48 protein-coding genes and 1 tRNA gene (2 of these 49 running past the window's edge) are annotated in these 57,523 nt (G+C 62.6%); 33 read left to right on the top strand and 16 right to left on the bottom strand.

All coding sequences use genetic code 11. From position 1 onward, the window contains the following. From nuoG to ENJ54_06200, 8 genes are all read left to right on the top strand, one after another. Positions 1-842, top strand: the 3' end of a protein-coding gene (gene nuoG, locus ENJ54_06235) for an NADH dehydrogenase (quinone) subunit G (protein ID HFC09430.1). 1,633 nt of this gene lie to the left of the window's left edge; the window shows 842 of its 2,475 coding nt (coding positions 1,634-2,475); its start codon lies beyond the left edge, outside the window; the stop codon is at positions 840-842. Positions 843-851: 9 nt separating this feature from the next. Then, positions 852-1,856 carry an NADH-quinone oxidoreductase subunit NuoH gene (nuoH, locus tag ENJ54_06230; protein ID HFC09429.1) on the top strand — a complete coding sequence of 335 codons (1,005 nt, stop codon included), beginning with the start codon at positions 852-854 and terminating at the stop codon, positions 1,854-1,856. 75 nt (positions 1,857-1,931) lie between these two features. Further along, a complete protein-coding gene (gene nuoI / locus ENJ54_06225; GenBank protein HFC09428.1) occupies positions 1,932-2,450 on the top strand; it encodes an NADH-quinone oxidoreductase subunit NuoI in 519 nt (172 codons plus the stop codon). 36 nt (positions 2,451-2,486) lie between these two features. After that, positions 2,487-2,990: an NADH-quinone oxidoreductase subunit J gene (locus tag ENJ54_06220; protein HFC09427.1), complete on the top strand. Its 504-nt coding sequence runs from the start codon at positions 2,487-2,489 to the stop codon at positions 2,988-2,990. A gap of 27 nt (positions 2,991-3,017) precedes the next feature. Next, complete coding sequence (gene nuoK, locus ENJ54_06215) at positions 3,018-3,320, top strand: NADH-quinone oxidoreductase subunit NuoK (GenBank protein HFC09426.1); 303 nt, start codon at positions 3,018-3,020, stop codon at positions 3,318-3,320. 3 nt (positions 3,321-3,323) lie between these two features. Then, complete coding sequence (locus ENJ54_06210; protein ID HFC09425.1) at positions 3,324-5,333, top strand: NADH-quinone oxidoreductase subunit L; 2,010 nt, start codon at positions 3,324-3,326, stop codon at positions 5,331-5,333. Between the two features lie 56 nt (positions 5,334-5,389). Then, complete coding sequence (locus ENJ54_06205; protein ID HFC09424.1) at positions 5,390-6,895, top strand: NADH-quinone oxidoreductase subunit M; 1,506 nt, start codon at positions 5,390-5,392, stop codon at positions 6,893-6,895. Positions 6,896-6,979: 84 nt separating this feature from the next. Next, entirely contained in the window at positions 6,980-8,422 is a 1,443-nt protein-coding gene (locus ENJ54_06200) for an NADH-quinone oxidoreductase subunit N (protein HFC09423.1), read from the top strand. Positions 8,423-8,512: 90 nt separating this feature from the next. On the opposite strand, the gene ENJ54_06195 is transcribed toward ENJ54_06200, so the two are convergent. Both ENJ54_06195 and ENJ54_06190 read right to left on the bottom strand, forming a co-directional pair. Further along, positions 8,513-9,271: a methyltransferase domain-containing protein gene (locus tag ENJ54_06195; protein HFC09422.1), complete on the bottom strand. Its 759-nt coding sequence runs from the start codon at positions 9,269-9,271 to the stop codon at positions 8,513-8,515. A gap of 27 nt (positions 9,272-9,298) precedes the next feature. Beyond that, positions 9,299-10,633, bottom strand: coding sequence for a hypothetical protein (locus tag ENJ54_06190; GenBank protein ID HFC09421.1), 1,335 nt, complete (start codon positions 10,631-10,633; stop codon positions 9,299-9,301). Positions 10,634-10,787: 154 nt separating this feature from the next. Between ENJ54_06190 and ENJ54_06185 the strand changes: the two genes are divergently transcribed. The 10 genes from ENJ54_06185 (at position 10,788) to ENJ54_06140 (ending at position 25,177) form a co-directional block, all read left to right on the top strand. Next, positions 10,788-12,146, top strand: coding sequence for a thiolase domain-containing protein (locus tag ENJ54_06185; GenBank protein ID HFC09420.1), 1,359 nt, complete (start codon positions 10,788-10,790; stop codon positions 12,144-12,146). A gap of 13 nt (positions 12,147-12,159) precedes the next feature. Continuing rightward, a complete protein-coding gene (locus ENJ54_06180) occupies positions 12,160-12,714 on the top strand; it encodes a Zn-ribbon domain-containing OB-fold protein (GenBank protein HFC09419.1) in 555 nt (184 codons plus the stop codon). Between the two features lie 188 nt (positions 12,715-12,902). Then, positions 12,903-14,828: an AMP-dependent synthetase gene (locus tag ENJ54_06175; GenBank protein HFC09418.1), complete on the top strand. Its 1,926-nt coding sequence runs from the start codon at positions 12,903-12,905 to the stop codon at positions 14,826-14,828. Between the two features lie 122 nt (positions 14,829-14,950). Then, positions 14,951-16,075 (top strand): alanine--glyoxylate aminotransferase family protein, encoded by a 1,125-nt coding sequence (locus tag ENJ54_06170; protein HFC09417.1) that lies wholly within the window; start codon positions 14,951-14,953, stop codon positions 16,073-16,075. A gap of 158 nt (positions 16,076-16,233) precedes the next feature. Further along, entirely contained in the window at positions 16,234-16,563 is a 330-nt protein-coding gene (locus ENJ54_06165; GenBank protein ID HFC09416.1) for a GIY-YIG nuclease family protein, read from the top strand. A gap of 212 nt (positions 16,564-16,775) precedes the next feature. Continuing rightward, positions 16,776-18,149: an FAD-binding oxidoreductase gene (locus ENJ54_06160; GenBank protein ID HFC09415.1), complete on the top strand. Its 1,374-nt coding sequence runs from the start codon at positions 16,776-16,778 to the stop codon at positions 18,147-18,149. Between the two features lie 120 nt (positions 18,150-18,269). After that, positions 18,270-22,286 carry a GAF domain-containing protein gene (locus ENJ54_06155; protein ID HFC09414.1) on the top strand — a complete coding sequence of 1,339 codons (4,017 nt, stop codon included), beginning with the start codon at positions 18,270-18,272 and terminating at the stop codon, positions 22,284-22,286. An 18-nt stretch (positions 22,287-22,304) separates the two neighbouring features. After that, positions 22,305-23,435 carry a hypothetical protein gene (locus ENJ54_06150; GenBank protein ID HFC09413.1) on the top strand — a complete coding sequence of 377 codons (1,131 nt, stop codon included), beginning with the start codon at positions 22,305-22,307 and terminating at the stop codon, positions 23,433-23,435. Between the two features lie 3 nt (positions 23,436-23,438). Next, on the top strand, positions 23,439-24,458 hold the full coding sequence (gene queA, locus ENJ54_06145; GenBank protein HFC09412.1) for a tRNA preQ1(34) S-adenosylmethionine ribosyltransferase-isomerase QueA: 1,020 nt from the start codon (positions 23,439-23,441) through the stop codon (positions 24,456-24,458). A gap of 374 nt (positions 24,459-24,832) precedes the next feature. Beyond that, positions 24,833-25,177: a carboxymuconolactone decarboxylase family protein gene (locus ENJ54_06140; protein ID HFC09411.1), complete on the top strand. Its 345-nt coding sequence runs from the start codon at positions 24,833-24,835 to the stop codon at positions 25,175-25,177. Between the two features lie 70 nt (positions 25,178-25,247). On the opposite strand, the gene ENJ54_06135 is transcribed toward ENJ54_06140, so the two are convergent. The 9 genes from ENJ54_06135 to ENJ54_06095 form a co-directional block, all read right to left on the bottom strand. Continuing rightward, entirely contained in the window at positions 25,248-26,957 is a 1,710-nt protein-coding gene (locus ENJ54_06135; protein HFC09410.1) for a DUF3459 domain-containing protein, read from the bottom strand. A 184-nt stretch (positions 26,958-27,141) separates the two neighbouring features. After that, a complete protein-coding gene (locus ENJ54_06130; protein ID HFC09409.1) occupies positions 27,142-27,702 on the bottom strand; it encodes a histidine phosphatase family protein in 561 nt (186 codons plus the stop codon). After that, on the bottom strand, positions 27,699-29,600 hold the full coding sequence (locus ENJ54_06125; protein HFC09408.1) for a glucosyl-3-phosphoglycerate synthase: 1,902 nt from the start codon (positions 29,598-29,600) through the stop codon (positions 27,699-27,701). The genes ENJ54_06130 and ENJ54_06125 overlap by 4 nt, the downstream gene beginning before the upstream one ends. A gap of 17 nt (positions 29,601-29,617) precedes the next feature. Then, on the bottom strand, positions 29,618-30,871 hold the full coding sequence (locus tag ENJ54_06120) for a glycosyltransferase (GenBank protein ID HFC09407.1): 1,254 nt from the start codon (positions 30,869-30,871) through the stop codon (positions 29,618-29,620). A gap of 64 nt (positions 30,872-30,935) precedes the next feature. Continuing rightward, entirely contained in the window at positions 30,936-32,219 is a 1,284-nt protein-coding gene (locus ENJ54_06115) for a glycosyltransferase family 1 protein (GenBank protein HFC09406.1), read from the bottom strand. 112 nt (positions 32,220-32,331) lie between these two features. Further along, on the bottom strand, positions 32,332-33,330 hold the full coding sequence (locus tag ENJ54_06110; protein ID HFC09405.1) for an ABC transporter permease: 999 nt from the start codon (positions 33,328-33,330) through the stop codon (positions 32,332-32,334). Beyond that, complete coding sequence (locus tag ENJ54_06105; protein HFC09404.1) at positions 33,323-34,378, bottom strand: ABC transporter permease; 1,056 nt, start codon at positions 34,376-34,378, stop codon at positions 33,323-33,325. The genes ENJ54_06110 and ENJ54_06105 overlap by 8 nt, the downstream gene beginning before the upstream one ends. Next, complete coding sequence (locus tag ENJ54_06100) at positions 34,375-35,865, bottom strand: ATP-binding cassette domain-containing protein (GenBank protein ID HFC09403.1); 1,491 nt, start codon at positions 35,863-35,865, stop codon at positions 34,375-34,377. The genes ENJ54_06105 and ENJ54_06100 overlap by 4 nt, the downstream gene beginning before the upstream one ends. Positions 35,866-35,983: 118 nt before the next feature. Continuing rightward, on the bottom strand, positions 35,984-37,213 hold the full coding sequence (locus tag ENJ54_06095; GenBank protein ID HFC09402.1) for a BMP family ABC transporter substrate-binding protein: 1,230 nt from the start codon (positions 37,211-37,213) through the stop codon (positions 35,984-35,986). A gap of 397 nt (positions 37,214-37,610) precedes the next feature. Here ENJ54_06095 and ENJ54_06090 point away from each other — a divergent pair, with 397 nt between their 5' ends. The 5 genes from ENJ54_06090 to ENJ54_06070 all read left to right on the top strand — a co-directional run bounded on the left by ENJ54_06090 (position 37,611) and on the right by ENJ54_06070 (position 44,060). Beyond that, positions 37,611-39,032, top strand: a complete 1,422-nt coding sequence (locus ENJ54_06090; protein HFC09401.1) for a hypothetical protein — start codon at positions 37,611-37,613, stop codon at positions 39,030-39,032. A gap of 213 nt (positions 39,033-39,245) precedes the next feature. Next, positions 39,246-40,301 carry a signal peptide peptidase SppA gene (gene sppA, locus ENJ54_06085; GenBank protein ID HFC09400.1) on the top strand — a complete coding sequence of 352 codons (1,056 nt, stop codon included), beginning with the start codon at positions 39,246-39,248 and terminating at the stop codon, positions 40,299-40,301. A gap of 9 nt (positions 40,302-40,310) precedes the next feature. Then, entirely contained in the window at positions 40,311-41,033 is a 723-nt protein-coding gene (locus ENJ54_06080; protein ID HFC09399.1) for a ubiquinone/menaquinone biosynthesis methyltransferase, read from the top strand. A 4-nt stretch (positions 41,034-41,037) separates the two neighbouring features. Beyond that, entirely contained in the window at positions 41,038-42,570 is a 1,533-nt protein-coding gene (locus tag ENJ54_06075) for a DNA mismatch repair protein MutS (protein HFC09398.1), read from the top strand. Beyond that, positions 42,567-44,060 (top strand): DNA mismatch repair protein MutS, encoded by a 1,494-nt coding sequence (locus tag ENJ54_06070; GenBank protein ID HFC09397.1) that lies wholly within the window; start codon positions 42,567-42,569, stop codon positions 44,058-44,060. Before ENJ54_06075 ends, ENJ54_06070 begins: the two co-directional genes overlap by 4 nt. 39 nt (positions 44,061-44,099) lie before the next feature. Here ENJ54_06070 and ENJ54_06065 read toward each other — a convergent pair whose 3' ends face one another. Next, positions 44,100-44,999, bottom strand: coding sequence for a 1,4-dihydroxy-2-naphthoate polyprenyltransferase (locus ENJ54_06065; GenBank protein ID HFC09396.1), 900 nt, complete (start codon positions 44,997-44,999; stop codon positions 44,100-44,102). A 132-nt stretch (positions 45,000-45,131) separates the two neighbouring features. Between ENJ54_06065 and ENJ54_06060 the strand changes: the two genes are divergently transcribed. From ENJ54_06060 to ENJ54_06030, 7 genes are all read left to right on the top strand, one after another. After that, on the top strand, positions 45,132-45,725 hold the full coding sequence (locus ENJ54_06060) for a TetR/AcrR family transcriptional regulator (protein HFC09395.1): 594 nt from the start codon (positions 45,132-45,134) through the stop codon (positions 45,723-45,725). After that, the gene (locus tag ENJ54_06055) at positions 45,722-46,900 is read left to right on the top strand and encodes an isochorismate synthase (protein ID HFC09394.1); all 1,179 of its coding nucleotides are present in this window, start codon (positions 45,722-45,724) and stop codon (positions 46,898-46,900) included. The genes ENJ54_06060 and ENJ54_06055 overlap by 4 nt, the downstream gene beginning before the upstream one ends. Positions 46,901-46,910: 10 nt before the next feature. Next, positions 46,911-47,744 carry a 3-deoxy-7-phosphoheptulonate synthase gene (aroF, locus tag ENJ54_06050; protein HFC09393.1) on the top strand — a complete coding sequence of 278 codons (834 nt, stop codon included), beginning with the start codon at positions 46,911-46,913 and terminating at the stop codon, positions 47,742-47,744. Positions 47,745-47,778: 34 nt separating this feature from the next. Continuing rightward, positions 47,779-47,853: transfer RNA gene (locus ENJ54_06045), tRNA-Met, on the top strand. A 296-nt stretch (positions 47,854-48,149) separates the two neighbouring features. Then, positions 48,150-49,175 (top strand): type I glyceraldehyde-3-phosphate dehydrogenase, encoded by a 1,026-nt coding sequence (gap, locus tag ENJ54_06040; GenBank protein ID HFC09392.1) that lies wholly within the window; start codon positions 48,150-48,152, stop codon positions 49,173-49,175. Between the two features lie 241 nt (positions 49,176-49,416). Next, positions 49,417-50,475 (top strand): prohibitin family protein, encoded by a 1,059-nt coding sequence (locus ENJ54_06035; protein HFC09391.1) that lies wholly within the window; start codon positions 49,417-49,419, stop codon positions 50,473-50,475. Then, positions 50,472-50,702 (top strand): hypothetical protein, encoded by a 231-nt coding sequence (locus ENJ54_06030; GenBank protein HFC09390.1) that lies wholly within the window; start codon positions 50,472-50,474, stop codon positions 50,700-50,702. Before ENJ54_06035 ends, ENJ54_06030 begins: the two co-directional genes overlap by 4 nt. 123 nt (positions 50,703-50,825) lie before the next feature. Here the strand turns inward: ENJ54_06030 and ENJ54_06025 are convergent, their stop codons facing one another. The 4 genes from ENJ54_06025 to ENJ54_06010 are packed head-to-tail and all read right to left on the bottom strand — an operon-like array spanning position 50,826 to position 54,875. Next, positions 50,826-52,103: a glycosyltransferase gene (locus ENJ54_06025; GenBank protein ID HFC09389.1), complete on the bottom strand. Its 1,278-nt coding sequence runs from the start codon at positions 52,101-52,103 to the stop codon at positions 50,826-50,828. 60 nt (positions 52,104-52,163) lie between these two features. Next, entirely contained in the window at positions 52,164-53,060 is an 897-nt protein-coding gene (locus ENJ54_06020) for a hypothetical protein (GenBank protein ID HFC09388.1), read from the bottom strand. Between the two features lie 3 nt (positions 53,061-53,063). Further along, positions 53,064-53,993 (bottom strand): hypothetical protein, encoded by a 930-nt coding sequence (locus ENJ54_06015; GenBank protein ID HFC09387.1) that lies wholly within the window; start codon positions 53,991-53,993, stop codon positions 53,064-53,066. A 24-nt stretch (positions 53,994-54,017) separates the two neighbouring features. Further along, positions 54,018-54,875 carry an iron transporter gene (locus tag ENJ54_06010; GenBank protein ID HFC09386.1) on the bottom strand — a complete coding sequence of 286 codons (858 nt, stop codon included), beginning with the start codon at positions 54,873-54,875 and terminating at the stop codon, positions 54,018-54,020. A gap of 91 nt (positions 54,876-54,966) precedes the next feature. Between ENJ54_06010 and folE the strand changes: the two genes are divergently transcribed. The 3 genes in view from folE to prmC are tightly spaced (at most 54 nt apart) and all read left to right on the top strand, a layout consistent with a single transcriptional unit that may run on beyond the window. Continuing rightward, a complete protein-coding gene (gene folE / locus ENJ54_06005) occupies positions 54,967-55,599 on the top strand; it encodes a GTP cyclohydrolase I FolE (protein ID HFC09385.1) in 633 nt (210 codons plus the stop codon). Positions 55,600-55,653: 54 nt separating this feature from the next. Further along, positions 55,654-56,721 (top strand): peptide chain release factor 1, encoded by a 1,068-nt coding sequence (locus ENJ54_06000; GenBank protein ID HFC09384.1) that lies wholly within the window; start codon positions 55,654-55,656, stop codon positions 56,719-56,721. A gap of 37 nt (positions 56,722-56,758) precedes the next feature. After that, positions 56,759-57,523: the 5' portion of a peptide chain release factor N(5)-glutamine methyltransferase gene (gene prmC, locus ENJ54_05995; GenBank protein ID HFC09383.1), read on the top strand. Its footprint extends 84 nt past the window's final position; only the first 765 of its 849 coding nucleotides appear in the window; its start codon is at positions 56,759-56,761; its stop codon lies off the right edge, out of view.

The following is a 57,523-nucleotide window of genomic DNA, read 5'->3' as shown; positions in this document are numbered from 1 at the left end:
CAGCCCTCAAAGCGGCGAAGGCCGTGGTGGTGGCTGGCGCTGACCCCGCAGGCGACGACCCCGCCCTGGCAGCCGCCCTGGACGAAGCCGATTTCGTCGTCGTGCAAGAGCTTTTCCTCACCGAAACGGCCCGCAAAGCCGATGTGGTCTTCCCGGTGCTGGCTTACACCGAGCGCGGCGGCACCTACACCAACGGCGAACTGCGCGTCCAGCGTTTTTACCCGGCAGTGCCTGCGCCCGCGGGCCTTTTGGCCGATTTCGCCGTGACCGCCAGGGTCGGCGAGCGCCTGGGCGTGGTGCTGGAAGCCCGGTCGCCAGCGGCCATCATGCACCAGATTGCCGAAACCGTGCCGACTTACGCGAGCGTAACTTACGAGAAACTCGCCGAAGTGCGCGAACAATATCCGCTCATTCGCCGCACCGATTTGTATTACGGCGGTACGGCTTATGAAAACACCCGGGGGCTGGGGGTGGCGCTGAAACCTGCCGGGCGGGAAGGCGAAACACCATCTCTTGAAGCGCCAGCGGCCCCCGAGGCGCCGAGTGCGGCCCTGCTGGCGGTGCCCGTAACGCGGCTTTATGACCGTGGGGCGCTGGTAGGCCGGTCGGGCACGCTGGAGCCACGGCTGCCCCAGGGTGCGTTTGTGGTGCTGCACCCCGAAGAGGCTGCCCGCCGCGGCCTGGCCGACGGCGCGCAGGCTGCCCTCAAAGTTGCCGCGGGCACGTACGCGGTGACGGTGCGTCTCGATCGTCAGGCGCCGGAAGGCGTGGTGTTGGTGCCACGCTCGATGGGCGTACCGGTGGCGGAGATCGCGAGTTGCGAATTAGGAACTGCGAATTAGGAATTGCCCATGACCGCATCCATGTTCGGCATTTGGGCCATCAAGGCCGTGATACTCATCCTCATCCTGCTGACGGGCTTTGCCTATGCCACGTATTATGAGCGGAAGGCAATCGCCCGCATTCAAGCGCGCATTGGTCCTAATCGCGCAGGCCCGTGGGGCTTGCTTCAGCCGGTGGCCGACGGTGTGAAACTCATCTTCAAGGAAGAGTTCATCCCGGCCAAGGCCGACAAGGTGCTCTTCACGCTGGCCCCCATTATCACCGTCATCCCGGCCTTTCTCATCGGCGCGGTGATTCCGTGGGGTGGGGAAGTGCCCTTCTTTGGACGGACGGCGCATCTCTACCTGGCCGACATCAACGTGGCAACCCTTTACATTGTGGCTGTGGGGTCGCTGGCTGTGTATGGCATTGTGTTGGCGGGCTGGTCTTCCAACAACAAATATTCGTTGCTGGGTGGCTTGCGTTCCGCAGCCCAGATGGTGAGTTACGAACTGGCGCTGGGGCTGGCGCTGGTGGGGCCGATTCTGTTGGCCGGTTCGATGAGCCTGGTCAAAATTGTGGAAGCCCAAAAGCATGTGTGGTACATCCTTTACCAGCCGCTGGGTTTTGTGATTTTCGTGATTGCGGCGTTTGCGGAAATCAACCGCTCGCCGTTTGACCTGCCTGAAGCCGAGCAAGAACTGACCGGCGGCTATCACACCGAATATAGCGGTATGCGGTTTGCCCTCTTTTTCATGGCCGAGTACATTAAAGTGGTCGCGATGAGTGCCATCATTGCGGCGCTGTTCCTCGGTGGCTATTACGGCCCGGGTGTAGAGGCCTTCCCCTGGCTGGGGCCGGTGTACATGTTCCTCAAGATTTTGGCGCTGGTCTTCTTCGCTATTTGGACGCGTGCAACCTTGCCTCGCCTGCGCTACGACCGCCTGATGGCCTTCGGGTGGAAGGTGCTCTTCCCGCTGGCGTTGCTCAATGTGTTCCTCACTGCCATAGGCATTGTGGTGTTGGGCGGTTAGGCGTTGGAAGACGGGCACGAGGCAGCGAAGCAACCAGGCAACCACTTGACCAAGTCACGAATCAACGAGGCAACCATGTCTGTTTTTGAAGACATTTCGGCGATTTTCAAAGGTTATTGGACGACCTTTAGCCAGATGCTGGAAAAGCCGGTCACCATCCAGTATCCGGAAGAGCGGCGCCCAGTGCGGCCGCGTTTCCGTGGGCGGCACGTGCTGAAACGCTACGATAACGGGCTGGAGCGGTGCATTGGCTGTGCGCTGTGTGCGGCGGCCTGCCCTTCGGGCGCCATTTTTGTGGAAGCCGCCGAGAACACCGACGAGGAACGCTACTCGCCCGGTGAGCGTTATGCGCGGGTGTATGAAATTAACATGTCGCGCTGCATTTTCTGCGGCTATTGCATGGATGCCTGCCCGACGCAGGCGATCGTGCTGGAGCACGATTACGAATTGAGCTTCACCGACCGGCGGCAGGCGATTTACACCAAAGAGATGCTTCTCGACCCGGTGCCGCCGGGTGGCAAGCCGACCCCCCAGAAGACCGAGGGCGGCGTGGATATGCCCCCTGTGCCCCAAGTTGTGGTGAAGCGAGAATGAATCGCGACCGGCGAATGGCGAAATGTGGAGTTTTCCATGAGCGTTGATCTGCTTGTTTTGCTGGTGTTGGCTCTGATTGCCATTGGCGCAGCGTTGGGGATGTTGTTTTCCCGCAACGTGGTGTATGCTGTGCTTTTCCTTGTGCTGGTGATGTTGACCCTCGCCGTGCTTTACCTGATTCTGGGCGCGCCGTTTTTGGCCTTGGCTCAGGTCACGGTCTACGCGGGGGCCATTATGGTGCTTTTCCTCTTCGCGGTGATGATTTTGGGGCCGCAAAAACTGACCGAAACAGGTGGCCCCATTGGTTGGCAACGCCCGTTGGCGTTTGGGCTGACGGTGCTCTTTTTGGCTGAGGTGATTTATGCGTTTGCGGCAAAGGTCGGCGGGTTGGGCGCGTTGAACTGCGCTGAGGCTGGCTTGGGCAGCCCGACGGCGATCGGCCATTTGCTTTTCAACCGCTACCTGCTGCCGTTCGAGGTGACTTCGGTGCTCTTGCTGGTCGCAGCGGTTGGCGCTGTGGTGTTGACTCGCGAGCAATGACAGGCGGTTGAAGAAAACGAGGCGATCATGGTCCCTACAAATTATTTGCTTGCGCTTTCGGCGGTGTTGTTCATCATTGGGGTTGCGGGCGTGTTGGTGCGCCGCAATGCCCTGGTGATTTACATGGCGATTGAGTTGATGCTCAACGCTGCTAATCTGGCTTTTGTGGCTTTTGCCGCCGAGTTTGGTGCGGTCGATGGCCAAATTGCCGTGTTCTTTGTGATGACGGTGGCGGCTGCTGAAGTGGCCGTGGGCCTGGCAATTTTGGTCACGATTTTCCGTACCAAACAGTCGATTGATATTGACACGCTGCACCGGTTAAAGGGATAGCCCATGTTTCTCAGCGAAGTGACGAACCATTCGGGCACGTTTTTCTACCTTGTCCCCTGGGCAGTGTTCTTCCCTGTCTTGGGGTTGTTGTTCAACATGGCGTTTGGGCGCCGCATTGGTGAGCGCGGGGTGGCGGCCGTAGCCGTGACGGCTTCGGGGCTTTCTTTCGTGATCTCGGTGCTGATGTGGCTGTCTTTGCGCGTCCAGCCTGCGGGAGCCACGGTGCCGTTCCTCTCGTGGATGACGGTGGTGGATGTATCATGGGCGTTCCGGGTCGATACCCTGGCGGTGACGATGATGCTGGTGGTTTCCGGCGTGGGAACGCTCATCCACCTCTACGCGGTGGGCTACATGCACTACGATGTCCGCTACAAGGGCGACCCCGGACGCTACGCGCGCTTTTTCGTCTTCCTCAACCTTTTCATCGCCTCGATGATGATTTTGGTCACGGGCGATAGTTATTTGATGCTCTTTGTGGGGTGGGAAGGCGTCGGGCTGTGCTCGTATTTGTTGATCAGTTTCTGGTTTGAATATGACACCAAGGGAAACCTGAGCACTGCCAACGCGATGGCAGGCAAAAAGGCGTTCATTGCCAACCGCATTGGCGACTTCGGCTTCATGACGGCCATGTTTTACATGTTTACCGTCTTCGGCACTCTGAATTTCGAAAAGGTGTTTGCGGAAGCGCCAGCGGTGGCGCAGAGCCATCCCCAGAGCATTTTGATCATCACGCTGTTGCTGCTTTTGGGTGTGACGGGGAAATCGGCGCAGATTCCGCTGTATGTGTGGCTGCCCGATGCCATGGCAGGCCCGACCCCGGTTTCGGCGCTCATCCACGCCGCCACGATGGTGACCGCGGGTGTGTATTTGGTGGCGCGCTCGCACGTGCTCTATGACCTCGTGCCGACGGCACAACATGCGGTGGCGCTGATTGGCGCGCTGACGGCGTTGTTTGCCGCGACGATTGCCGTGGCGCAGAACGATATCAAGAAAGTGCTGGCGTATTCCACCATTTCGCAGCTGGGCTTTATGGTGGCAGCGGTGGGTGTGGGCGCGTATGTGGCAGCCATGTTCCACCTGATTGCTCACGCTTTCTTCAAAGCATTACTCTTCCTCGCGGCGGGCTCGGTCATCATCGCGATGGAACGGGCGCATCACCCCTTGCCCGAAGAAGGAGGGCACGAGGGGCATCACAGCGACGACCCGCCCGACTTTGACCCCCAAGATATGCGCTTCATGGGCGGGTTGCGGAAGGTCATTCCGGTGACCTTCTGGACGTACCTTATCGCAGGTCTGACGCTGGCAGGCATTCCGCCGCTGGCAGCCTTTTTCTCGAAAGATGAGATTATTGCCGATACCAGGGCGGCTTTCCCTCTGGTATACTGGTTACTGGTTGTGGCGGCCTTCCTGACCGCGTTTTACATCGGCCGACAGATTTTCCTGGTGTTTTTCGGGAAGCCGCGCAGCCATGCGGCCGCGCACGCGAAAGAGAGCCCGTGGACGATGACCTCGGTGCTGGTGGCGTTGGCTGTGCTCTCGGCGGCGGGTGGCTTGCTCAACTGGCCGCACCCCTACCTGGCGGAATGGCTGGGACACACTTTCGGCGAGGTGGAAGCCGGCGGCCTCAACCCGCTGGTGGCAAGCATGTCGGCGACCATCGCGGTGGTTTCGTTGCTGCTGGCGTGGTGGCTCTATGGCAAGCGCCCGCTGGAAAGCGCTGCCCAACCTGACCCGCTGCAACGCCCCTTGGGCTGGCTGTTCACTGCCATGCAGGCCAAGTGGTGGGTGGACGAACTGTACTGGGCTGTGGTGCTCAACCCCTATATTGCCCTCTCGCGGCTCTCGGCGGCTTTTGATGTCTGGTTCATTGACACCGCCGTCAACGATACAGCCTGGTTGACCGACTTCGTGGGCAGGAAAATCGCCCGCTGGCAAACGGGTTTTGTGCGCAATTACGCTTTGAGCGTGTTTGTGGGTGTTTTGCTCATTTTCACTTATCTGTTATGGCGGTAAAATTGTACCGCCGCGTTTACGCGTTGGAAGAATCCTACTAAAGGCGAGGTAGCATGATGGACTTCCTGATGAATCCGCTCAACTTGATGACCTTCTTCCCTCTGGTGGGTGTGGCAATCATTTTGCTCATCCCGCGGGAACGCAAGGACGCCATCCGCTGGGTCGCGGTGGTGACTTCGCTGGTGTCGTTCTTTGTGTCCCTGTGGATGCTGAGCATGTTCCACGCCAAAGACCCCGGCTTCCAGATGGTGTACGACAAAATCTGGATGAAGGCGGGTGGTTTCGAGATTCATTACGCCCTGGGCGTGGACGGTTTGAGCATTTTGCTGGTGTTGTTGACCACCCTGCTGACGCCGATTTCGATTTTCTCGGCGTGGACGGCGATTGAAGACCGTGTGAAGGAATTCGCCATTGCCTTCCTGGTGATGGAAGTGGGCATGTTGGGCGTGTTCCTGGCGCTGGATTTGTTCACTTTCTTCGTGTTCTGGGAATTCAGCCTGGTGCCGATGTACTTCATCATCGGGATTTGGGGCGGCCCGCGGCGGACTTACTCGGCCATCAAGTTCATGCTCTATACGATGGTAGGTTCAGTGCTGATGCTGCTTGCCATTTTGTGGCTGGGTTTGAGCCAGGGCACTTTCTATTTGCCTGACTTGCTGGCCAAGGGCGTGAACCTGCCGCTGCACCTTCAGTCGTGGCTGTTCCTCGCCTTTGCACTGGCTTTCGCCATCAAGGTGCCGATGTGGCCGCTGCACTCGTGGTTGCCCGATGCCCATGTGGAAGCCCCGACAGCCGGCTCTGTGATTCTGGCGGGCGTGCTGCTGAAAATGGGCACTTATGGTTTCCTGCGCTTCAACCTTTCCCTGTTCCCTGAAGCGTCGGTGAAGTTTGCTGTGCCGATTGCGGTGCTGGCGATCATTGGCATCATCTATGGCGCGATGGTGGCTTATGCCCAAAAGGATTTCAAGAAACTGGTGGCCTATACCTCGGTGAGCCACCTGGGCTTTGTGATGCTGGGCTTGTTTGCCCTCAACCCGATGGGCATCGCGGGCGGCATCTTGCAAATGATCAACCACGGTATCAGCACGGGCGCTTTGTTCCTTATCGTGGGTATCATTTACGAACGGACCCATACCCGCGACCTGAGCGCCTTTGGCGGTTTGTGGAAGATCATGCCGATTTACGGCGCTTTTTCGCTGGTGGTGGCGCTTTCTTCCATGGGCCTGCCCGGCCTGAATGGGTTTATCGGTGAGTTCACCATCTTGATGGGTGCTTTCCAGTCGCCGATTCTTGGCCCGCTCTTTGCCATTAGCGCGGCGGTTGGCATTGTGCTTGCCGCGGTGTATATCCTGGTGATGCTGCAAAAGGTCTTCTTGGGCCCGGTGAAGGAAAAGAACCTGGGGCTGAAAGACCTCAACTGGCGCGAGATTACCGTGCTGTCCGTGCTGACGGTGTTCATCTTCTGGATTGGCTTGCACCCGGCGCCGTTCTTCAACCTGATGATGCCGGCGGTTGAAAAACTGGCGCATGGTTTGCAGGTCGCGGCCGTGGCGATGCATTAGATTGTTTTCGGTGGGGGGTGAGCAGTGCTCGGTGCCCCGTCACTGCTCACCGCTCACCGTTCACTTCTCACTGTGAGGCCACTCATGACCTTTTCCGACCTTTCCACCCTGTTGCCTGAGATCGCACTGGTGATTTGGGCGAGTGTGTTGCTGCTGGTGGATTTGTTCATCCCAAAGGCGCGCAAAGGCTGGACGGCCTTTTTGGCCGTGCTGGGCCTGGCGCTGGCCTTCGGGATGGCAGTGGCGCAGGGTGGTGGTGTGGGGGCTGGCTTCCATGGGATGGTGGTCTCTGATGGTTTTGCCACCTTTTTGGAAGCCTTGCTGGCGCTGAGCGGCGCGTTGGGCATTCTGCTGGCGTACGATTATCTGAAGCGTCAGCAGATGGTGCGCGGCGAGTATTACACCTTGCTGCTGTTCTCGGTGGCAGGGATGATGTTGATGGCAAAAGCCGCCGATTTGATGGTGATGTTCCTGGCACTGGAACTGCTTTCTATCCCGTTGTATGTGCTTACGGCTTTTGCCCGCCCGCGCGAAATTGGCGAAGAGGCTGCTTTGAAGTATTTCTTGTTGGGCGCGTTTGCGGCGGCTTTCTTCGTGTATGGCATTGCCCTGACCTATGGCGCCACCCAGACCACGCAAATTTCCGGCATTGCCGCAGCAGTGGATACCGGCCGTGCCAACCTGACGCTGCTGGCGTTTGGTGCGGGCTTGCTGCTGGTAGGTTTGGGCTTCAAGGTGGCAGCGGTGCCTTTCCATATGTGGACGCCTGATGTGTATCAGGGCGCGCCTTCGCCGGTCACGGGCTTTATGGCAGCGGGGGCCAAGGTGGCTGGTTTTGCTGCTTTGCTGCGGGTGCTGGTGCTGGCTTTCCCCGTGTTGGGCAGTCAACTGACCCCCATTGTGTGGGTTTTGGCCCTGCTCACGATGGTCGTCGGCAACCTGGCCGCTTTGGCGCAAAAGAACATCAAGCGCATGCTGGCTTATTCCAGCATCGCCCACGCGGGCTACATGCTGGTGGCAGTGGTTGCTTTTGCCGATGCCAGGGTGGCGCCGATGGCTGTGGCAGCAGTGTTGTTCTACCTCGGCGCTTACGCGTTGACCAACTTTGGCGCGTGGGCTGTGGTGATTGCCGTGGAGCACGCGGAAGGTAAAGGGCTGGAAATTGCCGATTACGCGGGCCTGGGGCGCAAGCATCCCTGGCTGGCACTGGCAATGACCATTTTCATGCTCTCCTTTGGTGGCTTCCCACCGACGGTGGGCTTTGTGGGCAAGTTTTATTTGTTCCGTGTTGCCTTAGACGCCGGCTATGTCGGCCTGGCGATTGTGGGTGTGTTGGCCTCGGTTGTGTCGGTGTATTATTACATGCGGGTTGTGACGACGATGTACATGAAAGAAGGAGAGGCCGAAGCGCATGGCGACGCCTGGCTGAATGTGGGTGTGGCGCTCACCGCACTGGCAACGATTTTCTTTGGCATTGTCACTGCGCCTGCCCTGCATTGGGCGTTGCAGGCGGTGCTGCACTTGTAAGGTTGTGAGAGCGGAAGGTCAATTTATCAAAATCAAACGCCCCGCATCCAAGCGGGGCGTTTTTGTTTTGCCAGGTGATTGTTAGCGCGGCTATGAGGAAGGGGCTGCTTTTCGCCGGGCACTGATGAAATGCCAGGGCATGAGCAATGGCCCAGAGATTTGCAGGCGGCGGCCGTTGGCCAGTTTCTCGGTATAGGTGCCCATGACTTTTTTCTGTGGCTTGGGTAGGTCAATGTCAATTTCGAAAGGGGTGTAGCGGAAATCGTGGTAGCCACGGTCGGCGAGAAACTGTTCGATGACGGGCAGCGAGTAGATGTTGTAGAAGCTTTGGGTGTAAGGCTCTAAACGCTCGGTGTATTCCTTGATCTCGATGGTGCAAGAGACCAGCCCGTCGTAGAACAGCGAGGAAAGCGCGAGCCAGGGGGCTTCTAAGGCGCACATGGCTTCAAGCGGTTCTTCGAATGCGGGTAACCAGCTGAGGGTTTGCAACGAAATCACCCCGTCGAAAGCGCCCATGTATTTGGAATCCAGGGCATAAATATCACCCACTTCCAGGCGGCAGTTGGTGATGCCGTGTTCCTGGAAGAAAGCATTGCCTTTTTGAACGAGTTCTGGGTTGAGGTCAACCCCCACAAACGTGCAGTGAGGATAACGCAAACTCATGTAATAGAGCGTTGCCCCTTGCCCTGCCCCCAGATCCAGGATGCGGAGGTGGCTTTCTTTGTGGATCAGCCCAAGGGTCTCTAACCAGTCGCAGAAGGCTACGGTGCTTCGGTAGGGTTCTTTGAATTGTCGCTCATGGTAGGCCGTGTTGACTTTCTCAATCCATTCGGTCGTTCGCTTTTGCATGGGTGGTTCCTCCTGGGATGAGGGGGGCTAACCCCCGCCTTGGAGCGTGCGCAACAGCGACCACCCTGGCCCAAAATGAGGGTTCAGTTGGACGGCTTTGCGTGCGTCATCCAGGGCACGTTGGTGTTGGCCCACAGCTTCTTCTGCCCGCGCGCGCCAGTAGTAACTTTCTTCCAGAATGGGCTCGCTCATCGCATCCAGGGTGCTGGTGGCCAGGTTGATGACATCCTGATAGCGCCCGCTGTAATAATAGGCGAAATAAGGGCCGGTTTGATACCACATCATCCGCCAGGGGCGTTCCTTTTCGGGCAGTTGTGCATAGAGGGCGAAGGCCTGGTCGTAGGCGTGAGCGGCGTCGACGTATTCGTGCAGCCAGACGTGGCTGGTGCCGACGTTGAACCACGCGAAGAACAGCGCTTGCCCTTCCAACGTTTGGGTTTCCTGTTGGGCGATTTCCAGCGCGTGTCGGTAAGACCAGTTGGCGTCAGCCCACGGGCCGAGCACGGCCATCAGGTTGGCTTCCACACTTTTGTCATATGGAATAAGGAAAAGGTCGTTGAAAGCCCGCCAGTCATAGGCAAAGGCATCGTAAGTGAGTTCATAATCGGGGCCGCGGTAGGAATCATAGGTGATGAAGACCCCTTTGGCGTCGTCGTAGCCCACCACCAGTTCATAATGTCCCATCCAACCCTCGAACCCGGCGCCGTGGAAGCCTTTTTCGACCATCACCGGGAAGCCGTTGGCAAGCAGGGTTTTCAAAAGGTGCTCGTCGCCGCCCATGCGCCACAGGAAGCCGTAAGGCGTCTTTTGGAGGACGTAATCCTGCATTTCATAGGGCGAGACGTTTTTATCTCGCGGGTTGGGTTTGAGGAATTCGGCCGGCCCGGTTTGGAAACCCTTCCAGCCCCAGTAGGAAAGCGCCATGCTCAGCGTGGCCGGGCCGCAGTTGTTCCATTGCTGGAACTCGTGCCGAATGCCCTTGAGATGGACTTGGGCAGGCAACGGTGTGGGGCTGGGTGTGGGAGAAGGTGTGACCGTGGGCGTGGCTGTGGGCCCCGCCGTGGGGGTGGGCGTAGGGGTGAGGGAAGGGGTCGGCGTGGCGAGGGCTACGGCAGTGGCCGTCATGGCCTGGATGGTGGCACCCACGGCCGTTGCCACGCTTTGCCCTTGGGGGACAAAAACTTGCTGCTGGGGAGGATGCAGCGCGTATTTCACCCGCGCTCGCGCCAGGCTGAGGTAGATTGCGCTACGTTGTTCCACTTTGGGAAGGACCAGCCCTGCCACCCCCCCTATGCTAAGGCCGGCGATGAAGATAACCAGAGCAACGAGCATACGCTTTTGGGCTTGCGAGAGCCTTTGCATGGCGCAATTTTACTACACCCTTCGGAAAATCGCTTTTGAAGGGGCTGTTGCTCCCCCTGGATTTACCAAAGTTGTTATACAATGGAAGCACGACCGCAGTGGCGCGGCAGTGTGCCTGGTGCCGCGTGGAACCTTTGTTTCAAGGAGGTTGTTCATGAGAACCGTGTACGCAGTTGCCGGGGGGGTGAGTAAATTTACCAAAGCGCGGCCTGATAAGACTTTCCCCGCGCTGGTGAAAGAGGCCTATGACTACATGCTCAATGACATTGGCATCGAACACCCCAAGTTTTTCGAGATTGTCGATGGCTCGGTGGTTTCCTATTTCTCCGACCACTTCACTCGCCAGTTGATGGCCGGCATCATGGTGCAAGATTATCTCGGCCTGGTGCCTAAGCCCTCGCATCGTGTGGAAGGCGGTGGGGCAACCGGCGGGTTATGCTTTCAGGAAGCCTACAAGTCGGTGGCTTCGGGCGACATGGACGTGGCCCTCGCGATGGGCTTTGAGACGATGTCGCATGTCAACACCTGGAAGGGTAACGAATTCATCGCCTTGGCCTCCGATACGAACTTCGACTACCCCGTGGGCGGCTTCTACTCGGGTTACTACGCGATGATGGTCACGCGGCACATGAAAGAATTTGGTACGACGGTGGAGCAACTGGCGCATGTGTCGGTCAAGAACCACATGAACGCCTATTACAACCCTTATTCGCAGAAGCGCCGCCGTTTGACGATTCAGGATGTCCGCAACGCGCCGATGGTGGCCTGGCCGCTGACACGGCTCGATATCTGCGTGATGAGCGACGGCGCGGCGGTGGTGCTCTTAGCCAGCGAAGAGGGGCTGGCGAAACTGGAAAAAGCCGCCGGACGCAGCCTGCCGAAGGTCAAAGTGGCTGCCATTGGCCGCGGCACCGACGCCATGCGCATGGCCGACCGCCCCCATCAGTCCTTTGAAGATTTCTACCGCTACAACGCCCTGCCCAACGAAATGGATGACGATTCGCGGGCTTACTACAAGGAATTGTGGGCGCATGGCTTCCGCTACCCGGGCGTGCATTCCTTCCGCGCGGGCCGCATGGCTTCCAAACTGGCTTACGAACGCGCTGGCATCACTGACCCCCGCAAAGAGCTGGATTTCATCGAACTTCACGATGCCTACACCAGTTCCGAAATTCAAACTTACGAAGATATGGGCCTCTGTCGCTACGGCGAAGGCGGGCCCTTTGCCGCCTCGGGCAAAACCTTCATGCCAACGGTGGACTACGGCCTCGACTTTCCCGAGAAGCCGGAGATTCCGGTCAACCCCTCGGGTGGCCTGATTGCCTGCGGTCATCCTGTGGGCGCAACGGGCTTGATGCAGGCTGTGTTCGCCATCTGGCAGTTGCAGCATCGCATCAAAGACCACTTTGGCAACGACACCTTGCAGGTGCCCAACGCCAGGCGCGGCGCAATTCATTCCCACGCGGGCACGGGCACTTACGTCACCGTCAGCATCCTGGAACGCGAAGAGTAATCGGAGGAAGACGATGAGCGACAAACCCATCAAACGCAAAATGGAAGAAACGGAGGACGGGGCGATTATCTATAATGTGCCCTTCCCCAGCGAACTGACGCCTGAGGCGCTGCAAGACCTGAAGAAGATGCGCCCCATCATCGTCAAAAGCCCGTACAGCATCAACTACATCCACTCCTACGGGCAGGATTCGCCGTGGTTCGCGGGCGTTGCCAACAAGGTGCTGCTGGGTTCCCGCCAGCCGGAAACCGGCTACACCTACGCCACCCCGCGCGGCCACGACATGTACACCGGCAAGGAAAACGATTGGGTGGTGCTTCCCCAGGAAGGCAAAATTCACGCCTTTACCGTCTGCCACTTTGGCTCGGAAGCCTTCCTCCCCGAAACGCCCTTCGTGCTGGTGCTGGTGGAATTCGAGGGCGCCGATACGCTGTTCTTAGGCCGCATGATCGGCGTTGATCCCAACGACGCCAGCCTGGATTGGATTGGGATGAAAGTGAAAGCCAAATTCCGCCGCCTGAGCAAGTTCAAGCCCACGGATGTGTACTTCGTTCCCGCGGAAGAGTAGATAGGCAAGGTTAGGAGGATAGGGAGATAGGAACCTAACTTCCTATCCTTCCTATCCTCCCTAACTCGCCATTCGCCATTTCCCTCCTCCCCCGGAGGTGCTCTATGCCTGAAGATTTTGACCTTGGCGGTGAAATCGTCTGGCGTCCTACACCGGAATATCTGGAACGCGCCCACCTGACCCACTTTATGCGCCAGCACGGCATCGCCGACTATGACGAACTCATGCGCCGCTCGACGGAAGATGTGGCCTGGTTCACCAAAGCCGTGCTGGATTATCTGGACATCCAGTTCTACCAGCCCTATGAGCAGGTGGTGGACCTTTCCCGCGGCATCCAGTGGCCGAAATGGTGCGTGGGCGGCAAGATGAACATCGTCCACAACTGCCTTGACAAATGGGTAGAAGACCCGCAACACGCCGCCGAAGCCATTGCCCGCTGGGAAGGCGAGGGCGGCGCAGCGCCTGAGCACCGCATGGCCTTCATTTGGGAAGGCGAAGAAGGCGCGACGCGGGCGGTTTCCTACGCCGAACTGTACCGCATGGTGAATCAGGCGGCCAACGCGCTGCGCTCCCTCGGCCTCGGCAAGGGCGACGCGATCGGCGTTTATATGCCCATGGTGCCCGAAATCGTGGTTGCCATGCTGGCGATTGCCAAAATCGGCGGCATTTTCCTGCCCCTGTTCAGCGGCTACGGCGTGGACGCGGTGGTCACCCGCTTGAAAGACGCCGATGCGAAGGCGCTTTTCACCGCCGACGGCTTCTACCGCCGCGGCAAGGTGGTGCAGATGAAAGCCGTGGCCGACCAGGCCGCCGCGCAGGTGCCTACCCTGAAGCACATGATTGTGCTCCGCCGGGTGGGCAACGAGGTCGCCATGCAGGAAGGCCGCGACCACTGGTGGGACGAGTTGGTGCCTTCCCAGCCCGCGGAAGCCGAAACCGAAATCACCGATGCCGAAGATATTTTGATGATCATCTACACCTCGGGCACCACCGGTCGCCCCAAAGGCGCGGTGCACACCCACTGCGGCTTCCCCATCAAGGGCGCGCAGGATATGGCCTTCGGCATGGATGTGCATCCGGGCGACCTGATCTGGTGGATGACCGACATGGGCTGGATGATGGGGCCGTGGCTGGTTTACGGCGCGCTGGCCTTAGGCGCGGCTTTCTTCATGTACGACGGCGCGCCCAACTACCCCGAAGTGGACCGCGTGTGGGCGTTAGTGGAACGCCACGGCGTCACCCACCTGGGGCTTTCCCCGACCTACGTCCGCGCCATCATGCCCGAAGGGCTGGAGCCGGTCAAGAAGCATGACCTTTCCAGCCTGCGCTTCTTCGGCTCCACCGGCGAACCGTGGAACCCCGACCCGTGGATGTGGCTTTTCCAGGAAGTCGGCGAGGGCAAGCGCCCCATCATCAACTACTCCGGCGGCACGGAAATTTCCGGCGGCATCGTGATGGGCAACCCGGTGCTGCCCCTCAAGCCGTGCGCGTTTTCTGCGGCCTGCCCTGGCATGGCGGCAGACGTGTTCGACGAAAACGGCCAGCCCGTGCGCAATCAGGTGGGCGAACTGGTCATCAAGGCCCCGTGGGTGGGCATGACCCGCGGCTTCTGGAAAGACCCCGACCGCTACATCCGCACCTACTGGTCGCGCTGGCCGAATGTGTGGGTGCATGGCGACTTTGCCCTGATTGACGAAGACGGCATGTGGTACATCCTTGGCCGCTCCGACGACACCATCAAGGTCGCTGGCAAGCGCCTGGGCCCGGCGGAAGCCGAAAGCGCGGTGGTGGCGCATCCCGATGTGGTGGAAGCCGCCGCGGTGGGCGTTCCCGACCCGGTGAAGGGGCAGGCGCTTGTGGTGTTCTGTGTGCTGCGCGCGGGCGTGGAGCCGAGCGACGACCTGCGCGCCGAATTGCGCGCCCGCCTGGTCGAGGCGCTGGGCAAAGCCCTGGCACCCAAGGCGATTGAATTCGTGCCCGACCTGCCCAAGACCCGCAACGCCAAGGTGATGCGCCGCATCGTCCGCGCCGCCTACATCGGCGAGCCTGTGGGCGATACCAGCGCCCTGGTCAACCCCGAAGCCGTGGAAGCCATCGCGGCGTTGAGAAGATAGTTGCCTGGTTACCTGGTTACATAGTTACCTGGTTACATAGTTACCTGGTTGCACTCCTTACCCAAGTAACCAGGTAACCAACCAAGTAACCAATCCCCCAATCCCCCAATTCCCAAAACCCTATGCCCTCTCAAACCTACCCCTCCCTCAACCCCCATCCCCGCATCCTGCTGGGGCCCGGCCCCAGTATGGTGCATCCGCGCGTGCTGAGCGCGCTGGCGATGCCCCTCGTCGGGCATCTTGACCCCGACTTCCTCGCCATCATGAACGACGTCCAGGCACTCCTGCGCTATGTCTTCCAAACCGAGAACCGCGTCACCATCCCGGTTTCCGGCACGGGCAGCGCGGGCATGGAAGCCTCGCTGTGCAACTTCATCGAACCCGGCGACGCGGTGCTCATCGCCATCAACGGCTACTTTGGGATGCGCCTCGCCGATATGGCCTCCCGCTATGGCGCGGAAGTGGACACCCTGGAACGCCCGTGGGGCGAAGTGTTCGACCCCGACGAAATCAGGATGGCGCTGCGGCGGCGGAAGTACAAACTGCTCGCTCTCGTCCATGCGGAAACCTCCACCGGCGCGCTCCAGCCCCACATCCGGGAAATCGCCGCCGCGGCCCACGACCACGGCGCGCTGCTGGTGCTGGATACGGTTTCCTCGCTGGGCGGCGTGCCGGTGGAAATCGACGCCTGGGGCGTGGACGTCGCCTACAGCGGCACGCAGAAATGCCTTTCCGTGCCGCCCGGCCTTGCGCCGCTGACGGTTTCCGAGCGCGCCCTCGCGGTGCTTCATTCCCGCAGCGCGCCGGTGGCGAACTGGTATCTTGACCTGTCGCTGGTGGAAAAATACTGGGGCAGCGAGCGCACCTACCACCACACCGCGCCCATTAGCATGAACTACGCTCTGCGGGAAGGCCTGCGGCTGGTGGCCGAAGAGGGGCTGGACGCCCGTTTCCGCCGCCACCGCGAGAACGCACTGCTGCTGTGGGAAGGCTTGCAGGCGATGGGCATTGAAATGTTAGTGCCCGCCGAACACCGTCTGCCCACCCTTACCACCCCGTTGGTGCCCGAAGGTGTGGACGAAGCCGCGGTGCGCCGCCGCCTGCTGAACGAGTACAACATTGAAATCGCGGGCGGCTTTGGCCCCCTGAAGGGGAAAATCTGGCGCATCGGCCTGATGGGCTTCAGCAGCCGCCGCGAAAACGTCACCTTGCTGCTGGCGGCGCTGAAGGAGATTTTGGCTTCCTGAGGTTTTGCCAACGCACGCCCTTCGACTACGGACTTCGCTGCGCTCAGCCCTCCGCTCAGGGCGTGTGACGTGGCTTTGAGCAGGAAAGGCCAACGTCCTGAGCGGAGCGCCCGAAGGGCGCGAAGTCGAAGGACGCTTACCCGGCATCTTGGATTGTGATTATGCCTTACGTGTACATCCTCCTTTGCGCGGATGGCAGTTACTACACCGGCGTCACAACCAATCTTGAGCGCCGTTTGCAGGAGCATCAGGGAGGCGCAGATCCTCGTGCCTATACCTATACCCGTCGGCCTGTGAAACTGGTCTGGGCAGAGGAAGTCTCCACCTATGAAGACGCCTTACGGTTGGAGCGCCAAATCAAAGGCTGGCGGCGGGCAAAGAAAGAGGCGCTGATTCGCGGCGATTTTGCGGCGCTGCATCAATTGGTCACGGAAGAGCGCCGTCGCCGCGAGCGGCGTAAGCGGAGAGGCAGTAAGGAAGCGCCCTGAGTGAGCGCCGAAGGCGTGTGAGTGGAAAAGCGCGCTTCGACTACGCTCCCGGTGGTCGCTCCGCTCAGCGCGAAGCAAACCACGCCCTGAGCGGAGCATCCGGAAGATGCAAAGTAAAGTACGTCCTGAGCGGAGCGCCCGAAGGGTGCGAAGTCGAAGGACGTCCATACAACCTTCCCCTTCACGCAAAACACGGCCCCACGATTACGATTATGGCCAACTTACACCGCTCCCCCAGCGTTGTCATCGTCGGCGCGGGCATCGCCGGCGTGGCAACGGCCTACCACCTCGCCGTGAAAAGGGGCGTGCGCGATGTCCTGCTGGTGGACTCGCGCCCGCCCCTTTCGCTTACCAGCGACAAATCCACCGAAGCCTACCGCAACTGGTGGCCCGGCCCCGACGGTGCAATGGTCGGGCTGATGAGCCGCAGCATTGACCTGCTGGAAGCCCTGGCCGACGCGCACGGCAACCGCTTTCTGCTCAACCGTCGCGGCTATCTGTTCCTCACCGCGGACCCCGCGCGGGTGGAAGCCTGGCGGCGGGCGGCGGCTGCAGCCGAAGCCTTTGGCGCCGGCCCCCTGCGGGAACACACCACCCTCGAAACCTACCGCCCCGCACCGCCCCGCGGCTTCCACGGCCAGCCTGACGGCGCCGACCTGCTTTTGGGCGAGGCGGTGCACCGCGCCTTCCCCTATGTCAGCCCGCGGGCGGTGGCCGCGCTGCACGTCCGCCGCGCGGGGTGGCTAAGCGCGCACACCTACGGTACCCTGCTGCTGGAAGAAGCCCGCGCCCGCGGCGTGCGCTTAGTGCAGGCACGCTACACGGGCGCAGAAGTGCGCCGCGGGCGGGTGGAGGCGGTTTCCCTGAGCACCGGCGAGCGGGTGCCTACGGGGGCGTTGGTGCTCGCTGTCGGTCCCTTCTTGCGGGAAAGCGCGGCTGCCTTAGGCGTGGCTCTGCTTGTGGTGTACGAGCGGCACCTGAAAGTGGCCTTCGACGACCGGCTGGGCGCGGTGCCCCGCGCTGCGCCCCTGCTCATCTGGAGCGACCCCCAGCGCCTGCCGTGGAGCGACGACGAGCGTGCTGTTCTGGCCGCCGACCCCGGGGCGGCCTTCCTGCTGGACGAATTCCCCGGCGGGGTGCACACCCGCCCCGAGGGGGAAGGCGGCAGCCGCATGGTCATTGGCCTGTGGGAATACAACGCCCTGCCGCTGGAAACCGCCCGCTTCCCCGTGCCCGACGACCCCTTTTATCCCGAAGCGGTGCTGCGCGGCCTGAGCACCATGCTGCCCGCCATGCGGCCTTACCTGCAGCGCCTGCCCCGCCCCGTGGTGGACGGCGGCTACTACGTCAAAATGCCCGACAACCGCCCGGTGGTGGGGCCGTTAGCCGTGGAAGGCGCGTACGTGGTCGGCGCGCTTTCGGGCTTCGGCATCATGGGTTCCCAGGGCGCCGCCGACCTGCTCGCCGCCCACCTCACCGGCGAACCCCTGCCGCCCTACGCCGCGGCCTTCCGCCCCGAACGCTGGGCCGAGGTGGCCTATCGCCAGCGGTGGGAAGCCGCCGATAGCACCGCCTGGGAACTGTAAAACCCTTTCGGGTGTCGCCTCTGAGGGCAACTGTGTGCCAATCGGTTGCCCATCCTTGCCACTTTCCCTGGCCGCGCATACAATAGAGGAAAATTCCTTCCCCGCCTCAGGCTTGAAACGATGAAGCGTTCTGTCACGAGTTCTTCGACATTTTCGTACCTTCCCCCGGTGGTCGCGCAAAAGGTGCTGCCGTGGAGCGTGCTGGCGTACCTTTTGATGGTGGTGGGGGTGATGGCGGCGTTGCCGTTTGTGGTGACGCGCTGGATGCAGCAGCCGTTTACCGGCGCGTTTGTGGAAAGCACGCTGGTGGTCGGCACTGTGAGCGACCCGCAGTATGCCGCCGATACCACGGCGCACTTGCAGGTGGATAGCATCGTCCAGGCGGTGGATGGTCAGCACTTGCGTGACGCCCGAGATTTTCAGGTGTTGTTGCGGCAGCACCGCGTGGGGGATGTGGTGACGCTTACCGTGCTGTTGCCCGATGGCAGACAGGCCGATGTGAAAGTGGTTGCCCGCCGTTTTACGGCTCACGAGCGGTGGTTGTATTTTTATGCCCTTTATCTGGTGGGCATGGCCTTCGTGTTCGCGGGGGTGTGGGTTTTCCTCTTCCGCCGCTATGACGCGCTGGGGCGGGCGTTTGCGGTCTTTTCGGCTTCCATCGGGCTGGCGTTGGCTGGCGTGCTGGATGTGTGGGGCACGTATCGCTTTGAATTTCTGTGGCTGTTGGCTATTGGCCTGGGTGGGGCGATGTTGGGAACGCTGGCCTTGCTTTTCCCGCGGCCGGCGCGCGTGGTGCGGCGGCATCCGTGGTTGTTGGGGGCTTTCCACGTGCCTACGGTGGTGCTGGTGGTGTATGCGTGGAAGAACGTGTGGAACGCGGCGCACCCCTGGGTTTACATTCATGCCCGGCAATACATTTATGCGGTTGATGCGCTGATGGCCCTGCTTTTTGTGGGGCGGTTGGTGTATGTGCGCTGGCGTTCGGAATTCCCCATCGCGCGGGCCCAGGCAGCGTTTATTTTGAGCGGGTTCGTTGTGGGGTTTGGCCCGCTGGTGGTGTGGATGCTGTTGCCGCAGCTCGGGCTGCCGGCGCATTTTTCGTTTTGGACGCTCTTCCCTACCGCCATTTTCCCCTTTGCCATGGCTTACGCCATGCTGCGCTATCGCGCTGTGCGCACCGATGTTTTGGCCCGCCGGGCGTTGGCGTATGCCATTTTAGTCACCTTCATTGCCGTGGGCTACGGCCTGGTCGTGGCGGGCGTGGTGCTGCTGTTCCGTGGGACGGTGCGCCCGCGCAACCCCTTTGTGTTGGGCGGCCTGGCGTTTGTGGTGGCGTTGCTCTTCTCACCGCTGGAGCGTTGGCTGCGACAGCGGGTGGACCGTGTTTTTGCCCGCACCGAGCAGGCCTATCAGCGGCGATTGGACGCTTTTGGGCGGGCGCTGGTGGGTGCGGCCAACGTTTCGGCAGTGGCCGACCTGGTGCGAGAAACCGTCACCGAAGTTTTTGCCCCTTACCCCTTCCACATTTTTGTCTACAATGCCGTGGCCGAGCGCTATCAAGCCATGCCCGGCCTGGATGGCGAGCCAACTTCTGAAATTTCCTGGCGGCAGGAAGACGCGTTGCCGCGGTTTTTGGAAAAGATTGGCGGGGCATATTTCTTTAGCCCTGACGACGTGCCCCCTGAACTGGCCTCTGAAACGGCCCGCATGACGGTGCTGCGCAGCGTGCTTTACGTGCCCCTGCCTGGCTCTGAGCGGTTGGTGGGCTTTCTGGCGCTGGGCCCTCGGGTTGACCGGCTCTATGGCAGCGCCGAAGTGGACTTCCTCGAAAATTTGGGGCGTCAGGCAGCCCTGGCGATCGAACGCGCCCAGACTGTTTCGGACCTGGAGCGGCGACTGGAACAATTGGATACGCTCGCCCGGGTTGCGCGCGGCGTGAACGTCACAATTGTGTTCGATGACTTGCTGGAATTGCTCTATGCCCAGGTAGTGCGGCTGGTCAAGGCGCATTATTTCCGCATTCTGCTGTGGGATGAGGGCACGCAGCAATTACGTTTTGCTTTCGTGGTCAACGGCGAAGAGCGGCTGCGCGAGAAGGAAGGTAAGCCGTTGCCGGACGAGAAGCCGCTCGCGTGGGATGTTTTCCGCCGCCGGGTGCCGATGCGCTTCGATAACTACCCTGAGGCGTGCCGACGGCGGGGCGGCATTCCAGCGATGCCCAATGCGCTGGCCTGGATGGGCGTGCCGCTTAACGCAGGTGCAGAGACTATTGGCGTCATTGTGGTGGCCGATACATCCACTGAGGTGACCTACACCGAAGAGCAGATGGCTTTTCTGCATGCCGTAGCCGACCTGGCAGCCGGTGCGATTGTCAAAGCGCGATTGTTGGAAGAAAGCCGCCGCCGGGCGTCCCAACTGGCGGCGCTGAACCAGATTACCCGGCGTTTGTCTTCGACGCTCGATTTGTCTGCTCTGCTTGACCAGATCCTCCACAGCGCCGTGCGGCTGCTCCGCGCCGAGGCGGGCACGCTTTTTCTTGTGGATGAAGAGACCGGCGAGTTGGTCTTCCACGTGGTGGTGGGTCCGGTCGGGCAAGGGCTGGTCGGCAAACGGCTCCCCCCGGAAAGCGGTTTGGTGGGGCGTGCAATCAAAGAGCGGTTGCCCATTCTGGTGCAGGATACGCGACGCAACCCCGATTGGGACCGCTCGGTGGACGCGAGCACAGGGTTTGAGACCCATTCGGCGCTGGTTGTGCCGATGGTAGTGCAGGATCGCGCCATTGGGGCCATTGAAGTGCTCAACAAGGCCGAAGGGGGGGTATTTACTCGCGATGACGAGCAGTTGTTGCTGGCCTTTGCTGGCCAGGCGGCTGTTGCCATTCAGAACGCCCGCCTTTACACCATGACCGACCAGGCGCTGGCCGCCCGCGTGGAAGAACTTTCGGCGTTGCAGCGCATCGACCGCGAACTCAATACCAGCCTGGATGTGCGCCGGGCAATGCAGGTCACGCTGGAATGGGCGACCCGCCGCACGCAATCGCTGGCCGGCCTGGTGGGGCTGTGGCAGGAAGAAACGCTGACCATCATTGCCGACCGCGGCTACGTGCAGGGTGAACTGGGGGCCTTCCGCAGCACGGGCATTCCGCTGGAACGCTACCCGGCGTTGCGCCGGGCGGTGGAAAGCCGTCAGCCGCAGCGCATTGTGGCAGGGGATACCGGCTCGCGATTCATCCACCGCGAGGCGCGGGCACAACTGGTCGTGCCCATCGAGCGGGAAGACAAGGTCATTGGCCTGATTGTGCTCGAAAGCCACGACGCGACGGTGTATGCCGAAGAGGCCATTCGCTTCCTGGTGCGGCTGGCCGACCACGCTGCGGTGGCGGTGGCGAATGCTCAGTTGTATGCCGAGGTGCAGCGCGCCAACGAAACCAAGAGTGAGTTTGTCTCTTTTGTGGCGCACGAACTCAAAACGCCGATGACGGCCATTCGCGGCTACACAGATTTGCTCGCAAAAGGGGCGGTGGGGCCGATCAACGAAAACCAGGCCCAGTTCCTCAAGGTCATTCGCACCAATGTAGAACGCATGAACCGCCTGGTTTCCGATTTGAGCGATATTTCCCGCATTGAGGCGGGCAAACTGGCGCTGGACTTCCGCAAAGTGGATTTCCGCGAGGTGGTAGACGAGGTTGTCAGTTCGTTGCAGCAGCAGATCGAGGCCAAGCAGCAGACGCTGGAAGTTCACATGCCTGCCGACCTGCCACCGGTGTGGGCTGACCAGGGACGCATGGCACAGGTGCTGACCAACCTGGTGAGCAATGCGCACAAATACACTCCCGAGGGCGGCAAGATAGAAATTCTGGTAGAACATGTGCCCAATCGATGGCAGGAAGACGGCCCGCCGGAAGTGATTCATGTGGCTGTGCGCGACAATGGGCTGGGCATGAGCGAGGAAGACCAGCAGCGCGTGTTCCAGAAATTCTTCCGCTCGGAAAACCGGGCGGCTCGCGAAGCCCCCGGCACGGGGCTGGGGTTGCACATCACCAAAAACCTGGTCGAGATGCACGGTGGCAAAATCTGGTTTGAGTCCAAGTTGGGCCAGGGAACCACCTTCCATTTCACCGTGCCGATTGCCGAGTAGTGCGGTTGAGGAGACTTTATGTTGCAAGCCATCAGCGAATATGGCGTGGGGAGCCTGGGGCGGGAACTGAGCGTGCAGCTGGCGCATCGGGCGCTCAAAAGCCTGCAGGTTGAGCCGGTGGCGGCTTTCCTGTGGGCGACGGCCGAATATAACCTCGATGAAGCCGTCAACGCCCTGCAGGTGCTCTTGGGCGATGTGATGGTGTGGGGCGGCACCGTGCGCCGCGTGTGGGATGACCAGGGACGCCCTGCCCGGGGCATGGTGCTCACTGTGATGGGGGGCGAAGTGCAGGCGCGTGGCGGGCGGCTGGAAAAACTACCTTCCCCTGCCGCGTTCAAAGACGAATTGCATCTTTCGGCTTCGTCGGTGGTCTTTTGGGCGATGGAAGCCATGCAGCCGCGTTTGCATCGCTGGGTGCGCTTGCTCTCTGATTTGCCTGTGCCGATGGTGGGCGGTTTGCTCGGCGGGCGTTTCCAGGTGGGACGCCCTACCCTCATCGGCGGCCGTACGGCCGGGAAAGGCGGTGCGGCCTTCCTGGTGCTCGAAGGCGTGCGGCTTGGGCTGGGGTGGAGCAGCGGCTGGCGTTCCAGTGGCCTGTGGACGGAGATTTCCGATAGCGGCGGTGAGTGGGTGCGCCGCCTCGACGACAAACCGGCTGCCGAAACCCTGGCTGAGGTGTTTGGCCCTCCGGCCCGTCAGTGGGCTTATGCGCCGTTGCGGGAATTCGTGCGCCTGTATCCGTTGGGGTTGCGCCGCCCCGACGGCACGTGGGATATTCGTGCTCCCCTCCACGTCGAGGCAGACGGTAGTTTGCGGATGACTTTGCCTGTGCCCCGCGGGCGACGGGCCTATTGGATGGTGGGCGACATCGAGAGCGCCGCGCGCGCCAGCGAAGAGGCGCTGGCCCACGCTGCCCAGGCATTGGAAGGACGTTCCCCGGCTCTCGCGCTGGTGCTGGTCGATTGGGCGTGGTATTACCTCTTCACTGCCCACGAGGCGATGGTGGCGCAGCGCTTGCGGCGTTTGCTCGACCGTGACATTCCGTTGGTGGGGGCGTATACTTACGGGAACCTGGTGATGCCAGGAGCAGCCCACGAAGCCCGGCTTTTGCATAACCACATCACCGTGGCGCTGCTGGCGGCCGAATAGACCATGCGTACGACCGATTTCGATTACGACCTGCCTGAAGCCTATATTGCCCAGGAGCCTGTCGAGCCGCGCGATAGCGCCCGCTTGATGGTGCTCGACCGCGCCACGGGGGAGATCACCCATGCCGTATTTCGGGAAGTTGGGCGCTTTTTGCGCCCCGGCGACCTGCTGGTGGCGAATCAAACGCGGGTCATTCCGGCGCGGCTGTTTGCGCGTAAACCCACCGGCGGGAAGGTGGAGATTTTGTTGCTGCGGCGGGAAGCCCCGGCGCAGTGGCAGGCGTTGGTGCGCGGGCGGGGGCTGGTCGCGGGCAAGCGGTTGCTGCTGGCGAATGACCTGGAGGCCGAAATTGTAGCGGTGCTCGATGGGCCGTTGCGGCGCATCCGCTTTACACACCCCCTGGACGATACCCTTGACCGGTTGGGAAAGGTGCCGCTGCCGCCTTACATCCGCCGCCCGTTGGAAGACCCTGAGCGCTATCAGACGGTTTTTGCACGCGAGGCGGGCTCGGCGGCTGCGCCCACGGCGGGGCTGCATTTTACGCCGCGGTTGTTGGAAGAACTGCGGACACAGGGTGTGGGGTTCGCGACGGTGACCCTCCATGTGGGGCTGGACACTTTCGCGCCGGTGAAGGAAGACGACCCCCGTGAGCATAAAATTCACACCGAATGGTGCGAAGTGAGCGCCGAGACGGCTGCGGCCATTAACCGCACGCGAGCGGCTGGAGGGCGTATTATCGCCGTGGGGACGACCAGTGTGCGCACCCTCGAGACGGCAGCGCGGCGCGCCCGGCCCGGTGAGGTGGTTTCCCCCTGGGCGGGCGACACCGACCTTTTCATTCTGCCCGGCTTCCGCTTTCTTGCCGTGGATGCGATGATTACGAATTTCCACCTGCCCAAGTCAACGCTTTTGATGTTGGTGAGCGCCTTTGCAGGGCGTGAGCGCATTTTGGGGGCTTATGAAGTTGCCAAACAGGAAGGCTACCGCTTCTTCTCCTTTGGCGATGCGATGCTGATTTTGTAGCCTGCAGGAGATTCCTGGGGGGGCATTGTTTCGACGGGGGTGGGGGCGACCGGATGGCTGAGCAGTTTGTTCAACATGGCGCATGGCATGAGCGCGTATTTTGGCGAAGGGTGTCGCATTGAGCCGACGCTTTTGAAGCCCACAGATAAAGCCCTGGTTTTGTGGTGCGGGAACTTTTTGTCAGTAAAACTTCGGCGGCGAGCGTGGTTTGTGGGTGGATTACGCCCTCTCATCCCCTTGTGCTGGCATCGACGATGCCCGAAGGCAGTACGATCTTCGTGGAAAGTTGGCAGGGCAAGGGGGCTTGACAAGGGTGTATAATAGAGTTAGGGAAAAATTTCACAAATGCCGCCGTGTGCGGAAAGGAGGTTGTCATGGGCGCTAAACAACGTCTCGATCAGACGAATGCCCTTATTGAACGCCTGATGCAGCAATACCCGGGTGAGACGAAGGCTTTCCTGCACTTTATGAAGGCGGCCCAAAGCGGCAAGGCTTTGAGCGCCAAGCACAAAGAATTGATCAATGTGGCCCTGGCGGTTGCGGCGCAGTGCGAGTGGTGCATTTCGCTGCATGTCAAAGGAGCCCTCGATGCTGGCGCGAGCCGTGATGAAATCATGGAAGCCGCGTTCCAGGCCGTACTGATGCATGGTGGCCCGGCGATGATGTACCTCACACCGCTGGTCGAAGCGATCGATGCTTTCACTGCGTCGGAAGGCTGAGCGTCTCTTCTGGTAGAACGCTAAAGCGCACGGGAAACCCCGTGCGCTTTTTATTGTGAGAAAGTGGATGTTACCCGGCCGTCAGCAGTCGCACCTGGTAGGGGGCCAGGGTGATGGTGGGCGGCGAGGCCGTTTCGCCGGAAAGCAGGTCGCGCCAGGGGGTGGAGGAGGGGCCTTCCTGTTGAGAGACGGGCACCGTGAGGGGGGCAGGATGCACAGAGACCACCACCAGCACGGCATTTTGCCCTTCGCCGCGGCGCACGGCAAACACGCCAGGGTGCAGGGTGAGTACCTGCTGGGCGGCTTGAGGGTGGAAGGCGGGGTGCTGCCGGCGCAGGTTCAAAAGACGGCGGTAAGCCTGCAGAATGCGCGCCGGCCGGCTGTTCGGGTCGGCCAGTTGGGTTTCCAGCGCCGGGTAGGCAAATTTTTCGCGGTTCAAGGCGCGCGGCTGGCCGCGTTCGCGAAAGCATGCCTGACAGTTGCGCGAGCCGAAGAAGGAATGCACATAAATGCCCGGCACCCCCGCCAGCGCCAGCATGATGGCCTGCGAGGCGATGAAGCGCGGAATGTCGTGCTCACCGGGATGCGCGGGGTCGTTGAGGGCGTCGTACCAGGTAATGTTGAGTTCGTAGGGGGCCTGGGAGCCGTCAGGGCGGGCGTAGGTGGAAACGCGGCCGCCGTGGGCTAAAGTTTGGTCGGCCAGGGCTTTGATTTCTGCCGTGCTGAGCCAGCCCTCTGCCGGGCGGACGCCGATGCCGTCGTGCGAGGCGAGGAAGTTGAAGAAGGTGGTGGCTTCGCTGGGCGTCTCGAGGGTGCGTGCCCATTGGGTGAGGCGCGAAGCGTCGCCTGTTTGCAGCGCGTGCAGGGTGAGGGGCGGCAGGGTGAAGTTGTAAACCAGTTGCGCTTCGTCGTGCCCGTCGCCAAAGTATGCGATGTTTTCGGCATGGGGCACGTTGGTTTCGGTAATCAGCAAAACGCCAGGGGCAACCTCGTCCAGCATTGCCCGAAACAGCTTGACCACCGCGTGGGTTTGCGGCAGGTGGATGCATGGTGTACCGATTTCTTTCCAGAGGTACGCAATGGCATCCAGGCGGATGATGCGGGCTCCGCGAGCGACATAGAACAGCAGCAGGTCGGCGATTTCCAGCAGCACGGCGGGGTTGGCGTAGTTGAGGTCGATCTGGTCGGTGCTGAACGTTGTCCACACATGCCGGGTGCCGTGCGCGGTTTTCACGGGGGTGAGCAGCGGCCACGGCCGGGGGCGCACCACTTGCGAAAGGTCGGCGCGGGGGTCCACCACAATGAAGTAATCGGTGTAGGGCGCTTCTCCGCGCAGGAAGCCCTGGAACCATGCCGATTGGCGCGAAATGTGGTTGATGACGGCATCGAACATCAGGCGGTAGTCGCGCTCCAGCAGCCGGATGTCGTCCCACGAGCCGAGGTGGGGGTCAACGCGCCGGTAATCGATGACCGAGAAGCCGTCGTCGGAGGAGTAGGGGAAGAAGGGCAAAATGTGAACGGCAGAGATGCTGTCGCCGAGGTGGGTGTGCAGGAAGCGGTGGAGGGTGTGCAACGGCGGTTCGTGGGGAGCGCGGAACTGGTCGCCATAGGTGATGAGCACCGCGTCGCGCTCGGTCAGTCGCTGGTGCGGCGGGGGCGCCTGATGCAGCTCAGGGTGCTCGCGGCGGAAGGTCGCTAAGCGCGCCAGCAGACGGCGGGCGGTTTCGTCGCCTTTGCGGGGGCCGTAAAGGAAGCGGAGCAGGTCGGGAATGGTAGGCATTGGTCGCGTCGTCGGGTGGTCTGGTGGTCGGGTGGTCGGGCCCTGAGCGCAGGGCGGAGCGGCAGCGCTTCGTCGGTGCTCAGGGCAACCGAAGTCCGAAGTCGAAGCCGTCCTGAGCGGAAGCGCCGTCAGGCGCTGAAGTCGAAGGGCGGCGGGGGGATGGGCAGCGCCTCGGCGGTGAGGGTCAGACCTGAATTTCCTCTGCCTCGGCGTTGGGAATGGGGATGCGCCGCACTTCTTCGGGGGCGTAGCCCTGGTAGCGGATCTTGAGCAGGGCCAGCGGCAGCCGGTGGGCCACAATGGCGACGGTGTCGTGGGGATGGCGGGCAACGATTTCGTCGATGGCCGCATTGACGCGTTGTTGCACCTCGGCTATGGTTTCGCCGCCGGGGGGGCGGGTTTGCCAGGGGCGTGTTTCCCAGTCGTGGAAGGTCTGCGGCCAGCGGCGCATGATTTCGGGGGTCAGTACCCCTTCCCATTCGCCCAGGCAGATTTCTTTCAGGCGAGGTTCCGCGTGGAGCGGCGCGCCGGTGGCCTGGGCGAGCATTTCGGCGGTTTGCCAGGCGCGTTTGAGCGGGCTGGCATAAATGGCTGCCGGGCGGATGCCTTCCTGCTGCCAGCGCGCTGCCAACGCGCGCGCCTGTGCCAGCCCGCGCGCGTTCAGCGGTGGGTCGGCCTGGCCCTGGTAGCGGCCTTCCACATTCCAGTCGGTTTCACCGTGACGGATGAGCAGCAAGCGGGTCATGTGCCTTTTTCGTTTTGTTCTGGCCGGCTGGAAGTGGCTTTTTTGGCGCCTTGGCGGGCGCGTTTTTCCTGGTATTCGGGAATCTCGATCATCGGCGGGCGCTCGTGTTCGATGACTTCCCGCTGGTCGAGGTAGTAGCGCCCCGGAGCGTAGCGGATGAGGTTCATGGTCTTGTTGATGTCTTCCAGTAAGCGGATTTTGTGTCGTTCTTCCAGCCGTTTGACGACCACCTGAATGATGGCGAAAGACATGGGCGAGAGGTCGGGTAGCGGCTTGTTGCGGTGGATGCGCTCGCGCAGGTCCACTTGTGCGATGGCGCTCAGGCCAAAGTAACTCAGCAAGTCGATCAACAGGCCGGTTTCCACGCCAAAGCCGGTGAAGAAGGGCAGGCGCTCCAGCGCCTCGCGCCGGCCAGCGTATTCGCCCGAAAGGGGCTGGATGAGGCCGGAAAGTTCGGGGAAGAACATGTTGAGCATGGGGCGGGCGGTCAGTTCGGTCACCCGGCCGCCGCCGCCAGCGACCACTTTGTCGCCTTGTTTCAACGGGCGGCGGTAGAAGCCTTTGACGTATTGAATCTTGGGGTTGGTGAGCAGTGGCCCAATGATGCCATACACAAAGCGGGGGTGGATGTTGCTGATGTCGGTGTCGATCCAGGCGATGATGTCGCCGTTGAGCACGTAAAGGCTCTTCCACAGGGCTTCGCCCTTGCCGTGGAAAGCGCCATGCTGGGGCAGCACTTCCTGATGAATGTACACCGGGATGCCCAGTTCGGCGGCGATTTCGCGGGTGTAATCGACCGAGCCGCTGTCGATGAGCACCATTTCGTCCAGCAAGGGGAAGTCTTCCATCAGCGCCTTTTTGACCGTGGTGATGATTTTGCCGATGGTGGCTTCTTCGTTGAGGGCGGGAAGCCCCAGGCTGATGGTCAGCCCTTGCTGTTCTTTGATGCGCACCAGGCGTTCCAGGTCGGCGAATTCCTGGCTGCGGAAGGTGTTTTCCGCGAACCAGCGGTCGACCACCAGGCTGATGGGGCGACGGGCGGCGCGGGCTTCGGCGCGGCGCTCGGCAGCTTCCTGCCGCGCTTGCGAGGCCACGGGCTTGACGATGAGCAGCGTGGCCGGAATGTCGCGTACCAGGCGCTCGGCGCGCGGGGAAAGCAGCTTTCCCGGCGGGTTGTTGCGGCTGGAAGCCCCCATCACCACGACGTCGTAAGAGGCGCTTTCGGTGCGCACGGCGGTTTCCATCTCTTCGAGGGTGGTCACCGAGCGGGTGATGGCTTTCAGCCCCCGCAGGGCGGCGCCAAACTCGGTGAACAGCCGCTCGTCGGCGTCGTAGGGCGCTTCGCCGGTGGCATGCAGCAGGGTAATGCGGGCTTCGGTTTGCTCGGCCAGGTTCAGCGCCACCCGCAGCGCCTCCGCGTCGTAGGGGCCGCCGCGCACCGGCAGCAGAATGCGCTTGACCTCGTTCCAGTCAGTGGTGTGGCCGGGGCGGGCGACCACCAGGTGGCAGGGCAGGCCGTCTAAAGCCAGGCTTTCCAGCGAGAGAATCGCTTCCCCCGGCCAGGAAACCAGGAGGGTGTCGACGTGTTCACGCCGCGCTTGCTCGCAGAGGGAAGGCCAGATCTGGTCGGGGCGGCGGGCAATGGAATGTACATAGGTGGCGGGCACGCCGTAGCGGCGGAGCATTTCGCCGATGGATTCCCGCAGGCGGCTGAGCGGCCCGGCCGCGGCGCTGAGGGGCTCGCCTTCGGGCACGGCTTTGATCAGCAGCACGATGATCTGTCCGCGCACATGGTCGTGCGCCAGCATGTGGGCCAGCGGTAGCAGAAATTGGGCTTCTTCGGGGGTTGCCACGGCAACCAGCACACGCGGCATTGCGGGGGAAGTCGGTTCGTTCATGCGGCGCTCCGGAAAAGTTAGGGGGTTGTGGAAGCCTCGACGGACTGCCCGGTGATGAGAGGAACGACGAGGTGGTCGATGATGGCATCCCAGGTGTAATGGTCGAGGACACGTCGGCGCAGGCGGTAGGTGCGCTCGCCTTTCAGGCGCTCGGCGATGCGGGCGGCGGCTTCGGCAGGGTCGCCCTGGGGGTCGAAGAGGGTCGCGGTGTCGCCGGCGCTTTCCCGCACGGGGGGGATGTCGGCGGCCAGCACAGGCAGGCGCGTCAGCCCGGCTTCCAGCACCGGCATGCCGAAGCCTTCCCGCAGGCTGGGGAAGAGCAGCGCGTCGGCCAGGGCGTACCATTCGGCCATGGCTTCGTCGTCGAGCAGCAGCGGCTGGCCGTCTTCGCCGTGTTCGTAGAGGAAGTGGACGTGGCGCTCCAGCCCCAATTCCTGCCGCAGGGTGCGCAGTTTTTCCAGATAGGCCAGGTTGGAAGGGTTGTGCGGCCCCGGCGGCCCGGTGACGACCAGCATGGGGTTGGGGAAGTGCTCGCGCAGCGTGGCCACGATGTGGATGGCAAACTGGATGTTCTTGCGGCGGGTGATGCGCGCCGGTAACAGCAGCAGCGGGTCGGCCTTCCACAAGTCGAGGGCGTCGACCAGGCGCCGGGTGAGCGGACTGAGCCGCAGCAGTTGCTCGGGGGCCACGCCCGGCGGCACCACGGCAATGGCACTTTCGGGCATTTCAAGCAGGCGGGCCAGTTGGGCGCGGCGGTGTTCCGAAACGGTGACATAGCGCGTGTTGGGCCAGGGCGTGCGCAGCAGGTCCCACGGGAAGCCGGGGCGCAGCACAGGGATGTAAAGCGCGTCCAGCCAGGCGAAGTCGTGGCACCATCCAATGATGTGCTGGCCGTTTTCGGCGAGGTCGTGCAGCGCCGCGGTCAGCGCCAGGTTTTTGTGCAGAGTGAGGGCGTTGTGCACAATGAGCGTGTCTTCCGGCGCAATGGCGGCTTGCAGGCTTTCCCGCAGACGGGCGCGCAGGGCCTCGAAGCGGGGTGTGGGGCCGCGGTCGGTGAGTTCCTGCGAAACGGCCAGCACTTCGGGGTGGCGGGAACCGGCTTCCGGCAGGTGCAGGAAGGCCACGTCGGGGTGGAAGGCTTCCCCGCGGCCGGCAATGACCTGCACGCGGTAGCCGCGCGCCGCCAGCAGGCGGGCGTGGTGAGCGATGGTGATTTCAACGCCGCCGATGGTCGGCGGCCCGGCGTAGTGCAAGATGTGGATGGTTTTCATGGTGCCAACTGTTCCCGTGTTCCTGCCCAATCGGTGCCCATCTGTGAAATTTGTGAATGTTTTCTCAACTCCCGAACCGATGGCGGAGGAGGTAATCGAGGTTACGTTCGAGCGTGCGGAAACCGAAATAGCGGCGGGCAATGGCGTAGTTGTGTTCGGTCATTTCGGCAACCCGCTGGGGGTTGTGCAGCAGGTCGCGGGCCGCGGCGACGGTGGCGTCGTCCACAAATTCCTCAAAGGCCACCACGTCAAAGCCCTTGGGCTGAATGTCGAGGCGGAAGATGCCATAGGCGCTCATCACCAGAGGGCGGCGGTAGTAGATGGTTTCCAGGAAGGCGTTGCCGAAACCTTCGACGGCGGAGGGGTAGGTCACCAGGTCGGCAGACTGGTAAGCATCCCGCAGCGAGAAAAGCGTCGAGCCATCGGGGGCGGTGCCGCGGCGGTGGTTGAAGCGGTGTTCCCCGAAGCGCAGGTCTACGCCGAGCAGTTGAGCGGTTTCGGCGAGGTAGTGCTGATATTCATCGCCTTCGTCGCCGCTGGCATGGGTGATGACCAGCACGGCGGGTTCGCCTAAGCGGCGCACCAGTTCGATGGCGTGCTCAATGCGTTTGCGCGGCACGATGCGGGTGGGTTGTAAGATGAAGTAGGCGTCGGGAGGAATGTCGAGTGCGGTACGCACCTGCGCGGTGACTTCGTCGGGCGGGGGTGGTGGTTCTTCGAAGTCCATCACGTTGGGCACGACCATCGAACTCAGACCGGTGCGCCAGGCCAGTTCCCGGCTGGCGTAACTGTTGATGGTCACATGGGTAACCTGGTGCAAAGCGGGCGGGAAGGCTGCCCGCAGGAAGTCGCCGGCTGCCGAGCGCAGGTAGCGGGTGCGTTCCCACCAGAAGTCGTGGTGGTGCCCAATGGTGCAGAGGTCTTGCTCGGCGATGAGTTCGGTTAGCGCCAACCCCAGGGGGATGTTGACCGGCAGGGAAAGGGCGTTTTCGGCGATGATGACATCGATATCGAATTGTTTGACAAATTTGCGCAGGTGGGTTTTCAGGTGGCGACGCAGGCGGTGGATTTCGGCGGTGGTTTTGTCAGAGCGGGTGTAGGTGTCGAAAAGCGCCTGGGTGAGCGGCAGGATATCGGGGTGTTGGAAGAAGGCTTCTTCGACCACCATGCTGCGGTCGGCAGGGCGGTCGCTTTCGCCGCTGAAGTAAAAGCATTCGTGCCCCATTTGGGCGAGCACGTCGGCCCATTTGCCGATTTCCAGCGAAACGCCGTCGGTGCCTGCAATGCGGGTGGAAACGAAGCCGATGCGCAACGGAGGGTGTCGGGTGTGGGAGGTTTGGCAGGTCATGGGGCTATCCTTGGATGGCTAAAGAGAAAAGGGCTAAAAGTATTTTACCGTTGAGCAGGCGAAAAAGCAAAACCGCCGAGAGGGCTCGGCGGTTTGCGAAAGGAGAGCGGGGTTATTCTTCTTCGAAAGGCACGCCCAGCGAGGCGGGCGGCACGACCTGCATCCACCGCAGAATGCGCCGCACCCAACGGCGGGCGTCGGGTGGCAGGCCGGCTAAAGTGCGATCCACCCATTCGGCGTTGCCGATGTTGACCAGCATCAGGGTCAGGATCATCAGCGGGAAGGGTGCGACTTGCAGCACCTGGGAAGGCACGTTGGGGAGGTAGGGTTGCAGCACCAGCCCCAACCATTGCAGCAGGGCGAAGAAATAGGCGCCCACGGCCCCCCGCACGGGGTCCCACCCGCCGAAGATGGTGAGGGCGAGCGCGATCCACCCGATGCCGTCCAGGCCCGAGATGGTGCCTTTCCAACCGGCTTTCACGCTAAGGGAATAGGTGGGGCCAGCCAGGCCGACCAGCGCGCCGCCCACGGCGGCGTAGATGTAGCGCAGTTTGTTGACCGGCGCGCCGCGTGCGTAGGCGGCTTCCGGACGCTCGCCCACGGCTTGCAGTGTCAGCCCCGGCCGGGTACGGAATACCCACCACCAGGCCACGCCGATGAGGATGAAACTGAGGTAGGTCAGCGGGTCTTGCTGGAAGAAGAGGGGGCCGATGATGGGAATTTGACTGAGCACCGGAATGGGCCAACTCTGCACCCGCGGCCCCTGCAGGCCCATGTAGGGGTTGCCGAGAAAGTAAGAGAGGTCGCGCGTCATCAGCGTGAGCACAAAACCCACGGCCACCTGCGATTGCTTCAAAGCGATGCTGGAAAACGCCACGATGAGCGCCACGGCCGCGCCGATGGCCATGCCCATCAGGAAGCCCAACCACAGGCTGTGGGTAGAAACGCTCACGGCGAATGAAGCCATCGCTGCGAGCAGGATGGTGCCGTTGACCGAGAGGTTGATGATGCCCGAGCGTTCCGTCAGTGTTTCGCCGATGGTGGCAAAGACGATGGGGGCGGCGGCGAAAAGCACGCCCGCCAGGCCGATGAGGATGTCGTGGCTACTCACGGATCACCTCCTGCTCGTGCTTTTCCTGCCAGCGCTGGCGGACGCCTGCCATCAGCAAAAAGGAAAGCACCAGCGCACCCTGCAGCACGCCCGACAACGATGAGTCCAGTTTGAGCACGATGGGGAGTTGAATGCTGCCGATGTTGAGAATGGCGAAGAACAGCGTCACCGGCGCGACCCATGCGGGCTGGAAGTTGATGAGCATGGAGACCATCAACCCCAACCAGCCGTAGCCGCTGGAAATGGCCGGGATGAGGCGGTGGTACACCGCCGTGACCTGCACTGCCCCGGCCAGCCCGGCAAACAGCCCCGAGAGCAGGAAGGCGCTCATCAGGTAGCGGGTGGTGGGAATGCCCAGCAGGTGGGCCGCCCGCGGGTTTTTGCCCACGGCTTTGAGTTTCAGGCCGAAATAGGTGCCCGAAAGCAGGAAATAGACCACCGCAGCCCCCACCAGCCCTATCAGCAAGGCCCACAGGCTGAGGCGGCTACCGGCCACGGTGGGTAGCCAGAGCTTTTCGGGGAACGGCTCGGTGCCGCTCATCGAGCCAATGCCGGGGCGCTTCCACGGGCCGAAAATCAACCATAGGGTGAGGGCGACGGCCACGAAATCCAGGCCCAGGCCGCCGAAGATCTCGTTCACGCCGCCATATACCTTCAGCAATCCCGCCAGCACCGACCACAGTGCGCCGCCTAACGCACCGGCGGTGATCGCCAGTGCCAGAATGAGCGCGGGGTTCATCGTGCTGTGCTGGAGCAGCCGCAGCACCCAGGTGGTGAAGATGCCGCCCAGCACAATTTGCCCTTCGATGCCGATGTTCCACAGCCCGGCCGCGAAGGTCACCAGCAGCCCCGAGGTTGCCAGCAAGAGCGGCACCCACGCGACCATGACGTTGGCGATGTTGGTCCATGAGCCCAATGAGCCTTTGAGAATGTGCCAGTAAGCGGCCACGGGCGAAGCGCCGGCAATCACCAGCACGAGCGAGGTGAAAAGCAGCGCCACCAGCACCGCCAGCAGCATGAAGATCAGGTGGATTCGGCGGTTGGTCATGGCTGCACCTCCCCGGTAGGGGGGAAACCGCGCCCGCCGATGAGCTGGCCTAATTGCTCGATGTCGGTTTCCTCAGCCGGGATGGGTTCGGAAACCTGGCCGCTGAAGAAAACTAAAATGCGGTCGCTGTAGTGCAAGATTTCCTCCAGGTCTGACGACATGAAGAAGATGGCAGTCCGCTCTTCCCGGCAGCGGTTTTTGAGGGTTTCCCACACCCAAATGGCCGATTCCATGTCGAGCCCGCGGGTCGGGTGTTCCATCAAAATGAGCCGCAGGCCGGGGCGGAGCAGGGCCAGCAGGGCGCGCTGCTGGTTGCCGCCCGAAAGGGATTCTACCGGCAGGTTGGGGCGGCCGCGGATGTTGAAGGTGGTGATGCGTTCCTGGGTTTTTTCCAGCGCAGCCTGGCGGTCGATGACCAGGCCGCGTTGTTCCTCGGCCAGGATGACGTGCTCCATCAGCGTGAGGGTGGGCACCAGCCCTTCTTCCAGCCGCGCTGCCGGCACGTAGGCCACGCCGTGGCGCATGAATTCGTGGTAGCCTTTGCCGGTGAGGTTGTCGCCATCGACCCAGATTTCGCCTTCCACCGGCCGCACCAGCCCCGCGCAGGCCCGCAGCAGGTGGCGCTGTCCACTCCCTTCCATGCCGGCGAGGCCAATGACTTCGCCTTCTCGCACTTCCAGATTGACGCCAGAAATGCGGATGCGGACGTCTTCCACGGCGAGGTTTTTGATCTGGAGCACGGTTTTGCCCAAGGGGGCGCTGATGCGTTCCCCTTTGGTGATGACCTTGCCGAACATCATGCGCACCAGTTCGTCGAGGTCGTAAGGGGGGCGCATTTCGCCGACGACTTCGCCGGCCCGTAGCACGGCCACCTGGTCGCACAGCATTTCCACTTCTTCCAGTTTATGGGTGACGAAGATAATGGTTTTGCCGGCTTCGGCCAGGCGGCGGAGGGCGGCAAAGAGTTTTTCTTTTTGCTGGGCGCTGATGCCCGTGGTTGGCTCGTCGAAGATCAGCACTTGCGCGCCCAGCCAGAGCAGGCGGGCGATTTCCAGTTGCTGGCGCTCACCCACGGTGAGGGAGCCAACAAAAGCATCAGGGTCCAGCGTGAAGCCGAATTGGGCGCTGATTCTTTCCAGGGCGGTGCGGGCTTCTGCTCGCGGCAGGGTTAAGCCTTCGGGATAGCCGACCATGAAGTTGTCGAGCACCCGCATGGGTGGGAAGTCCATCGGGTCCTGATGGAGCATCCCGATGCCGAAGCGGATGGCGTCGGCGGGGGAATGCATCACGACCGGCGAGCCGTTCACGCGGATTTCCCCGGCGTCGGGGTGGAAATAACCGGAGAGGATTTTCATCAGGGTGCTTTTGCCTGCGCCGTTTTCCCCCAGCAGGCCGAAGATAGACCCCGAAGGAATGGTCAGGGTGATGTCGTTGTTGGCGTGTACCGGCCCGAAGTGTTTGTGAATGTGGCGGAGTTCGATTTTCATGGGCTGGCCTGTGTAGGGTTGCGGGGTTGGGTTGCCAAGGCGGCAAGGGACGAGTTGGCAAGGTGGGGAAAGCGGGTCGAATGACCGCTTTCCCCACCAGAAAGTACAGCATGAGGTGTTATTTCTGCGGCACGCTTTGGCCTTCCATGCCTTCCAGCAGTTGCGGCAGGTACCAGATCTGCTGGTCGGTGGCCTTTTCGCCGTCTTTCAGGTAGAGGGTGCCGTCTTGCAGTTTGAGCGGGCCAGTCCAGAGGTTGAGGCCGTTGGCGAGTTCGTCGATGAATTTGGTCACGGCATCGGAAGCCTCGTCGCTCAGGGCGTCACCCTTCTCAAAGCCAATGGCCGAGGTGTCGGGGTTGTTGATGTCTTTCCAGTCGGGGCCTACCCACATGAAGGTGGATTGCCATTTGCCGTCTTCGGCGTTCTTGATGAGTTTGACGTAGCTGGGGCCCCAGTTGAAGTAGGGTACACCCAGGCAGACGCTGGGGGCTTCGGCGCAGGCGTCTTTGAAGTCGTAGGGCACCGCGTAGACCGTCTTGCCCTGGTCGTGGAATTTCTTGGCTTCCACCAGGGCTTCGGTGGTGTCGATGCCCGAGAGGACGACGTCGTAGCCGCTGTTGAAGAAATCGTCGGCGACCTGGGTTGGGTCAGAGGTCACACCGGGAATGTTGAACCAGAAGCCGATCCACGTCACCTTGAACTTCAGGTCTTTGGGGTCTTTGTTGCGGTAGTGCTGCCAGCAGTATTTGGCGCCCAGGTAAGCCGAGGAGGCGAGGCGGCGGGTCTCGTCGTTGATGAGGGGACCAAGGTAGCCGATCTGGCCGGTGTTGGTCATCATGGCCGCCGCACAGCCGGCAATCATCTTGCCGTAGATCATCTTGCCCATCACGTTCGCCAGGTTTGGCAAGTCCTTGTAGTCCTTGCCTTCTTTCCAGGCGTTGTCGCCCGAGGCGTGAATGACGTAAATATCGGGGTGTTTTTGGGCAAAAGCGAGGGCGGCGTCTTTCATATCATCGGAGTTGAAGATGATGAGTTTGGCGCCTTTCGAGACCAGGTCTTCGGCCAGTTGTTCTGGCGTGGTGCCAGGACGGTCGGCGGGGTTGACCTTGTCCACGTAAAGCATCTTGGCCCCCAGTTTTTGCTCCACATACTGCCCGGCCTCGTAATGGGCCTGGCTCCAGCCATGGTCGTTATACGGCCCTACCAGCAGCATACCGAACACAAAAGGCTGTTTCTCTTGTTGCTGTTGCGCCGGCGCTTGCGTGGCTGGCTGCTTCGGGCTGCAGGCGCTCAGTACCATGGCTGCCACGATCAGCGTAGCGACAAGAAGCCACCAGAAGCGTTTCATTTTGACTCCTCCTTGAAGAGCATGGGAAACGGGCAGAGACGCAAGGCATACAATGGATGTGTTTCGCTCGTGACACCTCCTCGGAAAGTGAAATGGGTTCCTGTGTAATTGTACTCAAAAATGGCGAGAAAGCAAACGCGGCGTGTCAGTTTTTGTGATTTTTGGCACCTTGGCTTAGCGCCATCTTGTAGTAAAATTGCCCCACAACCCTATGGCGATGAGGCTCGCCTTGCTGTGTCCGTTGTGGACTAATGGCCTCTACCGAAGTGTGCGTTTCGGTAGAGGTTTTTTTGTCACAGCCCTGGCTGGGGCTTGATGGTTCACCGCCTGGGCGTGCCCAACCTGTGTGCCTGAACATGCGTGCCGGCGAGAAATCCTTTCTTTGTGGGTAGGGCCGATGACCAAAGAACACCTGCTGGAACTCCGCATCATTCAGCCCGGCGGCATCACGGGCCGCTACCTGCCCGAAGAAGGCGCGGCCTGGCGGCTGGAAGAAATCGTGCCGCCCGTGGAAGCCCTCCCCTTCGACGTTGCCGTGCTACCCGAAGTGTGGACGCCCTACGACGAGCCGTTCCGCGTGGTGGTATTGGGCAGCATTTCGCACCCCACCGACACCCTGCTGGAAGGCCGCCTGTTAGGCGCCTTCCAGCGGGGAGAAGAGCCGCCTTTTTTGGTCGCGGTGGTGGAAGCCGAACCGGAAGCCCCCCGCGAGTGGAAAGCCGTTCCTGCGCAGCAGCAGGAAGCCGTGCTGGAAGCCCTGCGCCGCGCCCGCCCCGGCGAATGGCGCTGGCTGGAAGTCGAAGAAGTGGAACCGCACCTCCACGAGGGAGCACGCCGCTACCGCGAAAACCACGACACCGCCCGCCGCCGCCACGCCCCCGCCTGGCAGGCCCTGCGCTCGGCGGCGCAGGGGGGCTATGCCGATGCCGAGCAATACACCGCCGCCGAATACACCTTCTTTGAACTGCCTTACCGCTTTCAGGATTATGTCGGCGACGCCCTGGCCCCCGACGAGCGCATCCTCTACGCCGCCCGCCGCCCCGCCATGGCCAGCCAGCGCCAGCGTTCCTGGCTGCGGCGCGAACGCCTGCAGGAAGGCGTGCTGCTGCTCACCACCCACCGCCTGATCCACCTCGCCGAGCTCATCCCCCCCGACGCTGCCAACATCCGCTACGGCTTTCGGGAAGTGGTAGGCGTGCTGGAACGCCTGCGTGCTGCCGACCTGCGCCCCCTGGGCAATCACCTCGCCCTCACCACCCGCTGGGCAGCGGCCAAAGGCGAGGCCGAAATAGTCTGGGAATCGCCGGCTTACACCCGCACGGCGCTGCAAGACCTGCTGGCGCTGCTTGCGCCGGTGGTGAGCACCGCCTCGCCAGCGCGGGCCCTGCAACGGGCGACCCCGCCCCCCTTGCCCGAGACCCTCAAACCTCTGGTCGACACCGCCTCCAACGACCCCGACGAAAGCCGCCGCCTGACCGAGCACTTCCGGCCGTTGCTGGAAGACGCCCTGGAAGACGGCGAACACCCCTACGCCTGGGCGGCGCTGCCAGCATGGTTCCAGCCCAAAGCGGGTACCCAGGTGCTGGTGGCGACCGACCGCCGCCTTTTCCTGCTGCCTGACCTGAGCCTCGATGTAGCCTTGCGCGACGTGGCTCTGTGGGAATACACCAGTTCCATTGTAGATTCATACCTGGCTTTCACCGAGGTGCGCGCGGGCAAGGCCTACCAGCACGTGGTGCGCTTTCCTTACCCGGCCAAACCGGCCTTTCGGGCCTGTTTCGAAAGCGGGTGGCGGTGTGCCGCCGTGTTGCCGGTGTGAAGGTGGCTGTCGGCCGCCGGTGAAGGGTTGGCATTTGGGGTGCGCGGTTTCTTCCTTCCCGCTGCTTTGGCCGCCTCGCTGCCGCCGGTTCGGCAACCCTGGCCGCTATGGTACAATCCCGCGGCAGACGCATCATAGCACACGAAAATCCCCCTTCGTCGTTCTGCCCGCGTGCTGGGTGTGCCCTCAGAGCCCCTCGTGAAGGAGAGCAAGATGAACAATCCTCAACAACCCGTGCCTAACGCTACCCCGCCCCGTCAGCCGCGCCCGGCGTCTTCCCGCAATGCCTTGTGGGCGCTCATCGGCGTGGCGTTGGGCTTCCTGTTGCCGATTTTCGCCTGCGGCGGCCTGTTCATGCTGGCCCTGGTCAGTGCCAGCATCACCAGCGGAGGTTCCACTGCCACGATGGCCAAAGCCCCCGTGGCGCGCCACGTGCGCGGCCCCCTGACCGGCCCCGCCGTGGCCATCATCCCCATCAACGGCCCCATCGTGGAAGGCCACGCCTCCGCCCTGGGCACCTCGCAGGTCGCTGCTGCCGATGACATCATCGCCATGATCACCGCCGCCAAGCACGATAGCAGCATCAAGGCCGTGGTGCTGGAAGTCAACAGCCCCGGCGGTGGCATCGTGCCCAGCGACCGCATCTACCAGGCGCTCAAAGACATGGACAAGCCCATTGTGGTGCTGATGCGCGACCTCGCGGCTTCCGGCGGCTATTACGTCAGCATGGCAGGCGACTACATCTATGCCAACCCCTACACCCTGACCGGCTCCATCGGCGTCATCAGCGAATTCCCCAACGCCCAGGGCTTGATGGAAAAACTCGGCATTCAGATGACCGTCATCAAGTCGGGCAAAGACAAGGATTTTGGCAGTCCCTACCGGGAAATGACGCCCGAGGAAAAGGCATACTGGCAGCATGTCATTGACCAGGCCTACGACAACTTTGTCAAAATCGTGGCCGATAGCCGGCACATTCCCGAAGGCAAGGTGCGTCAACTGGCCGATGGGCGGGTTTACACCGGCCGGGATGCCCTGGATTTGAAACTGATCGATGCCCTGGGCTACGAAGACGACGCCATCGCCAAAGCCGCCGACCTGGGCAACATCACCGACGTGCCGCGCGTGGTGCGCTACGAACCGCCGATGTCGCCTATTGAGGCCATTTTGAGCGGCGCGGCCGGGCGGCTCACCCCCTCTTTCGGCGCGCTGTTGCCTTCGTGGAACCGGATGCTCGCCCCCGCGCTGGAATACCGCTGGCTGCCTTGAGTTTTTGCCATGAGTGATTTTTCCGTTTTACCCCCCAGCGAAAAGAAGCCGGAATACGTCCGCAATTTGTTCGCTCAGATTGCCGACCGCTACGACCTGCTCAACCGCCTGATTTCCCTGGGGCAAGATGACCTCTGGCGGCGGGAAACCTTGCGCCGCCTGGCCCTGCGCTCCGGCGACCGCTTCCTGGACCTGGGCGGCGGCACCGGCGCGCTGACGCGCGAAGCCCTCCGCATGGCCCCCGGCATTCTGCCCGTGACCAGCGACCTGACCTTTGAAATGCTGGCGGTGGGCAAAGAGCAACTGGCAGGCTTCCCCATCCGCTGGCTGACCGCCGACGCGCTACAATTGCCGTTCCCCGACGACACTTTCGACGCGCTGGCCTCCGCTTTCCTGTTGCGCAACGTGGCCGACCTCGACGCGGCGCTGCAAGAGCAACACCGTGTGCTGAATCCGGGCGGCCGCTGGGCGGCGCTGGACACTTCTCGCCCGCCGCAAAACCTGCTCACCCCCTTCATGCGGCTGCACCTGCGGGTGGTTATCCCTTGGCTGGGGAAGGCCGTTGCCCGCAACGCGCACGCCTACCGCTATTTGCAGGCTTCCACCGAAAACTTCCTCGCCCCGCCCGAAATGGTTGCCCGCCTGGAAGCCGCCGGCTTCCGCGAGGTGGGCTACCAGCGGCTGATGTTCGGCGCGGTGGCCGTCTATTGGGGGCGGAAGCCCGCGGAGTAACGCCATGCCCTCGCCAAGCGTGCTCTTCCCGCCGGACGCTGCCCGGCCTGACGAAGATCAGGCCGCCGAGCCGCCGTTTTTTGGCGACCTCAACCTGGATCAGGTGGTCGACGCGCTGCTCGCCGGCCGCAAGGTCTATCGTCTGCGTCCGTTTTTCTACCACCCCCTGCACGATGCCGCTGCCGTGCGCTACCGCCAGGCCGTGGCGCAGGATCTGGAAAACGACGCCCTGCGGGAGCACGTCCACACCTTTGCCACCCGCATGCGCCAGGTCAGCCGCTACCTGCGGATGCTGAACGACCTGGAATACCCCTACCACATCGCGGGCTGGTTCCTGGAAGCCGTGCTGCGCTACACCGAGGCCGTCCAGGCGCTCGCCGACGCCCTGGCCGAGGCCGATCTCCACGCTGCGGCCTTCCTGGCGCTGCGCGACTACCTCGCCGACTATGTCCACGCCGAGGCGTTCACCGCCCTGCGGGACGAAGCGCAGGCCGTGCGCACCGAACTGGACGCCATCCGCTACTGCATCCACATCATGGGGGATACCGTGCGGGTGCGCCGCTGCGAAGACGAGCCCGACCACGCCGCCGAAGTGGAACGCACCTTCGCCAAGTTCCGCCGCGGCGCGGTGAAAGATTACCGCACGCCGGTGTACGTCCGCAGCGGGATGAACCACGTCGAAGCCCAGATTCTGGACTGCGTGGTCAAACTCTACCCCGAACCCTTCGCCCATCTGGACGCCTTCCGCGCGCGCCATCCCGATTTCCTCGACCCCGTGGTGACGGCCTTTGACCGCGAAGTGCAGTTTTACCTGGCCTATCTGGAATTCATCGCCCCCCTGCGGGAAGCCGGGCTGCCCTTCTGCACCCCCGAAATCATCACCGACAAGGCCATCGCGGCGCGGGCGACCTTCGACCTGGCCCTGGCGCACAAACTGGTGAGCGAAGGGCGGCTGGTCGTGACCAACGATTTCGCCCTGCACGGCAAAGAACGCATCTTTGTCGTCACCGGCCCCAATCAGGGCGGCAAGACCACCTTCGCCCGCACGGTGGGGCAGTTGCACTACCTCGCGGCGCTGGGGCTGCCGGTCCCCGGCCGGGAAGCCCGCCTAGTGCTGCCCGACCATATCTTCACCCACTTTGAACGCGCCGAAGAAGTCACCAACCTGCGCGGCAAACTGGAAGACGAACTCATCCGCCTGCGGGAAACCTTCAAGCAGGCCACGCCCCAGAGCCTCATCATCCTCAACGAAGTGTTCGCTTCCACCACCTTCCAGGATGCGCTTTTCCTGGGGCGGCAGGTGATGGAAAGACTCCTCGCCCTGGATGCCCTGGGGGTGTTTGTCACCTTTCTGGCCGAACTCTCGACGCTGGGGCCGCAGGTGGTCAGCATGGTGAGCACGGTGGACCCCAAAAACCCTGCCGAGCGCACCTACAAAATCGTGCGCCGCCGCGCCAACGGCCTGGCCTACGCCCTCGCCCTCGCCGAGAAACACCACCTCACCCACGACCAACTCGTGGCACGGGTGCGCCCATGAATGTCTTTCTGCTCTTCCCCAACCGCGACGCCGACCCCGAAGCCCCCCTGCCATGGCAGGCCGAAGCCCTGGAGCAGGATTTGGGGCTCCCTCAGGTTTACGAGGCCATGGCCCAGGACGATAAATTCCTGTACGCCGCGGCGCGGCGCGTGTTGCTGGATTCCCTGGAAGACGTCGACCTCATCCGCTACCGGCAGGCTGTGCTGCAAGACTGCCTTGCCCACCCCGACGTCGTGCGGGAGATCTACCGCATCCCCATTGAAGCGCAGGAGAAGAAGCGCGAGCAGTGGCTGGGCATTTTCAGCCGCTCGCCCCAGGGCATTTTGAGCAGTGCCGTCGATTTGCTGGCCATGTTCGTGGGGCTGCTGCGGCGGCTGAAGGCCATCGCCGACGCCCAGGCTGGGGCGTTTGCTTCAGAAGGCTTCCGCCGCTTCTTCGCCATGCTGCAGGCCGAACTGGACGAAGCCTATTTCGAAGAGGTGGAAACCCACCTCCGCACGCTGAAATTCCGCCAGGGGGTGCTACTGAGCGCCGAACTGGGACCGGGCAACGAAGGCACACGCTACACCCTCCGCAAACCCCGCCGCACACCGCGCCCCATCCTCAAACAGATTTTCGACCGCACGCCTTCCTGCGGCTTTACCATTCCCCCGCGCGACACTTACGGCTCCAAGGCCCTGGGCGAAATCAAAGACCGCGGCCTGAACGAGGTCGCCAACGCGGTAGCCCAGGCTGCCGACCACATCGACGGCTTCCTGAAACTGCTGCAGGCCGAACTGGCCTTTTACGTCGGGGCGCTCAACCTCGCCGAGCGCATCGCCGCGCTGGGGATGCCCCTGGCTTTCCCCGACCCCGCCCCGGCCGAAACGCGCCGTTTTGCGGCTTCCGGCCTCTACGACCTCGGCCTGGCGCTGGCGAAAAACGCTGCCGTGGTGGGCAACGACATCCAGGCCAATGCCAAAAACCTGGTCATCATCACCGGCGCCAACCAGGGTGGCAAAACCACCTTCCTGCGCAGCGTGGGGCTGGCGCAGTTGATGATGCAGGCCGGGCTGTTCGTGCCCGCGCAGGCGCTGGAAGCCAACCTCGCCCGCGGCGTGTTCACCCACTTCAAGCGCGAGGAAGACGCCGAAATGGAAAGCGGCAAATTTGATGAGGAACTGGGGCGCATGGATGCCATCGCCGACCATCTGCGCGCCCACAGCCTGGTGCTGTTCAACGAATCCTTTGCCGCCACCAACGAGCGGGAAGGCTCAGAAATCGCCCGTCAGATTGTGGATGCTTTGCTGGAAGGCCAGGTGAAGGTGTTTTTCGTGACCCACTTCTACACCTTCGCCCACGGTTACTACACCGCCAACCAGGGGGAAGCCCTTTTCCTGCGCGCCGAGCGCCTGCCCGACGGCCGCCGCACCTTCAAGATGATCCCTGCCGAGCCGCTGCAAACCAGTTTCGGGGAAGACCTTTACCGGCAGATCTTCAAAGCAGCCTGAAAGCGGCAGGCGGGAAGCGCGATTTTGCCTGCCCGGCTGTCAGCGCGTGATGGCCAGCCCTGCAGCCAGCAGCACCCCGAAAATCAGGATGAGTTGGCCGGTACGAGCCAGGGCGGCGTTCAACGCGCGCCCGCGCGCTGCCCTCACGATGCGGCGGGTGCGCCACGCCCACGGCAGCGAAAGCCAGATGACCAGCGCCCCCAGGGGGAAGATGCCCGCCGCCACTGCGGCACTCACGATGAGATAAGCCCCCCCCACGCACACATCGTATTCCAGGCGCGCCCCGCCTTCCCCCAGCAGCACGGCCAAGGTGCGTTTTCCTGCCGCCCGGTCGGTGGGGATGTCGCGCAGGTTGTTGACCACCAGCAAGGCCGTGGCCAGCAGCCCTAGCGGCACGGCAGCCCACCACACCGCCGTGGACACGGCGCGCGCCTGCACGAAATAGGTGCCCCCCACCGCCGCCAGCCCAAAGTAGAGGAAGACGAACAGGTCGCCCAGGCCGTAATAGCCGTAAGGCCACGGGCCGCCGGTGTAGCCGATGGCCGCGAGAATGGCCGTCAGGCCAATGAGCGCCACTGGCCAGCCCGCCACGGCGATGAGGTAAACACCCACCATCGCGGCCAGGGCAAAGGTGACCCACATCCCGCGCGTCACTTCGGCAGGCGAAAGCAGCCCCGCCTGGGTCACGCGGGTAGGGCCGAGGCGCTCGCCGTGGTCGGCGCCGCGTTGGAAATCGGCAACGTCGTTGGCTAAGTTGGCCCCGATTTGCAGCAAAATGCCCCCTGCCAGCGCCGCCAGCGCCGGCCCCCAGCGGAAGACGCCCTCGTGCGCCGCCAGCCCCCACCCCACCAGCACCGGCCCAACGGCCGCGGGCAGCGTTTTTGGGCGAATAGCCAGCATCCAGATTTTCCAGCGGGGGAGGGAAGAGGAAGTGTCCATAAACAGCCTCGCGAGAATGCTGATGCCGCGAATTGACGAATGGGCGTGGCCGTGGTATCCTACCGCTTGCGACCGACTGGTCAGTCGGATGACATTTTACCACAAATCGCTTTCCCTCCCTTGGAGCACTTGATGACTGCCCCCACACCTGCCAATACCCGCCAGCGCATCCTCGACGCGGCCATCCGGGTGTTCGCCCGCAAGGGTTACCACGAGACGCGCATGGATGACATTGTGGCCGAAGCCCATGTTTCCAAAGGCGGCGTGTATTTCCACTTCCCTGGCAAAGAGCGCCTCTTTCTTGCCATCATCGACCAGTTTGCCGGGCTGCTGGAAAAGCGCCTCACCGAGGCCATCGCCGCCGAGCGGGGCGGGGTGCGGCGGGTCACGGCCGCGCTGGAAGCCGGACTGGATACTTTTGCCGAATATCGCCCCCTGGCGAAGATTTTTCTGGTGCAGGCTGTGGGGTTGGGCGAGCGGTTCGAGCGCAAGCGTTTGGAAATCAACGACCGTTTCGCCAGCCTCATCCGCACTTACCTGGAGCAGGCCGTTGCCGAAGGCGATATTCCCCCGCTGGATGCCGAAGTGACGGCCTACGCCTGGGTAGGGGCCATTTACGAACTGGTCACCCGCTGGCTGCTCACCGGCAAACCCGCACCCGACCGCTGGCTGCCTTCCCTGCGGCTGATGCTGCTGCGTTCCATTGGCCTGGAAGAGGAAACATGACCCTTTACGATTGGCTGCGCCAGCACAAGGGCCTTCCCCGCTGGGCCTGGCTGCATGGTGAAACGGGCTGGGTAGGGGCTGGCCTGCGGGAAAGCGCCGCCGCCGAGGGCCCGGAACGCTTCCGTGCCTTGCAAGCGGCCTTCCCTGTTGGGGAAAGCGCTCCCCGCTTCGTTGGTTTTGGCTTTTCCCCGCAAGATCACCATCGTGCCCCGTGGTGGGAAGCCTTCCCCGCGGCGCTGTTGGCTGCCCCGGAAAGCGTGCGTGGCCCCCTGGCCGTGCCTTCTGAGGAAGGGATTCCCGCTGCCTCGCCTGCCGAACTGCCGCCTGCCGAAGAGGTGCTTTCCCAAAAGGCGTGGGAAGTCGCGGTACAAACCGCGTTGGAAGCCATTGCCGTTGGTGCGTTGCAGAAAGTGGTGCTGGCGCGGCCGGTGGTGTTGCCCTTGCCGACGCCGGCCGACCCGGTGGCTGTGTTGCAGGCCCTCCATCGCAGCCAGCCGCGGGCTTATTGCTTTTTGTTCGAGCCGCAGCCGGGGATGGCCTTTGTGGGCGCCACGCCGGAGTTGCTGGCGCGGGTGCAGCATGGGCAGGTGGAAACCGTGGCGCTGGCGGGCAGCATTGCTCGCGGGCGCAATGAGCACGAAGATGCTCTCTTGGGGCGGCAGTTGCTTCAGAGCGCCAAAGATCGCCGCGAGCACGCTGCCGTCGTCATGGCCATTCGCAAAACGCTCATGCCGCTTACGCGAGGGCTGGCTGCGCCTTCGCAACCCCGTTTGCGCCGCCTGCCGCACATTCAGCATCTGGAAACACCACTGCGTGGCCTGTTGCGGCCGGGCATAGGCCTGCTGGAAGTTGCAGCGGCGCTGCATCCGACCCCGGCTTTGGGAGGCGTGCCGCGGGCCGCCGCGTTGGATTTCATCGCCGCCCACGAGCCGTACCCGCGCGGCTGGTATGCTGCCCCCGTGGGGCTGATGTTCCCCGACGGTAGTGGCGAATTGGGGGTGGCAATCCGCTCGGCGCTGCTGCTGGGCGACCGGGCGGTGCTTTACGCTGGGGCTGGCATTGTGGCAGGTTCCGACCCGGCGCGCGAATGGCAGGAAACCACGCTCAAACTGGAGACCATGCGCCGCGCCCTCGCGTCGGCACTGGCTTTCCCTCAGTTGCAACCGGCATGTTGAGGTATTCCCCATGACGGCTCCCCCTTTGTGGCTTTCCCCCGACCTGCCGATAGGCGCGTCTTCGCCGGTGGTGGTCATGGCCGGGCCGTGCGCGGTGGAGAGTTACGAACAGACCCGCGCTGTGGCCGCTGAAGTGGCGCGCCTGGGGCTGCGGGTGCTGCGGGGCGGGGCGTTCAAGCCTCGCACCTCGCCCGATAGTTTTCAGGGGTTGGGGGTGGAAGGGTTGCGCATCTTGCGCGCGGTGGCTGATGAGTTTGGCCTGCTGGTGGTTACCGAGGCGTTGGGCGTCGAGCATCTGCCGCTGGTGGCCGAATATGCCGACATCATCCAGATTGGCAGCCGCAACATGCAACATTACCCCCTGCTATGGGCGGTGGGCGAAACCGACAAGCCCGTGTTGCTCAAGCGCGGCTTCATGAGTACGGTGCGGGAATGGCTGCTGGCCACCGAGCACATCGCCCGGCGGGGCAACGAGCGCATTTTGCTTTGTGAGCGCGGCATTCGCACCTTCGAAACCGCCACGCGCAACACTCTCGATGCCAACGCCATCGCTCTGGCGAAGCAGGAAGCCCCCTGGCCTGTCATCGGCGACCCCAGCCATGCGACCGGGCGCGCCGACCTGGTGTTGCCAGCGGCGTTGGCTGCGGTGGCGGCTGGAGCCGACGGCCTGTTGGTGGAAGTGCACCCCGACCCCGCGGCGGCCCTTTCCGATGGGGCGCAGTCGCTGCGGGTGGAAGCCCTCGCAAAACTGGTGGAGGCCGTCGGGCGGGTAGCCGCCGCGGTGGGTCGAGAAGGCGTCGCGCAGCAGGCGGCTTCCCCTGTTGGGGCGTTGCTGAACCATTGACAAACTTTCCCCCTCCGCGTATACTTTGGGCCGCGGCGAGGTAGCTCAATGGTAGAGCAGGGGACTCATAAGCCCTTGGTTGTGGGTTCAAATCCCTCCCTCGCCACCTCAATCTTGCGGGTGTTGTCCCGCGATGGAAAGAGAAACGCTCGCGGTGGAAGCCGCGAGCGTTTGCATTTGTGGGAATGAGAGGGGCAGCACGCTGTCTCCGCCAATTGGCGCAGGCTTTCCCCCATGCGCCTTCGTCTATTTCCCTTCTTCTGGAAGGGAACAGGCCATAAGCACTGCCGAAAGCAGGGCTAAGGATGGGGCAAGCGATTGTGCGCGAAAACGAGGGTTTTTCCGCTCGTGTGGTATGATTAAGTTACCGAAACCGTCTTTGACTTTTCCCTTTGGAGGTTGGCTATGACCGTACGCATCGGTATCAACGGCTTTGGGCGCATCGGGCGCCAGGTTTTGAAAGCCATTATGGAACGCCACGGCGATGAACTGGAAGTCGTCGCGATCAACGACCTTTTCCCGCCGGAGATGAACGCCTATCTCTTTGCCCACGACTCCAACTATGGCCACTTTGATGGCACGGTGGAAGTCGTTGGCGGCGATTTGGTCATCAATGGCCACCATGTCAAGGTGTTTGCCGAGCGCGACCCGCGTAAGTTGCCCTGGAAGGACCTCGGGGTGGACATTGTGGTGGAATCCACTGGCGTGTTTCGCGACGCCGCGGCCGACCCCGGCGCCCGCTCGCACATTGAGCACGGTGGCGCAAAGAAAGTCATCATTTCGGCGCCGGCTAAAAACGAAGATATCACGATAGTGCTTGGGGTGAACGATGACCTCTATGACCCCGCCAAGCACGATGTCGTTTCCAATGCTTCCTGCACGACCAACTGCTTTGCGCCGGTGGCAAAGATCATCAACGACAATTTTGGCATTGTCAAAGGCTACATGACCACCGTGCATTCCTACACCAACGACCAGCGCATCCTGGACCTGGCGCATCACAAGGATTTCCGCCGGGCGCGTGCCGCGGGCATCAACATCATCCCCACGACCACGGGCGCGGCCAAAGCCGTGGGGAAGGTCATTCCCGAACTGCAAGGCAAGTTCGACGCCATGTCCATCCGGGTGCCGACGTCCACCGTCTCGGTGATCGATTTCGTCACGGTGGTCGAGAAAGAAACCACGGCCGAAGAGGTCAACGCGGCGTTCAAAGCCGCTGCGGAAGGCGCCATGAAGGGCATTCTTGGCTTCTCGACCGAGCCGTTGGTTTCTTCGGACTACAAGGGCGACCCGCGCTCTTCCATTGTGGATGCTCAGAACACCACCGTGGTGCAGGGCAATTTGGTCAAGGTGTTGTCGTGGTACGACAACGAGTGGGGCTACTCGTGTCGTGTGGCCGACCTGGCGGCCAAGATGGCGAAGCGCCTCTAAACGCCTGGCTGGTATTGCGTTCTGGCCCCGCCTCAGGCGGGGCTTTTTTGTAAGCCTTTGCCCGAAGGCGCGTCCGAGCGCCGTTGAAAGCCACCGTGTTGGGGCGGGGAGCACTTTGGGGTGCTCGGAAAGTTACTTTTGCTCTGTCTTGCCCCGCTTCGGACTTCTGCCGGGCCGAAGGGGCGCTTATGATAGAATGGAGCCGTTGTTTGGGCAACTCGACTGAACGAAGGAGGAAGATGTGGACCTTGTAAGCGTTGTACGCGGTTTGAGCGGCCTGCTCTGGCTGGGGGCGTTGGGGGTGTTAGGGCTGTTGGTGGTGCGTGCTACCCGCCACCAGCCTGTCAAGTCCCTGGTGCGTACGTTGTTGGCCCTCGCTGCGGCGGCTATTTTGGTGACCACCGTGGGCGCGGGGCTGGTCTTCGTGCCACCCCAGGAACGCGGGGTGGTGATTTCGGCGCTTTCCCCCACCGGCTACCGCTCGCAGGCACTCACACCCGGTTTGCACTGGATTGTGCCTTATGTGGAGTACGTGGTTTACTACCCGATTTCCAAACAAACTTACACCATGTCGTCCACGCCGAGCGAAGGCGCAGTGGAAGGCGATGATTCCATCAAAGCGCGCACGGCAGATGGCCAATTGGTGTATATGGATGCCTCGGTGATTTTCTCCATCGACCCTGCCAAAGTGGTCGAAGTACACATTGCCTGGCAAGACCGCTATGCCCATGAACTGGTGCGCCCCCTGGTGCGGGGGGTGATTCGCGATGCGGTTTCTCAGTTCCGCATCGAGGAGGTCATCAGCACCAAGCGTTTTGAACTGGAGCAGATGATTTCCAAGACCCTGGCGCAGCGGCTGGAAGAGAACGGCCTGACTTTGGAAGGCTTTGTGCTGCGAAACATTGCCTTCACCGATGAATATGCTCAGGCCATTGAACAAAAGCAGATTGCCGAGCAGAAAGCGTTGCAGGCCAAGTTTGTGGTCGAGCAGAAAAAGCAGGAAGCCGAACAGGCCCGGCAGGTGGCGCAAGGCCAGGCCGATGCGGCAGTCATCAAGGCCAAAGGCGATGCCCAGGCGCGCGTCATCCAGGCTCAGGCTGAAGCCCAGGCTTTGCAGTTGATTGCCGAGGTGTTGCAAAATAACCCTGACCTGCTCACCTACCAGTACATCGAAAAACTCGCGCCGGGCGTGCAGGTGATGCTGGTGCCGAACGACGCCCCGTACCTGTTGCCGTTACCTTCCATGACGCCCGCGCCGACGGCCACACCCACGCCCACCCCGCAGGAGGCTCAGCCATGAATAACGATCGCCCCGGCTGCTTAGGTGGCCTGTTGCGCCTGGTGTTGCTCACCTGGCTGTTCGAGTTTTTGGAAGAGCGCTTTGGGTTTGGCAAAGGCTGTTCGTGCAGCGGCGTGGGTTGCGGCATGCTCTTGCTGGTGCTGTTCGTGATTTTCGCTTGCTATCTTCTTGCTACCACCCGCTGGGGGCATCTGACGGCTCTGCCGCCCGCCGCGCTTTTCGTATAGCCTAAAGGGCTCGAAGCGCGCCCGGCGCGGCTGAAGGCAATCCCAAAAAAACTCCCCGAGGCAGGGAAAGTCCCTGCCTCGGGGTTGGTTTAACGGTTGGGGTGGGTTGTTGGTTGGGGAAGGCTACCCTGCCGGCGCGGGGTATGGTGTGGTGAGAAGCCGCTCGAACGTGGGCAGCACGGCTTCGTAGGAAAAGTGCTCGCGCGCCAGCTGGTAGTTGTGTTCGACCATGCGGCGGCGGCGCACCGGGTCGCGTAGCACCTCGACTACCGCTTCCACCGCTTCAGCGTTGACCTCTCCGTCGATTTCCACCAGGTCGAAGCCTAACGGCGCGATGTCTTCCACATACACGCTGTAACGGTTGACCAGCATCGGCAGGCGGAAGTAGATGGCTTCCAGCAGCGCGTTGCCAAAGCCTTCGTAACGGCTGGGGTAGGTGACGAAGTCGGCGTGGACGTAGGCATCCCACAGGCTGTAGGCCGGGGCGCCGTTGTCGCGCGGCGGGCGGGCGTAGAAATGGTGGGGGGTGTAGTAAAAGGGCACCCGCCAGCGCCGTGCTAAGGTTTGCAGGTGTTCGAGGTAGTCCATGCCCTCGTCGCCCGCGTGGTGGCTGACCACCAGCACCGGCTCTTTGCCCAACAGTTGGCGTTTGCGGCGGCGCAGTTCGCGCACCAAGGCAATGGCGTGCTCGATGCCTTTGCGCGGCACCACCCGCGTGGGCTGGAGAATGAGCAAATGGTCGTCGCTCAGGCCCAGGTGGGCGCGCAGGTCGCGGTTGGCGGCGGTGATGCCAATCGCGGCGCGGTTGAAGTCGAAAACGTTGGGGATGACCGTGCTTTCCAGCCCCCGGCGGGCTTGCAGGTCGCGCTGCGCCGGACGGTTGATGACGATGTGGCGCACTTCCGGCAGCGCGGGCGGGAAGGCTTCTTCGAGCACGTCGGCTGCCGGGCTTCCCTGAAAGCGTGCCCGCTCCCAGTAGAAATCGTGATGGTGCGCCCAGGTGGGGATGTGGGTCTCGGCGATCAGCCGCCGCAGCGCCACCCCTAACGGCAGGTTCATCGGGATGGTGAGGGCGTTTTCGGTGACGAGTAAGTCGATGCGGAAGGTGGCAACGAAGCGGTGCAGGGCGGTAAGAATAGCCTCAGCGGTGGCTTCCAGGCGAGGGTAAAAGTCGGCGGGCAGCGGGGCGTGGCCGAAAGCCTGGTCGTGCAGGGCGCGAATTTCCGGGTGCTGGAAGTGCATCTCGGGGACGCGCATACCGGGGAGGTGGTCTTCGTCCAACTCCCCGGCGCAAAAATAAGCGGTATGTCCCAGCCGCTCCAGAATGGCGCGCCACTTGGTGGTTTCCAGCGAAACGCCATCGGTGCCCGCGAAACGGGTGGCAACAAAGCCAATGTGCATGGCAGGTATGAGCGTGCTTTGGTTTGGGATGGCGCCAGGATAGCCCTGACGCGAGCGCAATTATACCCCTAATGTGGCCTCACCGTGAGTCAGAACATAGAAACTGCGCGGAAAAGGTTCGGGCAGGTAGACGTGGTCGGTCACCAGGTAGCCGCGGGCAAAAAGATCTTCGAAGATTTCGCGGGTGTGCAGCCGCCAGCGGAGGGCCAGGTCGCGGTCGGTGGCGCGCAGGGCCTGGAAGTCGGAAGGAATTTCGACCAACAGCAGGTCGCCAGCGGCGGGGGCGGGGGGCGGCATGGGCACAGGGAAGTCGCCTTCGCCGCGCGCGGAGGGGTTGAGAATTTGCGCGCCGGCGCTCAGGTAGTGTGCCAGGTCGAGGGCGAGCGGTGGCGCGGTTTCCAGCCGTCGCAGCACGCGCGGCGCTTCTACCCACAATTCCACCTGGAACCGGTCGGAAGGCAACCCCGCGTTCAGGCCGTCCCGCATTTGGCCGTACACTTCCCGCAGGTAGGTGCGGCACACGCCCCCCAGTTTGCGGATGTTGAGGTGGGCGTTGCGGCTGAGCAGCGGGTCGTACGTCCAGGTGATGAGCGGCAGCCCCTGGTGGCGCACCCACTGCCATTGGGCGCGCTTGAGGTGAAAACTCAGCCCCAGGTTGCGGAAGTCGGGGTGCACCCCCAACTGGTGGGAGCAGTGTTTGAACTGCCAGCCGTCGGCGGTTTCGGCCATGCAGGGGAAACCGTAAACGAAGCCGGCCATGCGCCCGCTTTCCAGGTGATAGGCGCCGAGCACCACGCCGCCGTTGTGGGCAATGGTCAGCAGCAGGTGGGAAGGCACGACATCGGTTTCCGACCCCGGCCAGACGGCGCGTTGAATTTCTTCGACCGCGTCCATCTCCGTTGGGCTTTCCAGGAAGCGGATTTCGAAAGTTTGTCCGTGCAGGTTCAGGCGACGCATGGCTTACCTCGCAAGCAGGGTGTGGAGCAGGCGCTTGCGCCAGGGCACGCCTTCCAGGTGTTGCAGGCGGTGGGCGAAGCGCTCGGGCAACAGGCCAAATTCACGGGGCAAGGTGTCGGCCGGGGCGATGCGGTCGGCGGCGAAGTAATCCAGCCAGAACGAAGAAACGGGAAGGCGGGGGAAGAAATAGCGTAACCAGGTGATCAGGTGGCGCAGGTAGGCAGGGGGCGCACCGACGAAGCGGCGGCGCAGGCCAAGGGCACGGCTCAGGATTTCGGCGGTCTCTTGCAGGCTGAGGTGTTCCGGCCCGCCGATGGCGAGGGTTTCCCCGCGCGGGGGGCGGGTTTCTACCGTGAGGGCCACGGTGGCTGCCAGGTCTTCCACCCACAGGGGGTGCAGCAGGGTTTTGCCGCCTGCTGGCAGCGGGAAGACCGGTGCGGCGTGGAGTAGCAACGCGAAGGTGGTGCTAAAGGCGTCGCCCGCGCCAAAAGGCATGCCAATGCGGAACACGGTGAGCGGCACGCCGCTGCGCTGCAAGGCGAGTTCGGCCAACCCGTGGGCTTTGAACCATGGAAAGGCCGAGGAAGGCTCGGCGCCCAAGGTGCTCAGGTGCAGGATGGCGGGGGTGTGGGCGTCGGCGGCGGCTTCGGTCAGGGCCTGGATGTGGTGTACCAACCCTAAGGGGTCTTCGTCAGGGGCGGGTAGCCTTGCGCCCGACACGGAAACCACCGCGTCGACCCCTGCCAGGGCTGCACGCAGGCCGCGCACATCGTCGGGGGCGGTGAGAATGGCTTCGACCGGAACCCCAGGGGGCAGGGCAGGGCCTTCCGGCCCCGGCGGGATGAGCGCTCGCAAGCGGTGCCCGGCTAACGCCAGGTGGCGGATGACCGCCTGCCCCACAAAATCGGTGCTGCCTGTAACCAGAATGTGCATGGGTTCATTATACCGCCTGCGGGCTCAGGCGGCGTCGGGGCGGTCGGTTGGGCGGTGGGTGAAACGCAGCCCTGTGGCCGCCGCGGCGATGTAGCCAACGTAGGCCAACACGGCGCTCAGGGAGGGGCTGGCACGATAGCCAAACAGCGCGGTCAGCACACTGCCCAGCGGCGATGCCTCGCGCAGCAGCGTCGCCGTGTTCCACAGGTGCTCTATCCCTGCGGGAATCCAGCCAATTTCGTTCCATTCGTGCACGCCGTTGGCGACCAAACCGGCCGCGAACAGGAAAAGGAGCACGGTCGTTACCCGGAAAAAGCGGCGCAGGTTGAGCCGGAGGGTGGCGGTGAAAAGCGCCCACCCCAGCCCGGCGGCGGTTGCCAGCCCCAACAAAGCGCCGAAAGCCGTCTGCGCGGCGGTAGAGGTGAAGGCGGCGGCGCTGAGGAAAAGCGCCAGTTCCAGCCCTTCCCTCAGCACGGCGAAGAAGGCCAGGCCGTAAAGGGCACGGGCGTTTCCTTGGCCCGCGGCGGCAGCCACACGCTGGGCCACGGTTTGTTGCAAATCGGCGGCATGGCCTTTCATCCAAAAAAGCATCCACGTCAGAATGCCCGCGGCCGCGAACATGGTCGCGCCTTCGAAGGCCGCACCGGCGTGGCCTGCCAGGGTGAGCCCCCACCGGGTGAGTAAAACGGCAACCCCGACCCCTACCAGGGCGGCGCTGCCCACGCCCCACCATATTGCCGAGGCCAGGGCACGCCGGCCGGTTTTGTGCAAGGCGCTGAGCACCATGCCGATGATCAGCGCGGCTTCTAACCCTTCGCGCAGCGCAAGGAGATAGCCTGGAAACACAGAAGACCCTCCATGAGAAAATGTGGCGGATACAATTGTTCAAATTTTATCATAACAATAGAGAAAAAAGGTGGTAAAATGAACCCGTTATCCTGTTCGCAATCTGTATGGGTTTGAGAGGTTGAGCATGAACTTTCCTGATTCTTCCCTTCATGATGCCGCGGCGTTGCTTTCCGGCGAAATTGACGAAGCGCGCATCCGCACCGCGGTGACCAATATTCTCGCAGCGGTGGGTGAAGACCCCCAGCGGGAGGGGCTGCAAGGCACCCCCGACCGCGTGGCCCGCATGTATGGCGAGTTGCTCGCCGGTTACCGCACCGACCCCGTCGCGCTGGTGAACGACGCCCTCTTCGAAGTAGATTATGACGAAATGGTCATTGTGCGCGACATCGAGTTTTATTCGCTGTGTGAACACCACATGCTGCCGTTCATCGGCCGCGCCCATGTGGCCTACATTCCCAACGGGCGCGTGTTGGGGCTTTCCAAAATCCCCCGCATCGTGGATATGTTCGCCCGCCGCCTGCAGGTGCAGGAACGCCTCACCCGCCAGGTGGCCGATTTCCTGGACGAACTGCTGCACCCCCAGGGCGTGGCCGTGGTGATGGAAGCCTTCCACATGTGCGCCATGATTCGCGGCGTGAAGAAGCATGATGCGCGCATGGTGACTTCGACGATGTTGGGGAGTTTCCGCACCAACCCGGCCACCCGCAATGAATTCCTGGCGAATATCGGTCGCGGGGCCGAGCCGCTGAGCCTGTAAGGTGCTCGCGCTGGTATAATCAACGCGCATCCCTGCGTTGAGGAGAACCCGCGTATGTTGGACAAACTTGCCGGCATTGAGAAGCGTTTTGCCGAAATTGATCAGGCGTTGGCAGAAGTGGGCGACGACTATAAGCGCGCGGCAGAACTTGCCAAGGAGCGCGCTGAACTGGAGCCGTTGGTGCAAAAGGCGAAAGAATACCGCCGTGTGTTGACCCAGCTTGAGGAAGCCCGCCAGATGGTGGAAGAGGGCGACGACCCCGAACTCAAGGAACTCGCCAAGGCCGAGGTGGACGAGTTGGAGCCTCGCAAAGCGCAACTGGAAGAAGAAATCAAGCGCATGTTGCTGCCCAAAGACCCGCGCGACGACCGCAACGTCATTATTGAAATCCGGGCGGGCACCGGCGGCGAAGAAGCAGCCTTGTTTGCGGCTGACCTTTTCCGCATGTACACCCGCTACGCGGAGCGCCAGGGCTGGAAGGTGGAAGTGATGTCGGCCAACGAAACTGGCCTGGGCGGTTTCAAGGAAATCACTTTCCTGATCAAAGGCCAGGGCGCGTATTCTCGCCTGAAATACGAAGCCGGCGTGCACCGTGTCCAGCGGGTGCCCACCACCGAATCGCAGGGGCGCATTCACACGTCCACTGCCACCGTGGCTGTGCTGGCCGAGGTGGACGACGTGGAAATCGAAATCCCCGACAAAGACATCAAAATCGACGTCTACAAATCCGCGGGTGCCGGCGGGCAAAACGTGCAGAAAAACGCCACCGCGGTGCGCATCACGCATCTGCCCACTGGCATTGTGGTGGCCTGCCAGGACGAGCGCTCGCAGTTGCAGAACAAACTGCGGGCGATGAGCATCCTCAAAGCCCGCCTGTACGAGATGGAAGAGTCCCGCCGCCGCGCCGAGCAGGAAGCCGCCCGCCGCTCGCAGGTGGGCACGGGTGAGCGTTCCGAGAAAATTCGCACCTACAACTTCCCCCAATCGCGCGTCACCGACCACCGCATCAACAAATCGGTTTACAACCTGCCCGCGGTGCTCGACGGGGAATTGGATGAGTTCATCGACGAACTTGCCACCCGCGAGGAAGCCGAGCGCCTGGCCGCGCTGGAAGACGCGTAAAAGCATCGCCCTGATAGGTCTTCATTGCAGTGCCCCCATGCTCACCATAACCGCTGCCTTAGCCGAAGCCCAAGCCGCCCTCGCCCCCCACAGCGAGACCGCCGCGCTGGATGCCCAAACCCTGCTCGCGGCGGTGCTCCACCGCGACCGTGCGTGGCTGTTGGCGCACCCTGAAGCCCGCCTGACGCCCCGCCAGCACCGGCGTTTGCGCCGCGCGTGCACCCGCCTGGCGCAGGGCGAGCCGTTGCCCTACGTCCTGGGCTACTGGCACTTCTACGGGCGGAAATTTGCCCTCACCCCGGCGGTGCTCATCCCGCGGCCGGAAACCGAAACCTTAGTGGAACTTGCGCTGGCGTGGCTGCGTCAGCACCCCACCCGCCGCCGCGCCGCCGACGTGGGCACCGGCAGTGGCATCATTGCCGTGACGCTGGCCGCGGAAATCGCCGGCGCTTGCATCACAGCCACCGATATCAGCCTCGCGGCCTTGGCCGTGGCCGCCGACAACGCCCGCCGCTACCAGGTGGCCGACCGCATTGTCTGGCTGCAAACCGACCTGCTCGCGGCGGCTCCCGGCCCCTTCGACCTTATCGTCGCCAACCCGCCCTACATTCCCACCGAGGCGCTGAATGCGCTGCCGGTGGCGCGCCACGAGCCGCGGGGAGCCCTGGACGGTGGCCCGGACGGCCTCGCGCTCATCCGCCGCCTGTTGGCCCAGGCCCGTAGCCGCCTGGCCCCGGGCGGCCTGCTGCTGCTGGAAATTGCCGCCGACCAGGGGGAAGCCGCCCGCGTCGCGGCCCTCGCG

This window comes from Chloroflexota bacterium (genome assembly GCA_011322445.1).
In the GTDB taxonomy this organism is placed as follows: Bacteria; Chloroflexota; Anaerolineae; order Anaerolineales; family DRMV01; genus DRMV01.
This window is presented reverse-complemented; position numbering and strand designations above follow the sequence as displayed.

Excerpts from the sequence above, each read along its gene's own strand:
- gap (HFC09392.1), top strand. The coding sequence starts at position 48,150 with ATGACCGTACGCATCGGTATCAACGGCTTTGGGCGCATCGGGCGCCAG.
- ENJ54_06100 (HFC09403.1), bottom strand. The coding sequence starts at position 35,865 with ATGAAAATCGAACTCCGCCACATTCACAAACACTTCGGGCCGGTACAC.
- ENJ54_06150 (HFC09413.1), top strand. The coding sequence starts at position 22,305 with ATGTTGCAAGCCATCAGCGAATATGGCGTGGGGAGCCTGGGGCGGGAA.
- ENJ54_06115 (HFC09406.1), bottom strand. The coding sequence starts at position 32,219 with ATGACCTGCCAAACCTCCCACACCCGACACCCTCCGTTGCGCATCGGC.
- ENJ54_06190 (HFC09421.1), bottom strand. The coding sequence starts at position 10,633 with ATGCAAAGGCTCTCGCAAGCCCAAAAGCGTATGCTCGTTGCTCTGGTT.
- ENJ54_06210 (HFC09425.1), top strand. The coding sequence starts at position 3,324 with ATGTTTCTCAGCGAAGTGACGAACCATTCGGGCACGTTTTTCTACCTT.
- ENJ54_06160 (HFC09415.1), top strand. The coding sequence starts at position 16,776 with ATGGCCAACTTACACCGCTCCCCCAGCGTTGTCATCGTCGGCGCGGGC.
- ENJ54_06170 (HFC09417.1), top strand. The coding sequence starts at position 14,951 with ATGCCCTCTCAAACCTACCCCTCCCTCAACCCCCATCCCCGCATCCTG.
- ENJ54_06180 (HFC09419.1), top strand. The coding sequence starts at position 12,160 with ATGAGCGACAAACCCATCAAACGCAAAATGGAAGAAACGGAGGACGGG.
- ENJ54_06090 (HFC09401.1), top strand. The coding sequence starts at position 37,611 with ATGACCAAAGAACACCTGCTGGAACTCCGCATCATTCAGCCCGGCGGC.
- queA (HFC09412.1), top strand. The coding sequence starts at position 23,439 with ATGCGTACGACCGATTTCGATTACGACCTGCCTGAAGCCTATATTGCC.
- ENJ54_06060 (HFC09395.1), top strand. The coding sequence starts at position 45,132 with ATGACTGCCCCCACACCTGCCAATACCCGCCAGCGCATCCTCGACGCG.
- ENJ54_06220 (HFC09427.1), top strand. The coding sequence starts at position 2,487 with ATGAGCGTTGATCTGCTTGTTTTGCTGGTGTTGGCTCTGATTGCCATT.
- ENJ54_06125 (HFC09408.1), bottom strand. The coding sequence starts at position 29,600 with ATGAACGAACCGACTTCCCCCGCAATGCCGCGTGTGCTGGTTGCCGTG.
- folE (HFC09385.1), top strand. The coding sequence starts at position 54,967 with ATGAACTTTCCTGATTCTTCCCTTCATGATGCCGCGGCGTTGCTTTCC.
- aroF (HFC09393.1), top strand. The coding sequence starts at position 46,911 with ATGACGGCTCCCCCTTTGTGGCTTTCCCCCGACCTGCCGATAGGCGCG.
- ENJ54_06075 (HFC09398.1), top strand. The coding sequence starts at position 41,038 with ATGCCCTCGCCAAGCGTGCTCTTCCCGCCGGACGCTGCCCGGCCTGAC.
- ENJ54_06105 (HFC09404.1), bottom strand. The coding sequence starts at position 34,378 with ATGACCAACCGCCGAATCCACCTGATCTTCATGCTGCTGGCGGTGCTG.
- ENJ54_06200 (HFC09423.1), top strand. The coding sequence starts at position 6,980 with ATGACCTTTTCCGACCTTTCCACCCTGTTGCCTGAGATCGCACTGGTG.
- ENJ54_06025 (HFC09389.1), bottom strand. The coding sequence starts at position 52,103 with ATGCACATTGGCTTTGTTGCCACCCGTTTCGCGGGCACCGATGGCGTT.
- ENJ54_06195 (HFC09422.1), bottom strand. The coding sequence starts at position 9,271 with ATGCAAAAGCGAACGACCGAATGGATTGAGAAAGTCAACACGGCCTAC.
- ENJ54_06185 (HFC09420.1), top strand. The coding sequence starts at position 10,788 with ATGAGAACCGTGTACGCAGTTGCCGGGGGGGTGAGTAAATTTACCAAA.
- ENJ54_06000 (HFC09384.1), top strand. The coding sequence starts at position 55,654 with ATGTTGGACAAACTTGCCGGCATTGAGAAGCGTTTTGCCGAAATTGAT.
- nuoK (HFC09426.1), top strand. The coding sequence starts at position 3,018 with ATGGTCCCTACAAATTATTTGCTTGCGCTTTCGGCGGTGTTGTTCATC.
- ENJ54_06030 (HFC09390.1), top strand. The coding sequence starts at position 50,472 with ATGAATAACGATCGCCCCGGCTGCTTAGGTGGCCTGTTGCGCCTGGTG.
- ENJ54_06175 (HFC09418.1), top strand. The coding sequence starts at position 12,903 with ATGCGCCAGCACGGCATCGCCGACTATGACGAACTCATGCGCCGCTCG.
- nuoH (HFC09429.1), top strand. The coding sequence starts at position 852 with ATGACCGCATCCATGTTCGGCATTTGGGCCATCAAGGCCGTGATACTC.
- ENJ54_06065 (HFC09396.1), bottom strand. The coding sequence starts at position 44,999 with ATGGACACTTCCTCTTCCCTCCCCCGCTGGAAAATCTGGATGCTGGCT.
- ENJ54_06130 (HFC09409.1), bottom strand. The coding sequence starts at position 27,702 with ATGACCCGCTTGCTGCTCATCCGTCACGGTGAAACCGACTGGAATGTG.
- ENJ54_06015 (HFC09387.1), bottom strand. The coding sequence starts at position 53,993 with ATGCACATTCTGGTTACAGGCAGCACCGATTTTGTGGGGCAGGCGGTC.
- nuoI (HFC09428.1), top strand. The coding sequence starts at position 1,932 with ATGTCTGTTTTTGAAGACATTTCGGCGATTTTCAAAGGTTATTGGACG.
- sppA (HFC09400.1), top strand. The coding sequence starts at position 39,246 with ATGAACAATCCTCAACAACCCGTGCCTAACGCTACCCCGCCCCGTCAG.
- ENJ54_06135 (HFC09410.1), bottom strand. The coding sequence starts at position 26,957 with ATGCCTACCATTCCCGACCTGCTCCGCTTCCTTTACGGCCCCCGCAAA.
- ENJ54_06020 (HFC09388.1), bottom strand. The coding sequence starts at position 53,060 with ATGCGTCGCCTGAACCTGCACGGACAAACTTTCGAAATCCGCTTCCTG.
- ENJ54_06055 (HFC09394.1), top strand. The coding sequence starts at position 45,722 with ATGACCCTTTACGATTGGCTGCGCCAGCACAAGGGCCTTCCCCGCTGG.
- ENJ54_06140 (HFC09411.1), top strand. The coding sequence starts at position 24,833 with ATGGGCGCTAAACAACGTCTCGATCAGACGAATGCCCTTATTGAACGC.
- ENJ54_06070 (HFC09397.1), top strand. The coding sequence starts at position 42,567 with ATGAATGTCTTTCTGCTCTTCCCCAACCGCGACGCCGACCCCGAAGCC.
- ENJ54_06095 (HFC09402.1), bottom strand. The coding sequence starts at position 37,213 with ATGAAACGCTTCTGGTGGCTTCTTGTCGCTACGCTGATCGTGGCAGCC.
- ENJ54_06205 (HFC09424.1), top strand. The coding sequence starts at position 5,390 with ATGGACTTCCTGATGAATCCGCTCAACTTGATGACCTTCTTCCCTCTG.
- ENJ54_06155 (HFC09414.1), top strand. The coding sequence starts at position 18,270 with ATGAAGCGTTCTGTCACGAGTTCTTCGACATTTTCGTACCTTCCCCCG.
- ENJ54_06120 (HFC09407.1), bottom strand. The coding sequence starts at position 30,871 with ATGAAAACCATCCACATCTTGCACTACGCCGGGCCGCCGACCATCGGC.
- ENJ54_06080 (HFC09399.1), top strand. The coding sequence starts at position 40,311 with ATGAGTGATTTTTCCGTTTTACCCCCCAGCGAAAAGAAGCCGGAATAC.